53 protein-coding genes, 1 tRNA gene and 2 pseudogenes are annotated in these 57,671 nt (G+C 40.2%); 10 read left to right on the top strand and 46 right to left on the bottom strand.

What is annotated here, in order from left to right; translation table 11 throughout:
• Positions 1-328 precede the first annotated feature (328 nt).
• The 4 genes from ACFO0S_RS06775 to ACFO0S_RS06760 all read right to left on the bottom strand — a co-directional run bounded on the left by ACFO0S_RS06775 (position 329) and on the right by ACFO0S_RS06760 (position 7,773).
• Positions 329-691 (bottom strand): hypothetical protein, encoded by a 363-nt coding sequence (locus ACFO0S_RS06775; RefSeq protein WP_378141040.1) that lies wholly within the window; start codon positions 689-691, stop codon positions 329-331.
• Between the two features lie 100 nt (positions 692-791).
• Positions 792-3,314, bottom strand: coding sequence for a DEAD/DEAH box helicase (locus ACFO0S_RS06770; protein WP_378141039.1), 2,523 nt, complete (start codon positions 3,312-3,314; stop codon positions 792-794).
• Positions 3,315-3,323: 9 nt separating this feature from the next.
• Positions 3,324-5,627, bottom strand: a complete 2,304-nt coding sequence (locus ACFO0S_RS06765) for a site-specific DNA-methyltransferase (protein ID WP_378141038.1) — start codon at positions 5,625-5,627, stop codon at positions 3,324-3,326.
• A gap of 1,021 nt (positions 5,628-6,648) precedes the next feature.
• Positions 6,649-7,773, bottom strand: coding sequence for an IS4 family transposase (locus tag ACFO0S_RS06760; protein WP_378141054.1), 1,125 nt, complete (start codon positions 7,771-7,773; stop codon positions 6,649-6,651).
• A gap of 180 nt (positions 7,774-7,953) precedes the next feature.
• Between ACFO0S_RS06760 and ACFO0S_RS06755 the strand changes: the two genes are divergently transcribed.
• On the top strand, positions 7,954-8,943 hold the full coding sequence (locus ACFO0S_RS06755) for an AlbA family DNA-binding domain-containing protein (protein WP_378141037.1): 990 nt from the start codon (positions 7,954-7,956) through the stop codon (positions 8,941-8,943).
• Positions 8,944-9,089: 146 nt separating this feature from the next.
• Here the strand turns inward: ACFO0S_RS06755 and ACFO0S_RS06750 are convergent.
• The 25 genes and pseudogenes from ACFO0S_RS06750 to ACFO0S_RS06630 all read right to left on the bottom strand — a co-directional run.
• Positions 9,090-9,829: pseudogene (locus ACFO0S_RS06750) on the bottom strand (TCP-1/cpn60 chaperonin family protein); the annotation flags it as partial.
• A 126-nt stretch (positions 9,830-9,955) separates the two neighbouring features.
• Positions 9,956-11,092 (bottom strand): zinc-dependent alcohol dehydrogenase, encoded by a 1,137-nt coding sequence (locus ACFO0S_RS06745; protein WP_378141036.1) that lies wholly within the window; start codon positions 11,090-11,092, stop codon positions 9,956-9,958.
• A 23-nt stretch (positions 11,093-11,115) separates the two neighbouring features.
• Entirely contained in the window at positions 11,116-11,478 is a 363-nt protein-coding gene (locus ACFO0S_RS06740; protein ID WP_378141035.1) for a spore coat protein, read from the bottom strand.
• A 17-nt stretch (positions 11,479-11,495) separates the two neighbouring features.
• Complete coding sequence (locus ACFO0S_RS06735) at positions 11,496-11,699, bottom strand: spore coat protein (RefSeq protein WP_378141034.1); 204 nt, start codon at positions 11,697-11,699, stop codon at positions 11,496-11,498.
• A 477-nt stretch (positions 11,700-12,176) separates the two neighbouring features.
• Positions 12,177-12,329: pseudogene (locus tag ACFO0S_RS06730) on the bottom strand (hypothetical protein); the annotation flags it as partial.
• 76 nt (positions 12,330-12,405) lie between these two features.
• Entirely contained in the window at positions 12,406-13,239 is an 834-nt protein-coding gene (locus tag ACFO0S_RS06725; RefSeq protein WP_378141033.1) for a GNAT family N-acetyltransferase, read from the bottom strand.
• Between the two features lie 76 nt (positions 13,240-13,315).
• Positions 13,316-14,734 (bottom strand): serine hydrolase domain-containing protein, encoded by a 1,419-nt coding sequence (locus tag ACFO0S_RS06720; RefSeq protein ID WP_378141032.1) that lies wholly within the window; start codon positions 14,732-14,734, stop codon positions 13,316-13,318.
• A 57-nt stretch (positions 14,735-14,791) separates the two neighbouring features.
• Positions 14,792-15,646: a MurR/RpiR family transcriptional regulator gene (locus ACFO0S_RS06715; RefSeq protein WP_378141031.1), complete on the bottom strand. Its 855-nt coding sequence runs from the start codon at positions 15,644-15,646 to the stop codon at positions 14,792-14,794.
• A 31-nt stretch (positions 15,647-15,677) separates the two neighbouring features.
• On the bottom strand, positions 15,678-16,661 hold the full coding sequence (locus ACFO0S_RS06710; protein WP_378141030.1) for an ABC transporter ATP-binding protein: 984 nt from the start codon (positions 16,659-16,661) through the stop codon (positions 15,678-15,680).
• Positions 16,658-17,689: an ABC transporter ATP-binding protein gene (locus ACFO0S_RS06705; RefSeq protein WP_378141029.1), complete on the bottom strand. Its 1,032-nt coding sequence runs from the start codon at positions 17,687-17,689 to the stop codon at positions 16,658-16,660. Before ACFO0S_RS06705 ends, ACFO0S_RS06710 begins: the two co-directional genes overlap by 4 nt.
• A gap of 14 nt (positions 17,690-17,703) precedes the next feature.
• Positions 17,704-18,603, bottom strand: coding sequence for an ABC transporter permease (locus ACFO0S_RS06700; RefSeq protein ID WP_378141028.1), 900 nt, complete (start codon positions 18,601-18,603; stop codon positions 17,704-17,706).
• Between the two features lie 16 nt (positions 18,604-18,619).
• Positions 18,620-19,540, bottom strand: a complete 921-nt coding sequence (locus ACFO0S_RS06695; RefSeq protein ID WP_378141027.1) for an ABC transporter permease — start codon at positions 19,538-19,540, stop codon at positions 18,620-18,622.
• 66 nt (positions 19,541-19,606) lie between these two features.
• The gene (locus tag ACFO0S_RS06690) at positions 19,607-21,214 is read right to left on the bottom strand and encodes an ABC transporter substrate-binding protein (RefSeq protein ID WP_378141026.1); all 1,608 of its coding nucleotides are present in this window, start codon (positions 21,212-21,214) and stop codon (positions 19,607-19,609) included.
• Positions 21,215-21,233: 19 nt separating this feature from the next.
• Positions 21,234-22,703: a M81 family metallopeptidase gene (locus ACFO0S_RS06685; RefSeq protein WP_378141025.1), complete on the bottom strand. Its 1,470-nt coding sequence runs from the start codon at positions 22,701-22,703 to the stop codon at positions 21,234-21,236.
• Complete coding sequence (gene menC, locus ACFO0S_RS06680; protein ID WP_378141024.1) at positions 22,700-23,842, bottom strand: o-succinylbenzoate synthase; 1,143 nt, start codon at positions 23,840-23,842, stop codon at positions 22,700-22,702. Before menC ends, ACFO0S_RS06685 begins: the two co-directional genes overlap by 4 nt.
• Positions 23,843-24,337: 495 nt before the next feature.
• On the bottom strand, positions 24,338-25,231 hold the full coding sequence (locus ACFO0S_RS06675) for a serine hydrolase (RefSeq protein WP_378141023.1): 894 nt from the start codon (positions 25,229-25,231) through the stop codon (positions 24,338-24,340).
• 15 nt (positions 25,232-25,246) lie between these two features.
• Positions 25,247-27,325 (bottom strand): S9 family peptidase, encoded by a 2,079-nt coding sequence (locus ACFO0S_RS06670; RefSeq protein ID WP_378141022.1) that lies wholly within the window; start codon positions 27,323-27,325, stop codon positions 25,247-25,249.
• A 60-nt stretch (positions 27,326-27,385) separates the two neighbouring features.
• Entirely contained in the window at positions 27,386-28,558 is a 1,173-nt protein-coding gene (locus tag ACFO0S_RS06665; protein ID WP_378141053.1) for a M20 metallopeptidase family protein, read from the bottom strand.
• A gap of 73 nt (positions 28,559-28,631) precedes the next feature.
• Positions 28,632-29,588, bottom strand: coding sequence for an ABC transporter ATP-binding protein (locus tag ACFO0S_RS06660; RefSeq protein ID WP_378141021.1), 957 nt, complete (start codon positions 29,586-29,588; stop codon positions 28,632-28,634).
• Entirely contained in the window at positions 29,563-30,570 is a 1,008-nt protein-coding gene (locus ACFO0S_RS06655) for an ABC transporter ATP-binding protein (RefSeq protein WP_378141020.1), read from the bottom strand. Before ACFO0S_RS06655 ends, ACFO0S_RS06660 begins: the two co-directional genes overlap by 26 nt.
• A 28-nt stretch (positions 30,571-30,598) precedes the next feature.
• Positions 30,599-31,507 carry an ABC transporter permease gene (locus ACFO0S_RS06650; protein WP_378141019.1) on the bottom strand — a complete coding sequence of 303 codons (909 nt, stop codon included), beginning with the start codon at positions 31,505-31,507 and terminating at the stop codon, positions 30,599-30,601.
• Between the two features lie 2 nt (positions 31,508-31,509).
• Positions 31,510-32,448, bottom strand: coding sequence for a nickel ABC transporter permease (gene nikB / locus ACFO0S_RS06645; RefSeq protein WP_378141018.1), 939 nt, complete (start codon positions 32,446-32,448; stop codon positions 31,510-31,512).
• Positions 32,448-34,076 carry an ABC transporter substrate-binding protein gene (locus ACFO0S_RS06640; protein WP_378141017.1) on the bottom strand — a complete coding sequence of 543 codons (1,629 nt, stop codon included), beginning with the start codon at positions 34,074-34,076 and terminating at the stop codon, positions 32,448-32,450. The genes nikB and ACFO0S_RS06640 overlap by 1 nt, the downstream gene beginning before the upstream one ends.
• A 361-nt stretch (positions 34,077-34,437) precedes the next feature.
• Positions 34,438-35,235, bottom strand: a complete 798-nt coding sequence (locus ACFO0S_RS06635) for a putative hydro-lyase (protein ID WP_378141016.1) — start codon at positions 35,233-35,235, stop codon at positions 34,438-34,440.
• 2 nt (positions 35,236-35,237) lie between these two features.
• Positions 35,238-36,083 (bottom strand): carcinine hydrolase/isopenicillin-N N-acyltransferase family protein, encoded by an 846-nt coding sequence (locus ACFO0S_RS06630; RefSeq protein WP_378141015.1) that lies wholly within the window; start codon positions 36,081-36,083, stop codon positions 35,238-35,240.
• 205 nt (positions 36,084-36,288) lie between these two features.
• On the opposite strand from ACFO0S_RS06630, the gene ACFO0S_RS06625 reads away from it, so the two are divergent.
• A complete protein-coding gene (locus tag ACFO0S_RS06625) occupies positions 36,289-36,456 on the top strand; it encodes a hypothetical protein (RefSeq protein ID WP_378141014.1) in 168 nt (55 codons plus the stop codon).
• A gap of 352 nt (positions 36,457-36,808) precedes the next feature.
• On the opposite strand, the gene groL is transcribed toward ACFO0S_RS06625, so the two are convergent.
• Together groL and groES are read right to left on the bottom strand one after the other, a co-directional pair.
• A complete protein-coding gene (gene groL / locus ACFO0S_RS06620) occupies positions 36,809-38,443 on the bottom strand; it encodes a chaperonin GroEL (RefSeq protein ID WP_378141013.1) in 1,635 nt (544 codons plus the stop codon).
• 24 nt (positions 38,444-38,467) lie between these two features.
• A complete protein-coding gene (gene groES / locus ACFO0S_RS06615) occupies positions 38,468-38,752 on the bottom strand; it encodes a co-chaperone GroES (RefSeq protein ID WP_378141012.1) in 285 nt (94 codons plus the stop codon).
• A gap of 183 nt (positions 38,753-38,935) precedes the next feature.
• Here groES and ACFO0S_RS06610 point away from each other — a divergent pair, with 183 nt between their 5' ends.
• Complete coding sequence (locus tag ACFO0S_RS06610; RefSeq protein WP_378141011.1) at positions 38,936-39,661, top strand: CPBP family intramembrane glutamic endopeptidase; 726 nt, start codon at positions 38,936-38,938, stop codon at positions 39,659-39,661.
• Between the two features lie 40 nt (positions 39,662-39,701).
• Here the strand turns inward: ACFO0S_RS06610 and tatC are convergent, their stop codons facing one another.
• The 3 genes from tatC to ACFO0S_RS06595 all read right to left on the bottom strand — a co-directional run bounded on the left by tatC (position 39,702) and on the right by ACFO0S_RS06595 (position 41,410).
• Positions 39,702-40,469 (bottom strand): twin-arginine translocase subunit TatC, encoded by a 768-nt coding sequence (tatC, locus tag ACFO0S_RS06605; RefSeq protein WP_378141010.1) that lies wholly within the window; start codon positions 40,467-40,469, stop codon positions 39,702-39,704.
• Positions 40,470-40,486: 17 nt separating this feature from the next.
• Positions 40,487-40,681 (bottom strand): twin-arginine translocase TatA/TatE family subunit, encoded by a 195-nt coding sequence (locus ACFO0S_RS06600; protein WP_378141009.1) that lies wholly within the window; start codon positions 40,679-40,681, stop codon positions 40,487-40,489.
• Positions 40,682-40,774: 93 nt separating this feature from the next.
• A complete protein-coding gene (locus ACFO0S_RS06595) occupies positions 40,775-41,410 on the bottom strand; it encodes a redox-sensing transcriptional repressor Rex (RefSeq protein ID WP_378141008.1) in 636 nt (211 codons plus the stop codon).
• A gap of 122 nt (positions 41,411-41,532) precedes the next feature.
• Between ACFO0S_RS06595 and ACFO0S_RS06590 the strand changes: the two genes are divergently transcribed.
• Positions 41,533-43,467: an ABC-F family ATP-binding cassette domain-containing protein gene (locus tag ACFO0S_RS06590; RefSeq protein ID WP_378141007.1), complete on the top strand. Its 1,935-nt coding sequence runs from the start codon at positions 41,533-41,535 to the stop codon at positions 43,465-43,467.
• 366 nt (positions 43,468-43,833) lie between these two features.
• Here the strand turns inward: ACFO0S_RS06590 and tsaD are convergent, their stop codons facing one another.
• The 5 genes from tsaD to ACFO0S_RS06565 form a co-directional block, all read right to left on the bottom strand.
• Entirely contained in the window at positions 43,834-44,844 is a 1,011-nt protein-coding gene (tsaD, locus tag ACFO0S_RS06585; protein ID WP_378141006.1) for a tRNA (adenosine(37)-N6)-threonylcarbamoyltransferase complex transferase subunit TsaD, read from the bottom strand.
• Positions 44,841-45,293, bottom strand: a complete 453-nt coding sequence (gene rimI, locus ACFO0S_RS06580; RefSeq protein WP_378141005.1) for a ribosomal protein S18-alanine N-acetyltransferase — start codon at positions 45,291-45,293, stop codon at positions 44,841-44,843. The genes tsaD and rimI overlap by 4 nt, the downstream gene beginning before the upstream one ends.
• Positions 45,286-45,960, bottom strand: a complete 675-nt coding sequence (gene tsaB, locus ACFO0S_RS06575) for a tRNA (adenosine(37)-N6)-threonylcarbamoyltransferase complex dimerization subunit type 1 TsaB (protein ID WP_378141004.1) — start codon at positions 45,958-45,960, stop codon at positions 45,286-45,288. The genes rimI and tsaB overlap by 8 nt, the downstream gene beginning before the upstream one ends.
• A complete protein-coding gene (gene tsaE, locus ACFO0S_RS06570) occupies positions 45,941-46,405 on the bottom strand; it encodes a tRNA (adenosine(37)-N6)-threonylcarbamoyltransferase complex ATPase subunit type 1 TsaE (RefSeq protein WP_378141003.1) in 465 nt (154 codons plus the stop codon). Before tsaE ends, tsaB begins: the two co-directional genes overlap by 20 nt.
• Positions 46,406-46,467: 62 nt before the next feature.
• Complete coding sequence (locus ACFO0S_RS06565; protein ID WP_378141002.1) at positions 46,468-47,085, bottom strand: GDSL-type esterase/lipase family protein; 618 nt, start codon at positions 47,083-47,085, stop codon at positions 46,468-46,470.
• A gap of 94 nt (positions 47,086-47,179) precedes the next feature.
• Here ACFO0S_RS06565 and ACFO0S_RS06560 point away from each other — a divergent pair, with 94 nt between their 5' ends.
• Both ACFO0S_RS06560 and ACFO0S_RS06555 read left to right on the top strand, forming a co-directional pair.
• Positions 47,180-48,247, top strand: coding sequence for an acyltransferase family protein (locus ACFO0S_RS06560; RefSeq protein ID WP_378141001.1), 1,068 nt, complete (start codon positions 47,180-47,182; stop codon positions 48,245-48,247).
• 15 nt (positions 48,248-48,262) lie between these two features.
• Entirely contained in the window at positions 48,263-48,721 is a 459-nt protein-coding gene (locus tag ACFO0S_RS06555) for a BsuPI-related putative proteinase inhibitor (RefSeq protein WP_378141000.1), read from the top strand.
• Positions 48,722-48,765: 44 nt separating this feature from the next.
• On the opposite strand, the gene ACFO0S_RS06550 is transcribed toward ACFO0S_RS06555, so the two are convergent.
• From ACFO0S_RS06550 to ACFO0S_RS06535, 4 genes are all read right to left on the bottom strand, one after another.
• Positions 48,766-49,608, bottom strand: a complete 843-nt coding sequence (locus ACFO0S_RS06550; RefSeq protein ID WP_378140999.1) for a sugar ABC transporter permease — start codon at positions 49,606-49,608, stop codon at positions 48,766-48,768.
• Positions 49,608-50,891 (bottom strand): carbohydrate ABC transporter permease, encoded by a 1,284-nt coding sequence (locus ACFO0S_RS06545; RefSeq protein WP_378140998.1) that lies wholly within the window; start codon positions 50,889-50,891, stop codon positions 49,608-49,610. Before ACFO0S_RS06545 ends, ACFO0S_RS06550 begins: the two co-directional genes overlap by 1 nt.
• Before the next feature lie 85 nt (positions 50,892-50,976).
• Positions 50,977-52,260, bottom strand: coding sequence for an extracellular solute-binding protein (locus tag ACFO0S_RS06540; RefSeq protein ID WP_378140997.1), 1,284 nt, complete (start codon positions 52,258-52,260; stop codon positions 50,977-50,979).
• A gap of 272 nt (positions 52,261-52,532) precedes the next feature.
• Complete coding sequence (locus ACFO0S_RS06535) at positions 52,533-53,054, bottom strand: GyrI-like domain-containing protein (RefSeq protein ID WP_378140996.1); 522 nt, start codon at positions 53,052-53,054, stop codon at positions 52,533-52,535.
• Between the two features lie 177 nt (positions 53,055-53,231).
• Between ACFO0S_RS06535 and ACFO0S_RS06530 the strand changes: the two genes are divergently transcribed.
• Positions 53,232-53,555 (top strand): four-helix bundle copper-binding protein, encoded by a 324-nt coding sequence (locus tag ACFO0S_RS06530; RefSeq protein WP_378140995.1) that lies wholly within the window; start codon positions 53,232-53,234, stop codon positions 53,553-53,555.
• Positions 53,556-53,589: 34 nt separating this feature from the next.
• Here ACFO0S_RS06530 and ACFO0S_RS06525 read toward each other — a convergent pair whose 3' ends face one another.
• The 3 genes from ACFO0S_RS06525 to ACFO0S_RS06515 form a co-directional block, all read right to left on the bottom strand.
• Positions 53,590-53,685 carry a putative holin-like toxin gene (locus ACFO0S_RS06525; RefSeq protein WP_239584934.1) on the bottom strand — a complete coding sequence of 32 codons (96 nt, stop codon included), beginning with the start codon at positions 53,683-53,685 and terminating at the stop codon, positions 53,590-53,592.
• 136 nt (positions 53,686-53,821) lie between these two features.
• Positions 53,822-53,894 (bottom strand) — tRNA-Ala (locus tag ACFO0S_RS06520).
• 56 nt (positions 53,895-53,950) lie between these two features.
• Positions 53,951-55,945 (bottom strand): ABC1 kinase family protein, encoded by a 1,995-nt coding sequence (locus ACFO0S_RS06515; protein ID WP_378140994.1) that lies wholly within the window; start codon positions 55,943-55,945, stop codon positions 53,951-53,953.
• 139 nt (positions 55,946-56,084) lie between these two features.
• On the opposite strand from ACFO0S_RS06515, the gene ACFO0S_RS06510 reads away from it, so the two are divergent.
• The 3 genes from ACFO0S_RS06510 to ACFO0S_RS06500 all read left to right on the top strand — a co-directional run bounded on the left by ACFO0S_RS06510 (position 56,085) and on the right by ACFO0S_RS06500 (position 57,604).
• Complete coding sequence (locus ACFO0S_RS06510) at positions 56,085-56,531, top strand: small multi-drug export protein (protein WP_378140993.1); 447 nt, start codon at positions 56,085-56,087, stop codon at positions 56,529-56,531.
• A 9-nt stretch (positions 56,532-56,540) separates the two neighbouring features.
• Positions 56,541-56,849, top strand: a complete 309-nt coding sequence (locus tag ACFO0S_RS06505; RefSeq protein ID WP_378140992.1) for a TIGR04104 family putative zinc finger protein — start codon at positions 56,541-56,543, stop codon at positions 56,847-56,849.
• Positions 56,850-57,412: 563 nt separating this feature from the next.
• Positions 57,413-57,604 carry a hypothetical protein gene (locus ACFO0S_RS06500; protein ID WP_378140991.1) on the top strand — a complete coding sequence of 64 codons (192 nt, stop codon included), beginning with the start codon at positions 57,413-57,415 and terminating at the stop codon, positions 57,602-57,604.
• Positions 57,605-57,671: the final 67 nt, after the last annotated feature.

Genomic DNA, 57,671 nt, shown 5'->3' with positions numbered 1-57,671 from the left:
GACTAGTTTACCATAAAAAAAGACCCGCTAGGCGAGTCGTAAATTTAATATATAGTGTAAATTTTTACTCTTGTACGGTAAAAAAATTGTTATAAAATATAGCTAAAAACCCACAAAAATAGGAAAGACTATAAATTTCATTTGACAGTAAGCTACCTTTCTAACAACTAATAATAAATATATTCAACTATCATTTAGAACGATATGTAAATACTTATGATTAATTCAATGAAATAGAGAGACTTACTTCAAAAACTTATGATTACACAAATCTGATGTATAGAAACCTCTGATTAGCACAAAGTATAAAAACCCATTATAAAATCTATCAAAACCGTTCAAAAATTTGCAAACCCTTACTATTAAATTGGTTTATTGTTCCCACTACAAATTCCGTCCTATTTTTTGAAACATATCTATTAAAGTAATCCTCTATTTCAAACAAAATTTGAAGGTCAGTGTTTTGGACAAAGTCTAATAACAATTCTTGAACTGAGAACTGAGCTCCAATTGGTAACTCAGAAACTTTCTTTATAGTATGTTGTAAACAGAGTTCAAATTCGCAATTTCTATATGCATTTTTTAATATTTCCAATAGATATTCTTCAACATCTAAAAAATCAAATTCTTTCGCTTTATGCTTAAGCAATTCATTTGTTTTATTGTCTAGTGACAATACATATGTTTTCATTTATTAATTGTTCATCCCCAATTCGTAAAATTAGAATAACATCAAATATATCTATAGCTGTACAATAAAAAACAAATTAGGTGACGTCCAGTTAAATTAATTATTGTGTTGAGTAAGCATCAAATATGGTATTTAAATGATCATTATTTGTAACTGATTTAATCTGCTGAATCACTGCATCATTTGTAAAATCTAATCTTTTTAGTCCATTTTGATCCTTCCTAATTAATTCAATCCTTCCGAAACTACTCCAATGAAGCTCTGCAAAATTAGCTAAACCTATAGCTTTTTTATAATTATCTTGTAAACTATCGTTGTGAGGTTCTAAAATATCCACAATAAAATCCTCTTCCACTTTTCTTATAACTATAAAGTCAGGAAACATTGGTCTAAGTTTTCCATTATCCATATATGGAATTCTTAAGGACCAGTTTTTTCTATCATAATTTCTTAACCAACATACAAAATCATGGCGTGAATACTCTTCTAAAATTGTATCCTTTTCCCAGTTACTTTGGAAATCACATGCGTAGTTTCCTTCACTATCTATAAATATGTGATGTTCAGTTGGTGTGGCATCTTCACTAATTTTCACATAAATATGTGCCGGTGTTTCGAATTGCTTTATTTGCGGCTCTTTAGCTTGCCCTTTTATTCTGGTATATTTTACTCTTTCTGAACTAATTAACTTATTAATTTTGTTTTGATTGGTAGAAAAAAGTTCACTAACTCTTTTTCCACAAACTTTTTCAAGCTTGTTAAATACTGCTTCTTCTTGAAGTGTCAAGAATAGTTCAACTTTTGCTCGGTCGTAATCATAACTATCACTAAACTTTGACCAGTACTCCTCATGTAAACCGTACCCTAATCTTCTACCCGATCGATTAAATAATTCGCTAATATTTTCTGATGTAAGTTCAACTTTTATAGGCTCACCTTCTAACTGTTTCCAATCCCCCTGTTCTACAGTAACAGGAATAACTGTAATCTCATCAGAATAGTCCATTCTTTCCGCAAATAGTTTATCCTCTTCTAATAGCCTTTCCTTCTGCTCATTTATTGTATTAATAATTAGATTTTTTGAATCTTTCAAGATGTTTTCATCGAAACCATTTTCACTTCCATGTATTGTGGACATTAAGGTCGAAAGCTTCATGAGTCTTCTAACATTCGAAGTTTTCCTAATGCTCTCAATTTCATAGGTAGGTATCTGATTTAATACTTTTATTATCTGATCATACATTGGATTAGGTTGCAAAAGTGTCATACCACTCCCTTCTTCTATTTCTGGTGCAACGCTATCATCATCATTTTTTAAATAGGTAATTATTTCCTTAGTAGCGTCAGAATTATAATGTGGTAGATATAAGGCTACAGTATTAAGCAGCTCTTGGCCTTCAATTTCTCTAGCCAGTGGAGTCCTCACCATTCGACCTATAAGTTGGGAAATAAGTGTATAGTCATGAGCTTTTCTAAATGACATCATAACTTCAGCTCGAGGACAATCCCATCCAGTCGTTAAACTCATTTTAAAAAATACAAATTTTATATGTGTTTCTTCTTGTATTTTAGAAGCTTCAATCTTATCAATCTTTCTATTAGATATTTGAATTGATAAATCTTCTTCAAAGCAGTGAGCCAATTCATCATCGTTTAATTCTCCTACTTCTTCTTCAAGAATTTTCACTACTTTCTCTAAGTCCGTTTTTGTTATATTACTATCGTCTCTATCTTCAACTTGAATAATCATTGCAGGGGAAACATAAGGTATTCCTTGCGTCTCACTGTACCTATCCCATTCCTCTTTCATTAACTTCCATTTTCTGGCAGACTCAGCTAAAAGTGACCAATCCGATGAAAGACCTTCATCAGGATGCCAGATAATTATTTTATCCTTGAGTAAACCAGAATCTTTAACTTTAGTTGGGCTAATATAAACTTCTCTTTGAATTCGTCGATGAATACCAGTTGTATCAGCTATTAGCTTTCGAAAGCGATCAGGCGTTGCAGAAATTCCCAGAACCAAACTTATAGGATCTAAACCCACCAGTGAATCACCCAATAAAAACTTTTGAACAATTGATTCGGAAAGAGTTTGATCCGCTTTTGTTCTGTTTGTCCCTCTATGCGCTTCATCAATAATAAGATAGAATTTATCTTTTAACTTTGCATGAGTATTATTAATAGTCTCCCAAATCGTATTGGTACGGTGATCACCTTTATTACCAAGCAACTTATCTTTACCTAATTTTTGAGTATTAATGAAATATAATTTACCGCTATCAAAATATTCCTGATCGAATGAATTGGTAATCACATTTACATCATTAATCCTAAATCTATCTGATAAATTTAAAACCTTTTTCTTTGATTGTTCGTTTAACTCTGGAGAATCCGACACCCAAAGGAAAACCGCATCTCTTTCACTAGGTATTAAATCAGTACCATTAAGAATGGATTCCATGGTCGCTGTTGTCATTACTGTTTTACCGGAACCAGTAGGTGAAGAGAGAACAACTGCCTGAGAAGTACCATTTGTTTTGATCTCTCTTTTTGCTTGCGAGAGTTGTGTTAATAAATCTTCTGTTGCCTCGTCTTGGAAATTTTTCAATCCAATATTCATAAGTTATATTTACCTCCAATATCTGTTGATTTCAAAATTCTTTAAATAATTATGGTATAGTCTCATAACTTTATTTGTTGAAAATTCCGATTTCATTTCAAAGAATGCTTCTTCAGAATTAGTTACAATAAAAATTGTAATGTTGTTAATCTCATTTACTTTCGAATGAAAATCCCTAAACTTATTTTCCTGTAGTAGTATCGCTAATGAACCATCTTCACTTATCAAATACGGTATTCTTTCATTTTCATTATATAATTTTTGCGGATTACCTTTAGCACCAGCCATCATCCACAAAATCGGTAATATTTTATTGAATTGTTTACCTAGTGCGACTTCATTTGGATCTAGAAAATCTAATTTAAAGTATGCTAGATTCTCTTTAAAGCCTTTTGAAAGGGGCATCTCTTCATCCTGTAATATTACATAGGTTCCAAGGCTTTCTTGGATTGCCTCTTTTATCACTCTGAAAGCTGATGAATTTGTAGTTGCAATATAAAAATTTGTCAGATTGACTTTCCCATCAATTTCCTCTAAAAACAGATCCACCTGAGTATCATCAAACAAGATACACTTATTATTTTTTTCATCAACAAAGAATGGCGTTGTAGCTTTAATTTTCGTCTGAGTTATTCCAACTAAGGAAACCAATTGCTTTTTCAATTTACCATTTAACGTCTTACCATCAACAAAACCGAGCTGAGTAACTTTTCTTGTTTTTTCTAAAGCTAAAGTTTTACCTGTAGAATAGAATCCCTCTAAAATATCTCCATTATCTCTTTTTCCATTTAAGATAAATTTACTACGAGGGAAAGTTATTGCTCTACAAATTCCATTTTTGTCCCACTCAGGATGTCCAGGATATAGACCTTTTTTTTCTAACGACTTTCCTTCTTCCTCAGATACTTCATTGTTAGTAATTAGAATGCTTTTTCGTTTTCCACCATCAGAAGAATTTAAAAGTGCTAATGCATTAAGAGTAGTTCCGCTTCCTGCAAAAAAATCTAAGACAAATGCTTCTTTTTTATCTTGCAGAACAGCTTCTAATGCATCGTATACAGTATATAAAGCTTTTGGATAAGGGAAATCAGCTGATTCTCCAAATATCTTCGCTAATAAATCTGTCCCATGTGTACCCGCATTATATCTAGATCCATACCAATTACTAAACACAGGACGATATTTTGTATTAGATTTTTTTATAACTTTCAAAGAGAAGTTTGGAGTACATTTAATTAGATTTTGATCAATTTTTTTTATCATTGATGAACGTTCATACCGCCACACCCTCTGACTGTTATCTTTTTTACTTATTGGATAAATCCTCTTATAGCCCTCTTCAGTATCATCTGTAGAAAATTCATCATCTTTCCCTAGTTTAGGCCCCACACCTTTGATTTCTAATGTTTCAGGATCCACATGAATAGCATAAAAGCTATTTGGACGACCAAACCTGTAATTTCTGCGATCTCTACCACTTCGAGCTAATGACCACTCTTCTGCTACCCCTTCTTCTCTTTTACCTTTGAGCACTTTCTTTCCCTTTGGTGTCAAAAATAACGCATATTCATGGGTCCTAGAAATATTATCACCACCAGCACCTTGTGGATGGTGATTAACAATTACTACATTACATTCATGACCGGGGAATATCTCTTCTAACAGTACTATAAGATGTGCAACTTCATAATCATCAATAGCTATAATTAATGCTCCATCATCAGTTAATAGATGCTTTGCTAGATTAAGTCTCTTTTTCATAAAACTAAGCCACTTGCTATGTCTGTAAACATCTTTTTCATCAACAAAGTTATTATTATACTTCCAATCCTTTGATCCAGTGTTATATGGTGGATCTATATAGATACAATCAATTTTATTCGGATAAACATATTCTAGGAGTTGAAGAGCATGAAAATTGTCTGCTTCAATTAATGTATGAGTTACATCTGAGTCGTTATCAACATAGTCCATTGGAATTAATGCAGGAAATATCGGATCTCCAAACTTTTTAACCCCAAATACTTCATCTAATCTAACTGAGATTATAGACCGATCTTGTTCACTTCTTAATTCTACATCATCATTATTGATTTTTTTTACTCGATATAAATCTGTAATTTTTCCTTTTTTTAAAGCTACTAGCGATTTCACAATAATTTTTGAATTATAAATAGGAACAACTTCTGGGATATGCTGTTCAAAAACTAGTCCGAACTGCGTTTTTTCTTTAAGTTTTTTTACCTCATCTGAAATCGTTTTCCGTAATTCATTGTCGGTAATTTCTAAAATTTTATTTTCAATAAATGCCATTTTTATTTTCCTTTCTTCAATTTCTTGAAAAAAATTGTATAGATATATTGTAACAGCAATATAGAAATTGTAAATATAATAAGAACGTACGTTCTTAACAATGAATTTTATATGATAATTTTACCATAAAAACAATTTACTGAAATTATTTTTCCAATGTAAGTGTTTTCATGGTTTATGGTATTTCATTTTTTCATTAATATTAAAAAGACCCGCCAGGTGGTATGCGAGTCTTTTTCGTTAGCGGATGATTACACAATATCACCCATACATCTATTTAAGGCAAACAGCTGCCGATTAATAATGAGATGTCTAGTATACTGCTTTTGTTGTTAAAAATAGAGAATCAATTGATGATGTTTTAAAGTACTGAACGAGTTACCTTTGTCGGATCGACAATACTGCCTCCATCATGTAAATCCATTCGAATGTTGTTCCGTTAATACTCATTTCTTCACGTTACAATTAATTTTTGTTACACTTACTAATTTATTTAAAAGTTATTACTAATGCTTGAAACATTAAGTATGAAAAATACTATTTCTATAACTAATCGAGTGACTTTTCTTTAGTGCCATTAAGCATTTAAAGCACCTTTGTCAATCCTTCTACATTTTCACTAATACATGACATCAGACATGGATCCTATCTCTTAAAGTATATCTTTTCAGAACGTTAGTTAAGATTGTTTATAGAATTCGCAATTCTCTCAAGTAAACCGCTTTCTTTCAATGAGTCTTATATTCTTTAGACCGGCTGCCTAGTTATCCGTGTTGGGTACCTACTAGGGAACTCAAGGTCGTTCCTACCAACAATCTTACTCGCTCTCTTTCAAAGATTTTAAATGAATATTCTATTTACTTACATTTTAAATCACTAGTGTCGCATAAATTAGTTGAGAAAATTCAGTTTTCTTTTATTCGTTGAAAAAATTAAAAACGAACAGACATACCGAAAAAGGTAGTCAACATCCATTTTTTTACTATAAACTGTGGCATTTGCAGTTAGAAGCTATTCACCCTTACGGGATTGATCCCCCTTTGATCTTTCGTAGCCAGATGTAGGCGGATTTCCAAGGTGCCGCTCGTAGCCATCGACTGATCTGTAGGTAACTCCTTGGACTGTTCGTCTCAAGCTGTGCGAGAACATGGAGGCAATAGACGATCATGGCGATATACACCTGGTTATGCACAGCCTGTTCGCTCTGTCCGTAGAACTTTTTGATGTTCAGGTGCTGTTTCATCCACTTGAAGAACAGTTCGATGGCCCACCGTGACCTATAGAGTTCCGCTAGCTCGTCTGCGTCTATATCAAAGCGATTGGTGATTAGTTCCAATGGATTCCCCTTGGAATCCAAGACTTTGATGCGTCGAAACACATTCTCTGCTCGATTTTGCGCCGTACCGATCAAGATCATCTCATCAGACAAGACCTCGGAAGCCTCTAGACACTCTAACGGTTGTATTACACGTGTGACAGCGTTCTTCCGTATACGTGATACGAAGAAGAACCCTTCATCTGTCATGCGGTCGAACCGTTCATAGTCCAGATAACCACGATCAAAGACGTACATGCATTCTCTATCATCGACGAGGACTTCTAACTGGCCACGGTCGTGCTCCTTTGCGTTAGTGAGCACTGCCTTGTCGGGATATGAACAACCTTTTTCTAAGAATACCAGCCGCAGATGGAGCTTGACGCCTGACTTGGTCTTTCTGAACTCTGCCCATCGATGACGATTCAGATTCAGTGGCAATGTGGTCGAATCAATGATCTTTAGAGGCGTCGTCGCCTTCTGGCGAATTTCAAAATGACTCATCTTATGGATTTTCGTGACCAAGTCGAGGAAGAGTACCTGAAACACATGCGTGGGAATCTCGCTCAATCGACGTCCTAGTTGCGAGAAGCTGATCGACTCTAGAGCCGTTGCTCGTTGAAGGTCGTCTGAGAACAGCGTGTCGCTTAGAGCCCGGAGGCTCTCTGTCTCATTGAGCTGTGCGAATACAAGCAGTTTGAGAAACGATTCGAAATGTAGCTTCTTTGTATAGTGATTTAACTGATGGGCCTCGACCAGTCCTTCAATTTTTCCAGAAGAAATTGGCGAGAGCCATTGTTCAAATGATGTTTTCCGTGTAAACTTATCCATGCGATTGTCCTTTATTTTGGATTTGGATGGTTTACTACCCGAATCCATTATAGAGGATTTTTTTACGTTTAAAAAATTTACAGACAATTCCGCTTATCGGACAAGACCTACTCATTTTAATGCGACACTAGTGATTTTAAATATCAATTGTACTAAAATCTAAAGTATGGGGTGATTAAAATGAGAAAACAAAAAAGTTTAACTGAAAGAGTAGAGACATTGTTAAATAAAGAAGAAGGTTTGGACGTTGACTTTAAACGTGATAGGAATGGTATCAAACCTGAAGATCTAGTAGCTTTTGCTAACTCACCTTCTGGAGGGACAATCTTAGTAGGTGTAGATGAAGACATAAACAAAGAAGGTAAACAGCGAGGTAAAATTGTGGGTTGCAAAATAAGCGATGGTGAAAAACTTGCACTATTAGGAAAAGCATCGGAATGCCGTCCACCAATAGATATTGAGATAATAATTGAAAATGAGAACACTGATAAACCCTTTTATCGAATTGAGATACCAAGTGGACCCTACAAACCATATTGTACTAATCGAGGAGTATATCAAATCAGAGGTGATGCGAGAAATAATCCAATAACTCCTGAACAACTCCTAAATATTTTTTTAGAGAAAAATAGCTCCGAGTTCTTTGAGAGATTTAAACACGCTACACTTGAACTAGAGTCAAATTTACAAGAATCTCAAAAAGAACTATTCAATTTAAACATTATTTTAGAAAGTATGAACCACAAAGTAAATGAAAATCTATCTTTATTATTAACAGATATTGATTCATTCAAAATTCAAATTGAAAATCAACTTGAACACATATTCTCAAGTGCTGAGGATGCAAGTGATGCTGCAAATGATGCTAACTCAGAAGCAAGTGACATGAATAATAGGCTTAGTGATGTAGAAGCAGAGATGGAAGAAATATATTGGCTGGTTTATGGAGTGCATGAACACTTAAACATCGAGAATCCTAATATTACTAAAGGTAGAATTTTAGTAAAGAGAATAACAAAGCAAATGTATTCTCTTCAAAGTGAAAGTATTGAAATTGTAAAATTAAAAGACCAAGTTTTAACTTATATCCGTGAAAAAAGAAAATTGAAAGTAAATCCTAAATTAATTGAAAAATGGGTTGAAGAACAATATTTTGAGCTTATGAAATGAATGTCATAAAAAGATGAAACTAACTCTGATAAGACGAATGTACACCATCTAAATTACATAAATAAATGTAAATCACCCATTTTCTTATATGCAGCAAAAATGGAATGGATATTTTACTAAGAATTAACTTTATTCAGATGATTACATCATTCCACCATATCCGATATACCTCCCCCAGCTGGTTCTGGGATGTCTGCTACTACTGCTTCAGTTGTTAAGAATAGAGACGCAACGGATGCTGCGTTTTGTATTGCGGAACGCGTTACTTTTGTTGGATCCACGATACCGGCATCCATCATGTTCACCAATTCGCCTGTTGCTACGTTGAAACCGATGCCGATTTCTTCGCGTCTCAAACGGTCTACCACGATCGAACCTTCAAGGCCTGCGTTCGTTGCGATTTGGCGAACTGGTTCTTCCAGAGCACGTAACACGATGCGTACGCCTGTTGCTACATCGCCTTGTACTGTCTCAACAGTTTCTGCTACTTTGTTGTTGACTTGACTAAAGCTGTACCCCCACCCGATAAGATACCTTCTTCAACGGCTGCACGCGTTGCGTTTAGTGCATCTTCAATACGAAGTTTGCGTTCATTTAATTCTGTTTCAGTTGCTGCTCCGACTTTATTCACGGCCACAACGCCAGCAGGTTTCGCTAAGCGCTCTTGTAGTTTCTCTTTGTCGAACGCAGAAGTTGTTTCTTCCAGTTGTGAACGGTTTTGGTTGACGCGACCCGCGATGCGATCAGAGTCTCCAGCTCCTTCAACGATTGTTGTGTTTTGATTCGTTACCACAACTTTCGCTGCGCGACCCGGTTGCGTGATGTTCGGTGACTTCGGCTCAAGGCCTAGGTCTTCTGTGAATATGAATACTTCTGCGCCAGACAATCGTTATATACAACAAATTGATCACTAAATTAGATTGCTCGTATTAAAGATTAAGGAACACAATTATGTCTGAAACCAATAAAAATAAGCACCTCATAAGAGATGCTCAAAATTAACCTGACCTATTTACGGTTTTAGGATAACTTTAATACAGTCTTCCATTTTCGTGTCAAAGATTTCATAGCCATGCTTAGCCTGGTCTAAGGGGAGTACATGAGTGACAATGTCACTTGGATCTACTTTACCTTCAGCAATTAAATTATATAAATGCGGCATGTAGTGAATAACTGGAGCTTGACCAGTCCTAATATTCACATTTCGTTGAAAGATGTCACCTAATGGGAATGCATTATAACGTGCCCCGTAAACTCCTGTAATTTGGATGGTTCCACCTTTACGAACTGCTTGACTTGCAATGACTAGAGCTCCCATTGCTCCTCCTTGTAATTTCAGACCAGATGCAAGAAATTCAAGGGGCGTCATTTTGCCACTCATTCCTACGCAGTCAATGACTACATCTGCCCCCCCTTTTGTTATTTCTTTTAAATATTCACCACAATTTTCGTGATCTTCAAAGTTAACAATCTCTACTTTATTCGTACGTTTTGCATGTTTTAAACGATAGCCCACGTAATCAACTGCAATAACTCTTTTTGCACCTTTTAACCACGCGAATTTTTGTGCTAACAGACCAACTGGACCGCATCCTAAAACTATTACCGTATCCCCTGCTTTTACTCCTGCATTGTCTACACTCCAAAATGCAGTGGATGCAGCATCTGCAAGCAACACTAAACCTTCGTCCTCGACCTCACTGTTTTCTGGAATCTTAAACGGTGTAAAATTAGCATAGGGAACTCGCATAAATTCTGCTTGACCACCGGGGAACCCTCCCGTCGTGTCTGAGTAGCCAAAATATGCACCCATTTCTCCATTGTCATTCGCATTGTCGCACTGACTTTCTAATTCATGATTACAGAACCAACATTGACCACATGCTATATTAAAAGGGATTATAACACGGTCCCCTTTTTTTACTTTCGTAACATCCTTCCCGACTTCTTCTACAATTCCCATAGGTTCATGCCCAATAACATAATCCTCTCCAAGGTTTGGGATCATCCCATGAATTAAGTGTAAGTCTGACCCGCAAATGGCAGTAGTAGTTAGTTTAACGATAATATCATCCGCTTTTTGGATGCTTGGGTCTTTCACGTTTTTCACTTCAACATTTTTAACACCTTGAAAAGTCACAGCTTTCATTAGTTAAATCTCCTCTACATTCATTATTTCACAGGTGGACTTGGAAACATTCCTTTCCGATTTGTGACTCCCGGAAATAGATCCAGATTAGCTATATCTACTGCATTTTGAGCGGATTTAATATCCAATTGTTTTTGAAGTTCCAAATCATATGGGTTTAGCCATTGTTTTTTCATCATGAGATCTGCGATTTCGAAATATAAGGCAATGGTTACATCAAGTTGTTCCTGTAATAACTTTCTAATTGTAGGTGTTGCTGTTTCTGTCAAAGCAATTGAAAGATTTCTAACCCCCGTTTTTGCAGATAGCAAAAATTCAAGGGCTATTCCTGAATCAGTAAGTTCAGGCATCCCAACAGCATTTATAGGATCTAAATAATCATTCATACGAACCCGACCTCCGATTATTCTAATTCAGAATTTGAATAGAGTTTTATCATTGCAGTTAAAGCTGGTATCGATTGTTTTACATCCTTCTCCAACAGCGCTTTTAGATCTTGATCAAAAACGATACCTTGCATCATTTTAGATTTAAGTAAGCATACGGTCTTAAAATTTATTACTTCATGAAATTCCAAAGTTTCATGAAGTGCTAATTTTTTTTTCAAACATTCCTCCACCTCCGCATCTTTTCATCCCTTTAAGGTTGTTCCGAAAACGATGTTTATATTCAGAGGAATTGAGGTCCTTAAATTCATGAATGATGTTTCCAAATGACATACGTGGCAGAATTACTCGGGAAAAAGTATTGATCTATGAGCATGTAAAAGTATAAATGAAGTCTACATACCGTTTAAATTTTAAAATTCATCACTATAAGACTTAGTTCGGATTTAGCCATCAACGAAATAGAGAGTTTGATGATACGAACAGTTTGACCATTATCTCTTCAATTCGGAAACTATGGTAGTTAAAAAGAAATCCTCAACTAGTGGTCTTTATAAAACCAATAAATAAAATAATTTCTTGTTTTCGTATTATTTTTTTTCACAAAAAAAGACCCGCATCTCTGCGAGTCTTTCCTCGAGGAAGAATGATTACATCATTCCCCACATACCACCCATACCGACCATATCTGGCATACCGCCGCCAGCAAGTTTTGCTAAGCGCTCTTGTTGTTTCTCTTGGTCGAACTCAGGCGTTGTTTCTTCCAGTTGAGCACAGATTTGATCGACGCGACCAAGTTGCGTGATAATCGCTGACTTCAGCTCTAGGCCTAACTCTTCTGTGATCACTTTTGTGATATCATGCAAGTGATCATAGGTATTAAAATATCCTGCTGTTTTTTTATAACCCACTCTTCTATTTGTTGTATCATGTATGTGCCCCACTACTCGTTTTCTCTCTCTGTAAAATGTAATAGTTCATCGCAGCATCGTCTTTGTGGCGGATGACATCAACCACCCGATACCCTGATGAAAATGCCTTTTCAAAAGCTTCACGCAGTTCATGTCTCCAGAGTTGCGCTATCTTAATGCTTTGCTTTTTGATGAAATGAATGTCTTTGGGAACTGCTACTGCATAATAATCATCCACCAACTCCTGCAAAGTTCCGATCGGTGATATGAGGCCGCCAGCCACTGCTTCACCATCTACCAAGAGGTCAATCACGTCAAGGTCCACTTCCGTTCTTTTCATCAACTCTTTTTCAGCTCCATGGACATCCCATTCAACCAAAAAACGGTCAGCGGGCATACCCTTGTTGATTTCGTCCGTCATTTCACCGTAATACTCCTTGTAATAAGTACGAACATATCCCCCTAGCTTGTGTATATTCAAATACCCATTTCTTGACTCCAAAGGATCGTATGTCCAAACAATTTTAGTGTAACCATAATCAGCAGCCCAGGATTTTTGCGATATCTTTAGGCTTTCACCAATTCCCATGTTTCGATATTCCGGATGAATGCCCATCATATGTGAAATGAGGAGGTTTTGGCTCTCTTTGAAACCGGCAAATCCATAACAAAATCCTACTAATTTTTCTTCATCGAATGCACCAATGACAACCCCGCCATTATGTATGGCTGCAATTAAGTGGGGCAACATCGTTACACTTTCAATGCTCCAAATCCATTCCTGAAATTTTACGATTTCTTTTAAACGTTGAATATCGGTTACTTGTCGATAAACAATAGATGGAGACATGATTGTATCTCCCTTCCATAAAAGTCTTTTCTTAAATAAAATCCTTAGCTATACGGGATAGCTAAGGATGAAGAAATTAATGAGTTTTTGGGAATTGACGATAATGATAAGCGACTCTATCTATTTTCCCTTCGGAATTTCGCACAAAACGAATAATTTCTTTTTGGTCATTAACATCAGCTAAAAATAAATCTTTCCCTATACTTTTTACCGGGAAATTAAAGCCTGGCACTGAAAATTCAAGGCTATCTTGCTTTAAATCCACTGTGAGTTTCATACCCTCGTTGGATACGTATTCCCCCACGAATTCAGCCAATTCTTCTGCTGTATGTGTATAATCATCGAATTCTACAGGAGATGCATCGAACTCTCTTCCCTCATATACATTCAATGCACGAGCCATGATTGCTGAAGCAGGTACTGCTGCCAGGTTTGTAAGGATCATGGCGCTGACCCCTCTTTCCGGAATGACACATAGCTGTGAAGCAATCGCTTTTAAATTGCCTCCATGTTCCACTAATGTGCCGCCATAGTAATCCGGTGTAATCATCAATCCATACCCGTAATATCGACCCGGGGAGCACTCTATGTGAGGTTTAATCATTTCTTGGACACTTTCTTCAGAAAGGATTTGGTTATCCCCGACTTTTCCATTGTTTCTGAAAATCTCGGCATACTTCAACATGTCTTCTACCGTCGATTTCAAATAGCCAGCAGCTCTCATTGAGGGTGAATCCCACCATACGGGAGCTTCATACACTTCCTCGCCATTTTCGTCTTTTTGAATGGCGTAGAGTGATGTGATATTATCGTAGTCTCCGAATTCTTCTATTAAAAACCCTGAATGATTCATGCCTGCCGGTTCCAAAATATGTTCTTTCACAAAATCTTCATAGGATTGCTCGCTAACACGAGCTATGATGGCACCTAATAAAGCATAGCTGTCATTCGAATAACTAAATTCGTTACCGGGATCGCCTAACAATTCAAATTGCTGCTTCCCAATAAACTCCATCAGCTCTTCAAATGTATCGATTGGTCCTTGTTCTTCTTCTTCTTTCAACTTGAGTCCTGGATAATCGTTTACAGAAGGATCGCTATCAAAGCTTCTTTTATTTGCGTACACCAGAGATGGGAGCGGCGGTAAACCAGCTGAATGAGTCATGAAATGATGGATCGTCATTTGATCTGTTTTATCTGTAGGAGTCTTGAATTCAGGCAAATACTTCACAATTGGATCATGTACATTTAGCTTGCCTTGTTCCTGCAGCTGCATGATGGCAACACAGGTAAAAGATTTTGTGACGGATGCAATGCCATAGATAGTTTCCATGGTTACCGGCTTTTCCTTCTCAATATTACGATAACCAAATCCTTTGCCATAAACCAATTCACCATCCTGAGCAATACCAATAGCTACTCCTGGAATGAGGTACTTGTCAATCAACTGCTGTCCGGCATTTTCAAATGGCTTCATTTCCAATGTTTTAATCATCTCAACATCCCCTTATTTTTTAAATTTATATAAAAAAAGCTGTAAAAATCGTGAATATCATTCTCTTTTGTTATAAAACGTAGGATATACATCACTTGTCCGTTGGTATTCTTCAAGTCTTTTTTCAACCTCTTGACTATTTTTAATCATTACACCTGACACCATAGCGTTCAGAATAGAAAAAATAGTTGGCATGCCTTTCAAGCTTGAAGGATTAGGTGTAATCACATTAAGTGTAATGTCAGACACGAGGCCTAAAGGTGATAATTCATCATCAGTAATCGTAACGATTTGTGCACCATGTTCTTTTGTGGCACTGACAAAAGAGATGGTTTGCTGGGAGTAGCGTCTGAAAGAGAGTGCGATAACCAACCAGTCTTCATCAATCAATGTAAGCAAATGATGTGCGTCGTCGATGTCGCCCTTAAATAAGTACGTATCACCTTTAACAATATTCAAGCTGTAGGACAGCCAATTGGCAGCCGCATACGAAGTACGAAGACCAACGATCAGCACCTTTTTGGAAGCAATGATTTTATCAATCGCCTCATTAAAATGGTCCTTATCCATAGAATCAAATGTTTTTCTCATGAATTCAATGTCTTGTTCCACTGACGCCTGAATATCAGGCGAGTCATGCTTCATTCCATCGGTCAATGCTTTGAATGGATCATTATCAGGCTGGAGCAGCGAATTTCTGATTTCTTCCTGTAATGCTGTATAACCTGAATACCCCAAAGCATGGCAACATCTGATCACAGTAGTTTCACTTGTATTGGTTAGATTCCCGATTTCCTTTGCTGGATATAGAGCAACAGAGTTTGGATTTGCCACGATGAAATTTGCTACACTTTTCAAGCCTTGTGTGAGTTCACTATAATTATCTTTAATTTGTTGCTTGAGTTTTTTCATTGAAATCTCCTTCTAAGTACCCTTAAGTGGATTAATTGTAAGCACTATCATATAAGTGACAGGATACAACATGACCAGGTGAGATTACAATGTCTTTTGGTTTTATTGTTTTGCAAACTTCCATGCATGCATTGCAGCGCGTATGGAATGTACAGCCAGAGGGAGGAGCTGCAGGGTTTGGAACGTCACCTTTCAATGAAATTCTTTCTTTTTTCATTAAAGGATTCGGAACTGGAACTGCGGACATGAGTGCCTGTGTGTATGGATGTGATGGGTTGGAAAATAAATCATCTTTTGAAGCATATTCCACCATTCTTCCTAGATACATGACGCCAATTTTGTCACTAATATGTTTCACTACACTCAAATCGTGGGCAATGAAAATGTAAGTTAAGCCCATTTGTTCCTGTAAATCTTGAAACAAGTTCAAGATTTGAGCTTGTATGGAAACATCAAGAGCTGAAACAGGCTCGTCTGCAATAATTAGAGTTGGATTTACTGCAATTGCACGTGCAATTCCTATACGCTGTCTTTGTCCTCCACTGAATTCATGAGGATATCGGTTGGCTAACTGTCGATTTAAACCTACCTTTTCCAATAATTGAAGGACAATTTCTCTTCGTTCTTTTTTATCCTTCCCAATGCTGTGCGTGGATAATGCTTCCTCTAATATAGAGGCAATCGTTATTCTTGGGTTTAATGAAGCATAAGGATCCTGGAAAACAATCTGCATTTCTTTTCTGAGCTTAAGAAGTTCACCTTTGGAAAGTGACGTTACCTCTTTTCCTTTATATTTGACGGAACCGCTAGTGGGATTGATTAAACGAAGAATACTTCTTCCCGTTGTGGACTTACCGCAGCCGCTTTCCCCGACAATTCCCAACGTTTCTCCTTTTGCTAATTTAAATGAGACTCCGTCTACAGCCTTAACGAATCCTGTATTTCTTTTTAAAATGCCCTTTTGGATAGGGAAATGTGTTTTGAGATCACTGACTTCCAGTAATTCTTCTTTCATGATACTTCCCCTTCCTCTTCAAATAACCAGCATCTGACTTTTTGCTTTTCAATATTGAATAATGGTGGGTTTTCCGTTGAACATTTTTCTAAAGCAAATTGGCATCTAAAACGAAAAGGGCAGCCTTCAGTAATTTCCCCTAAATTCGGTACATTCCCTACAATTGGATCTAATCTATCCTTATTTTCCTCCAAATTAGGAATAGAGTTTAGTAGTCCTAATGTATAAGGATGTTTTGGTTGTGTAAATAATGTAGTGACTTCTGCCTCTTCTACTATCTGCCCGTAATACATAACCATAACCCTGTCTGCAACTTCAGCAACTACTCCTAAGTCATGAGTGATCAACAATATCGTTGTATCAAATTGATCTTTTAGATCATTCATTAAATCCAATATTTGTGCTTGAATGGTTACGTCCAATGCAGTTGTGGGTTCATCTGCAATAAGCAAGCTTGGATTGCATGCCATGGCCATGGCAATCATGACACGTTGCCTCATCCCACCTGATAACTGATGAGGATAATCATTTATAATCTTATCGGGTCTTGGTATTTCCACCTTTTTCAACATTTCAATCGTTTTTACTTTAATCTCTTCTTTAGAAGCTTTTGTATGTAACCTGATTACTTCACCAATCTGCTTTCCGATTTTGTGGACAGGATTTAGCGAAGTCATTGGCTCCTGAAAGATCATGGAAATTTCTTTTCCCCGAATTTGACGCATCTTCTTTGGTGATAGCCCATTAAGTTCTTTATTGTTCAGTCGTATGCTTCCTAAGACATCGCCTGCATGCTTTGGAATAAGTCCCATGATGGAAAGTGATGTTATGCTCTTCCCGCAACCTGATTCCCCAACAAGTGCTACAGTTTCTCTCTTTTTTAGATTGAAGTTTACATGATTTACTGCTCGAACATGACTTTTCTTTTCCGCTGCAAATTGAATCACCAGGTTTTCAACAACTAGTAAATCATCCTCGTCAACAGCTTCTGGTTTTTTTTCTAATAGCTCAAGTAAATTGGTTGTCATAGTCATTACCTCCTTTACTTTAGTCTTGGATCAAGTGCATCACGAAGACCGTCTCCCAATAGATTAAATCCTAAAACGACCAACATGATTGCAAGGCCAGGGAATAAAGACATCCACCATGCTTGCAACAAGAACGATTTTCCTACGTAAGCCATTGCCCCCCATTCAGGCGTGGGTGGTTGAGCACCTAAACCTAAAAAGCTGAGTGCAGCAGCTGCCAGTATACTTGTGCCAAATTGCAAAGTAGACAATACTATTACTGGAGATAACACATTAGGAAATATATGTTTGACAATAATTTTAAAATCACTGACACCCAATGCTTGAACAGCCTCGATGTACTCTTTTTCACGAATCGATAATACTGCACCACGTACAACACGAACATAGGATGGTATAACCGAAATAGCAACAGCGATCATGGCATTTGTCAGCCCGACACCAAGAACTGCAATAATTGCGATTGCCAATAACAAAGAAGGAAATGCAAGTAAAATATCCATCATTTGCATAATGTAAATATCAATTCTTCGATAATAGCCGGAAATCACGCCGAGGACCACCCCGGTAATACCTGCAATAGAGACAGCGACAAGTCCCATCATCAATGATATCCGGCCGCCATGCATCATCCGTGATAAGATATCTCTTCCAAATTCATCTGTTCCAAGCAAATGATCAAGGGATGGAGGCAAAAAACGATTTTCCATCTTCATTTCATCGATAGGAAATGGAGCCAAAACAGGTGCCAATAGAGCAGCCCCTATAAAGAAAATCAATATAAATGATCCAGCCATTGCACCTTTGTTTTTCATCAGTCTTCCCCATACGATTTGCCAATATGATTTCGTGTTGTTTTTTTGGAGGTTAATAAGTGAAGGATCTATATTTTTTGAAGTAATTATTCCGCTCATTTACACTTCCTCCTTTCTATTCATATTTAATACGTGGATCTATTACACTATAAAAAATGTCTACGATTAGATTTACTACAATAAACATAAAGGCCATAAATAACACCAACCCCTGGACTGTCGGCATATCCCTTGTTGCAATTGCATCGATTGCCAAACTTCCTATTCCAGGCAATGCAAAGACCGTTTCAGTTACAACCGCTCCTGCCAACAAGTTTCCAAATTGAATTCCAATGAGTGTGATAACAGGTATCAAAGCATTTTGTAATGCATGTCCAAAAATCAACTGAAACACATTGACTCCTTTTGCTTCTGCAGTCCGCATATAATCCTGTTTAATAACTTCCAGCATACTTGATCTGGTCATACGAGCTATATTTCCTGATGTGCCAAGACCAAGAGTGATTGAAGGAAGAATTAATGAATATATACCGTCATATCCCGATATAGGAAAAATAGGTATTAAATATGAAAACAAATAGATTAAAAATAGTGCTATCCAAAACCCTGGCGCAGATATTCCCACAAGGGAGATTAGCATGGCCAATTGATCAAAAATGGTATTTTGTTTAACAGCAGCTATAATCCCTAACAATATTCCGACTATGGAACCGATGATCAAGCTAAACACGGCTAACTGAAAGGTTACTGGAATTCGATTTATTATTTCTTCTACTACACTTAGGCCTGTAATATAAGAAGTACCTAAATCACCCTGTATGACACCTAATATGAATACAAAGTATTGGATGAGAAGATTTTTGTCCAAGCCCAATTCGCTTTTCAGCTTATTCACCGCTTCTTCAGTCGCAAACTCACCAAGAATATAGGTAACAGGATCGCCAGGAATAAGATGTACCATTAAAAATACAATGATGGAAACACCCAATAAAGTTAAGAGCGTTGTAAATAATCGTTTCAGAATATATCCTGACACACCAACTAACCTCCTTAAAATCAATAATTAGGGGAGGAAGTTATCCCACTCCCCTAATATTGAAGCCTATTTCTTAAGCTTTACGTCCGACCATATAATCGTCCCCGTTATTGGATGTATTTTCAGTCCTTCCAAGTCACGGTGTGCGAGTACATTTTCCCTAACAAACAATGGTACCCAAGGAGCCTCTTCAACAATGATTCTCTGAGCTTCCTCATAAAGTGCCATACGTTCATCTGTATCAACTACAACACGAGCTTTCTCCAATATACTGATTAATTCATCATTTTGATAATGTACGCGAGTTGACAAACCACGACCAAACATGGAATTTAAGATGTCTGCATCATACCAGCCGTAAGTCCAGAGAAGCATTTCATGAACACCTTCAGGGGATTGTGCACGTATTGTTGCATCTTCCTGGACTGAAATCCTGATTTCAATACCCACTTCCTTCAATTGATTTTGAAGTACTTGTGCAATTCGCTGCATAGTTGGTTCTTGTGTTACCCAAAGCTCGATTGATAAAGGTTTCCCATCTTTTACGACAAATCCATCTCCATTTGTTTCTGTATATCCCGATTCTGCCAGCAAGCTTTTTGCTTCCTCTAAGTCACGTGCATATTTTGCTGCAGCCTCATCCTCAACAGTTTGGCTATATCCCGGAATTGTTGGAGGCAGGGGTCCATATATAGGTTGTGCAGATCCTTCAAGCGCGAAATCTACGATTGTTGAACGGTCGACAGCTAATGCAATAGCTTGTCTAATATTTTTGTCCTGGAAAATTGGTTTTTGATTGTTGAAACCAAGGTATACGTGTCCATTTGCCAATGTCCGCTCTAACGTGACGTTTGGATCTGCTTCCAATTCCTTAATATAATTGGGAGGAACGGACATCATGATTTGTGAATTTCCACGCTTGAATTCAAGAAGTCTTGTATCATCATCTGAAATAAAACGGAAAACGACCTCATCAAAAGTAGCTGCCCCCTTGTTTTCTGAATAGGCAGGGCCTAAATTGAAATTTTCGTAAGGTACATAAGTAATGGAGGATCCGCGTTTGATTTCTGAAACTTTTAATATACCAGCTGAACTTGCAACATCTGTTAAGTCTTCGCTATATTCCCCAATTACAGATGGATCAAGAGGTGCTAAATAAGAGACAGTAGCATTGCTAAGAAAAGGCGCAAATGGTTCTGAAAAGTGGAATTCAAATGTCCTATCGTCTATGACTTTAATTTCTTTCAATGGACCGATCATGTAGCTTGTTGGAGATGATTCAATAAAACGCTCAAAGGATATTTTTACAGCGTCTGATGTTACTGGAGTGCCTGTATGGAAAGTGGCGCCTTCCCTAAGCGTGAAAGAAACAACAAGACCATCAGTTGAAACTTCATAAGATTCCGCTAATGCAGGAACAATATTGCCATCAAAATCGAATCGAAGAAGAGGCTCATACAAGTGATTATTCGCATCATCTACCCATGTAGTCCTTTGGACGTCGACCGTATCAGGCTCACGGACAGAGGTAACCACGATTGTGCCCCCTTCAGAAGCTTCTGCCTGGCCATCGCTTGTTTCAGTTTCTGAAGACTCACTCGGCGAGCAGGCTGATATTACCAGTAATAGAACAAGCAGCATAGACCAAATTTTAAATGGTTTCATTTTTCCCATAATTCTTCCCCCTAATCTATTATTTAATTAATACTTCACTTAACGGATATACTTCTGTTTTTAAATTTGTATACTTGAATGATGTAAAGTCTAATGTTGTTAAGCCTGGAGAATCTACAGTGATGATCTTGGAGCTGATAGGTTCGAAACCTGCGCGGAAGTGCTGACTTGACTTTAACGCAACGATTTTATAATCTTGTACGTCAATGCCATGGAGTAAGAAGATTTGTTCATCTAATGTTTGTGCTTTTACTGAGCAGACAATGATATCTACGCCATTGCTCTGCAATCTGACAGAAGGTCCTAAATTAATGACAGAACCTTTTCCCATAGGAGAGGATTGAATAAATACACCATCTGTAATGCTTTTTACATAAGCTTTTAATTGTATCGGTTCGCCATGCAAACTATCGGTCTTGCCACCTAATTGGGTCTCAATGGTGGTGCCGATGCCGGACTCGACTGCTTGTTTCACCACTTCTGGATCAAATATAAAACCGAAGCAGCTTTTTTCAATGCCTTTATTAATCATTGCCTTTAATAAATACGTCCCATCAGCAGGAGTTCCACCCCCAGGGTTATCCGATGTTTCATTGATGACTACTGGCTTCCCCACATGTGCAAGGGCAAGTTCTATGCCTTCTTCCGGAGATGGCTGTTTTTGTAGAAACTTTTCTTTGTTATCCCAAATATATTCACTAATTTTATTCGCAATATCTTCTGCATACTCACTGCTATTGTTGGTTGTGACTAAAACGGATACTCCTACTTGAGAAATGTTCGTGTAGGGGAATCCATGGTAAAAGGTACAATCCACAACTTGGTCGCTCTTTTCCCATTCAAAGCATAGATTATTCACTTCTTTTGCCGGAGGGAGATTCGTTGTGGAAGTGGGAATCATCAATGGAAGATGTCGCAAAAACATGGTCGGTTTTAGATTTCCTTCAATGATTTGCACGGCACAGTCAACTGCTTCCATTCCTATTTCATAGCTATCTGTGTGGGGATACAAATGATTCCCCAAAATGAGCGTTGCATGCTTGACCATCTCGAATGTAACATTTGCATGTAAATCCAATGTAACGACAATCGGAATATGATTTCCGATAACTTCTCTTACTTTACTAAGTATGGAACCTTCCAGGTCTTCTGTAACTTCAGAAACTCCTGCTCCATGAAGCGCAAGAAGAATAGCATCGTATCCATCAGCACTTTTGATGCCTTCGATCAATTCATTTAATAGCGCTTCATAGGCCTCAGAAGTGATGATTCCTGCTGGATAGGCAAAGGTAGCAAAGGTAGGAATCAAGCCGATTCCCAATGCTTCTGCCTGATCTATCATGCCACCTAAATAATTTCTTACATTTCGGTTTTTTGAGAGAAGGTCTTCACCTTTGTTCCAGCCCCATAACTTGAAAGCTTCGACATCTGTTTTTACATTGGAAAACGTGTTTGTCTCATGTAAGATTTCGCCGATTAATAATTTCAAACTGCCTCTTCCTCCCCTAATTTTGATTTTGCCCCGAATGAAACTTCTCTTGTTAAATACTTTCGGATCACTTGTTCATTCAGCTCAAAGCCAATGCCGTCGCCCTTAGGGACTTCAATAACCCCTGGTCTGATCGTGGTTACTTCCGGCACGACAATATCTTCATTCCAGTAACGGTTTGAGGCCGATGTATCACCCGGAATACTGAAATTATGCAAGGATGCAATGGCAATATTATGTGCTCTTCCTACTCCTGCTTCTAACATGCCTCCACACCACACGGGAATATTTTTTGATGCACAGTAGTCATGAATTTGTTTTGCTGCTGTTAATCCTCCTACTCTTCCCACCTTTATATTAATAATTTTGCAGCTTCCCAATTCTATGGCTTTTCTGGCATCTTCCAGTGAGTGGATACTTTCGTCCAAACAGATAGAGGTTGAAAGTTGAGCCTGTAATTTCGCATGGTCGATAATATCGTCATGAGCTAGCGGCTGTTCGATCATAATCAGTTTGTATTGATCCAACTCTTTTAGTAGATCAATATCCTGTAATGTATATGCTGAGTTTGCATCTGCCATAAGGGGGACATCGTAGCCGTATTTTTCCCGGATGGCTTTGATCGGCTCTACATCCCAGCCCGGTTTGATTTTGACTTTGATTTTTTTATAGCCTTCATTTATAAAATGACCTACAACTGTCAGAAGTTGTTCGATGCTTCTTTCAATCCCAATGCTGACGCCGACATCAATTTCTTTATAAGATCCTCCGAGTGCGCGGGACAAGGATTGATTGTTTATTCTGCTGTATAAGTCCCAAACAGCACTTTCCAGCACAGCCTTTGCCATATTATTTCTGCGTATATGTGAAAATAATGATGAAACATCATCTGGGTGTGAAATTTCGTTTTCTAATAATATTGGAATCAAAAACTCTTCCATAATATTCCAAAGTGTACCATTCGTTTCTTCGTTATAGAATGGAAATGCCAATGCCACACTTTCTGCAATGCCAACCTTCCCTTCACTATGTAGCCGGACAATCGTTATTACTTTCTTTTCCTGCCGGCCAAAACTTGTTACAAATGGTGATTTTAAAGGCATTAATATTTCTTGTAATTCAACTCTTTCTATCTTCAAAACTCATCCTCCTCAAACAATAAAAACAATTACGAAGCTTAAACTTCAAATAAAAATGTTTATAAAGTTTATACTTTCATCCATTATATGCCTATTATCTTTGGATTACAACTTAATTTTTTATATTTTTTTGAATATTTTAAAATATAAATAATTATAAAAAGAATGAACGTTTTCTTTTCTATAATCAGAATCGAAAAAGGCTGTTAACTTCCAAATGTTCAGAGAGTTACAGCCAAAAAAATTTAAATATTATTAAGGGGTTCTTTTTGAAATCGTTATAGCCGTTACCATCCGATCTATTACCAGAATGGTACTTGATTTGTAGTCTTGTTCACCATTGCAGGACGTTCATAGTCAGTATTGTATGGACTGTCAGTATCAATATTTTTTCAACAGATTGAGCCATAATCTCCCCTCCCATGTAATGGGCCCTAACAAAAGAAAAAACCGTTCACCACATACTATGATGAACGATTGTTAAATTAAATGGATTTACACTGCTGTAAAGTGATCATAAGCAATTTTAGCTATTTGAGCGATGGTTTTTTCTCCTTCTTCCATGGTCACGTTATTCTTGGAAAAAACAGAGATAGTGTAAGCACCTTTACCGTCCGGCAGATAAACAATACCGACATCATTAACTACATCACGAATAGTTCCCGTTTTGCTTGCAACTTTAGTCCCGTAAGGCAAATGATGTGGAATTCTATTTCTATGCTGCTGCTTGAATAGAATTTCTAATATTCCATTACTGGATGCTTCTGATAGTAATTCTTTCTTTGCAATCATCTCTAACAGCCGGTTCATTTCAACTGGACTTGATTCATTACTTCTTTTGTTTGGATGAAAGACAAAACTGTCCGTATCAAACGATTCTGGTGTGAAGTCAGTTGTCCGAAGTGTGTGTGCTGCTTCGGCTGAATATGTTTTTGCATCCATGCCTAAGCTCGTTGTAATTAGATCCCAACAGCTTTGATTGATATAAAGTTCATTTAGCCCGAGTTCTTTCATATAGGTAGAAACCCTTTCAATACTGACAAGCTTTAGGATGGCATCAGTAGCAACATTATCACTCAGAATAATCATCAGCGTTGCCAAATCTTTGATTGTCACCTTCAGTCCGTGATCAATCTCTTGGAGAATTCCAGATCCCGGCACATAGCTTTCTTCGCAAATTTCAATCCTGTCACTAAGTGAAAGCTTACCTTCTTCCACATCTCGGAACAGTGTCACTAATATCGGGATTTTAAATGTACTGGCCAATTGAAATTGACTATCCCCGTTAATAAAGGCACTTTCACCAGTTTCCAGATTCTTTATGGCAACACCGAATGTTCCTGGAATATTTTCTAAAGTAGCTTCCAATTTTCGCTGTAGATTCAACACGTCATTTCCCCCTTTTTACTCCGGCAGATGGGTATTGATCCAATCGACCATCGCTTCGACCCTTGCTATCCGATTTTCCGGTTCTGCATTTTGAAGCATGACATGACTGGCGTTCGGGATACGCAAAAACTCCACTTCTTTTCCTTGCCGCTTTATATAAGAGTAAAATTGTTCCGCTTGTTCAATCGGACAACGCAGATCATCTTCTGCATGGACAATGAGAAGTGGGGTTTGAACATTTTCAACGTAGGCAAGCGGTGAAAATTTCCAAAGTGATTCCGGATCTGTTTTTCCAAGAAACTCCTGGGATATAAAACCAGGGGCAATGTCGCTTGTTCCGAAAAATGATACCCAATTCGAAATGCAGCCTTCCGTAATAGCAGCAAAAAAACGGTCTGTATGAGTTACCAGCCAATTTGTCATGAAACCGCCATAGCTAAGTCCATTGACCGCGACTCGTTCACCGTCTAGAAAATCATATCTTGTAACGGCTTCTTTCACACCATTGAGAATATCCTGCATATCCTTACCACCGTAATCGCCTTGTACCGCCTCCGTAAATTCTCTTCCAAATCCGGAACTGCCCCGAGGATTTGTAAATACAACACCGTAGCCTTGGGCACTGATTAACTGCATTTGGTGGAAATAAGTATAGCCATACATGGAATGTGGGCCGCCGTGAATCTCGAGGAGGACAGGATATTTCTTACCTGTTTCCACATTAGCTGGCTTCAACATAAATCCTTGAATTTGCCAGCCATCTACCGATTCATATGAAAATGTTTCCGGTTCAACCACATTCAGCTCTGACAAAAGTTCATCGTTACAATCGTCTATGCGTACTTCATTTTTAGGAAATATTGGATTATACACTTCAATGATATCCGTTACATTACGAATGGTGCGAACAATAGATTCTTCTTCCGATATTCGATTAGCAGTTATTTTTCCAGGATGCGAAGGGGAAGAATATGCGGCAACAACCGTCTCATCACCATCATAGGCAAAGTGGAATATCGCACGTTGTCCACCTACAACTGTTGTTTGACTACCATTTTCTGAAACTGAAAAACGCACAACTTCATTTGTTCCCTGGTGTGTAGTAAGAGCATATATAAAACGGTTATCTTTCGACCATTGCGGTTTTACGTAAGATTTGATATATCGCATGTCGGTATAGTTCAAGTCAGCTAAAGTATCCGGATAATCATCACTCAAACTTATCGATTCTCCACCATCGGCAGGAATGATGAGCAATTGTTGATGTACCATATCTCCACCTATGAAACTGATCCACTTTCCATCCGGTGAATACGAAGGACTGGCAACTTTTGATGCATCATACAGTTTTTCTGCTTCTCCTCCCTGTACAGAAATCCTATTTAGTTCGCCTTTATACAATATATTGTCGTTGTCGCTGCTGATAGATGAAAAAAGTAAATATTTACCATCAGGAGAAATGGCAGGTTCTGTAACATCGTAAGCTGAATTTGTCACTTGGCTGAATGTTCCAGAATGCACATCAATGGAGACCAGTTGTAGCTTTAAGTTTTTTTTCAGACCGGCACCATCCAGTTTGTAGTACAATCCACTGTAACGTTTAGGAGCGTTTTTCCAAGCGATATGGTCATTTGGACCCCATTGTTTTGCTTCGTCATCGGAATCTCGTTCTTGAAACACTTCTATTTCTTCGTTCAGCTTAACCGGAACCAACCCATAAATGGTTTCCCCATCTGGAGAATATAGGATGGAACTGATACCCCGTTTAAACTGCGAAATCCGTTTTTTCTCACCGGATTCCAAAGATAGTACCCAAACCTGTGTCCCAAATTCTTCATTAGAAAGATAGGCTATCTTTTTCCCGTCAGGCGACCAGATAACAGAAGTGTTTAGGTTTCCTTCTGAAGTCAAAACCTTGCGAGACTGTCCACTTATGTCCGAAAGCCAAAGATGTGTTTCATAGCCGTTTGTGGATTTTTTCGCGATTGTTTTTTCATATACTACTTGCTTGCCATCCGGCGAAATGACCGGAGTGCTTGGCCATTGAAATTTATAAAGATCTTCAGATGTTACCGTTCTTAATGTAGACGTCAATGTACTCATCATAAAAGCTCCTTCACCTATGGTTTTTTAACCTTATATTATAAATTTCACTTACCTTAAAATTTCTACTTTTTCCTGCCCACTAACCTCAGACTCAGTATTCAAGTAGTCTTGGATTGCCGCAATAAAAACTTTACCGGTATTAATCATGGAACGTTCGTCCGCATCAAATTTCGGATGATGATGGGGATAAGTGGCATTGATTTGTTCATTTCCTGCACCAACGAAAAAGAAAGCACCAGGTACTTCTTTCAAGTAATAGGCAAAATCTTCCCCGCCCATAATCGGCTTTACTTGAGACACCATATCTTCTCCAAAGATGTTTTCAGAAAGGCTTGTGATCCGGTTAGCCTCTTTTTTATCATTCGTTAAATCAGGGTACCCTCGCGTATAGGTTAGTTTTGCTGTTGCATCTGCACCTGCACACGTGGACGATACAATTTTATCAATCTCGTTTTCTATCAGGCTTCTAACTTCTTCATCCAATGTACGGACAGTTCCCGTAATCTGAGCTGTATCAGAAATCACATTGAAATTTTGGCCTGCATTGATCGTTCCGACTGTTACTACAGCTGGGGAAAGCGGGTCAACCTTTCTGCTGACGATTTGCTGCAAATTCATGACCAACTGGCATCCAACAACTACTGAATCAACAGTCATATGTGGCGATGCACCGTGTCCGCCCCTGCCTTGAATTTGAATCTCAAAAGAATCAGCAGCAGCCAATAGACTGCCATCGTTTAAAGATATCATGCCTATCGGTGCGTTTGAGGAAACATGCGCCCCATATATTACATCAACTCCATCCAAACAGCCATCCTCTATCATGGGCTTAGCACCACCGGGAAGCTTTTCTTCGGCAAACTGATGGATAAAAACGATGTTGCCGGCAATCTCATCCTTTACTTCGCTCAAAACTTTGGCTACACCCAATAGCGCTGCTGTATGCAGGTCATGTCCGCATGCATGCATGACACCAGGAATTCTTGATTTATACGAGACATCTTTTTCATCTTGTATAGGTAGTGCATCAAAATCTGCACGCAATGCAACCGTTTTGCCGGGCTTGCCCCCCTTAAGGTATCCAACTACACCTCTTCCGCCTACTTCAGTTTTCACTTCCAAACCCAATTTACTAAGAAACTCCGCTATTTTTTTGGGGGTTTCATCCTCTTCGAATGACAGCTCGGGATACATGTGAAGATCTCTTCTAAAATCGACCATAACCGGATAATACTCTTCAAGTTTTTCAAATAATTTCTCCAGCTTCACGTTATTCCTCCTTTATATTTGTAAACTAGTATAGATGGCAAGCCACTAGCGAACCCTCTACCATTTTTTCTTCCGGCGACACCGTTTTACAGACTTCCATGCAGGATGGACAACGAGTATGGAAAGCACATCCGCTTGGTGGATTTGAGGGTGAAGGCAAATCCCCTGTCAAGATGATTGTTTCCCTCTCATCGTCCGGATCCAGCTTCGGTATTGCCGATAATAGGGTTTTTGTATAGGGATGAAGAGGATTATGAAATAATTGCTCTTTATCGCTAAGTTCTACTATTCTTCCCAAATACATGACTGCAACTCTATCAGATATATGCTCAACGACACCGAGATCATGTGAAATAAAAATATAAGTCAATTTAAATTGTTTTTGTAAATCCGAGAGCAGATTTAATATTTGGGACTGGATGGATACGTCAAGTGCTGAAACTGGTTCATCGGCAATGATCAACTGTGGCTTTAACATTAAAGCCCGGGCAATCCCTATACGCTGACGCTGTCCTCCCGAAAATTCATGAGGGTATCGATTCAAATGCCCGACAGTAAGTCCGACAATTTGGATCATTTCTTCGATTAATGCCTTTCTCTCTTTTGGATTTATACGATGAGCAATCAACGGTTCAGTCAATATTTCACGGATTGTACTTTTCGGATTCAACGTTGCAGTCGGATCCTGAAAGACCATTTGCAGATGCCGCCTCATGTCCCGCATTTCTTTTTTGTTGAGTTCGGAAATATTCTTTCCTTGGAAAATGATTTTTCCTTCCGTAGGTTCAAGTAGCCTAAGGATGGTTCTACCGACAGTTGATTTGCCGCAGCCGGACTCACCGACAATTCCTAATGTCTCACCTTCGGCAACTGTCAAATTAATACCATCAACTGCTTTTATATAAATAGAGGGTTTTAATATACTCTTTTTTTTGACGAAATGTTTCTTCAATCCTTTAATTTCCAATAGGGGCGTAGTCATGGCTTACCTCCTTGCTATGTTCGTCGCTGTATAACCAGCATTTGCTGTAATGATTATCAGCTATATGAACGAACTCGGGACTATTCTCAGAACAAATGGCCATTGCATGCTCACAGCGTGGCGCAAAACGGCAGCCCACAGGGTGTTCTCCTGGTGCAGGAACATTCCCCGGTATCGCATACAGCCGATCAATTCCTTTCGACTTATGCGGATTGGATTTAATCAATCCGGTCGTGTAAGGATGTTTCGGATTGCGAAGTAAAGTGCGTACATCTGCAGTTTCTATTACTTCACCTGCATACATGACCAATACTCTGTCACACACTTCTGCAATGACACCTAAATCATGGGTAATCAATACAAGGGACATGCCCAGATCCGATTGCAATTTTTTTAAAAGCTTTAAAATCTGAGCTTGAATCGTCACATCAAGTGCTGTAGTCGGTTCATCTGCTATTAGAAGTTCGGGATTGCAGGCAATAGCCATGGAAATCATAATACGTTGTCTCATCCCACCCGATAACTGATGAGGATATTCGTAAAATATCTCTTCACCACGAGGAATTCCAACTTGTTTTAGCAAATCAAGCACTTTGGCTTTGGCTTCTCTTTTGTTTACGCCGCCATGTAGCACAAGAACTTCTGATATTTGCTTCCCAATGGTAAGAACTGGATTCAAGGATGTCATCGGCTCCTGGAAAATCATTGCCACCTGATTTCCACGAATTTTTCTCATATTTTTCTCATCGATCTGCAGCAGGTCCTGCCCGTTCAACACAATTTTTCCTTCGGCCAGCCCATTTTTATTCAAAAGCCTCATAATCGCGAGAGATGTGACGCTTTTACCGCAGCCCGATTCTCCAACAATACCAAGAGCTTCACCTTTCTCGATATGAAAGTTAATATTGTCCACTACAGTCACCTGGTTTTTCGTGTTGCTAAATGTAACCTTTAAATCTTCTACTTTAAGTATATTGTCCATGTTTATCACCCTCCTCTCACCTTATCAGTTAATTTGAAGACTTCGGATCAAATATATCACGCAGAGCATCCCCTAATTTATTCAATGCATAAACAACCATGATGATTGCTATTCCCGGAAATGTTATCAGCCACCATGCATTGTAAATGTATTGTTTACCTTCATTCAGCATCGTGCCCCACTCAGGAGTAGGCGGCTGGGCTCCCAATCCCACAAAACCGAGGGCCGCCATCTCAAGAATGGCAATCCCCGCCAACAATGTAGTGAATACGACAAGAGTACTCATAATGTTGGGTAGAATTTGATTGCGCAAGATCCAACCATTTGAACTTCCCAATGCACGGCTTGCTTCGACATAGCCTGAAGATTTCACCGAAAGCGCAGCACCCCTTACAATTCTTGAAAAACTCGGGATGGAGGAGATACCAATGGCAATAATCGCATTTGTCAAACTTGGTCCGAGTATCGCAACGATGGCCAAAGCCATGATGATACTTGGCAGGGCTAGTAAAACGTCCATAATCCGCATTAATATGGCATCAACCAATCCTCCGAAATAAGCACTTACCAATCCAATGAACGTACCGATAACAGTAGTGATTAATACAGAAACTAAGCCAACGATTAAAGTCACTCTTGAGCCATAGATCAAACGAGACAGTAAATCCCGCCCAAGACTATCTGTTCCGAGCCAATGCGCAGCGGAAGGCCCTTGGAGTAGTGCATCGTACTTTGGTTCAGTCGGATTGTAGGGAGCAAATAGCGGTCCTAATACGCCGACTAAAATGACTAACGATAAAAAAAACAGAGAATTTCTTGCTGTTTTATTTTGCATTAGTTTCTGAAAAATATGGCTGCGCTTATTGGCATTAACTGCCACTTCTCCAACTGCTGAATTAGTTGGTATCGTATAGATTGAAGCATCAACTTTGGTCATAATCAGTTCCCCTCCTGTGCGTTGCCCATTTTGATGCGCGGGTCTATGAAGCCGTAAAGGAGATCCACCATAATATTGACAGTCACAAATACGATCCCGATGAACAGAATCGTTCCTTGAAGCAATGGAAAATCCCGTGTAGTGATGGCGCCGATCGATAACGTGCCGAGTCCTGGCCAGTTGAACAGTTGCTCGATAATTACCGTCCCCCCAAGCAAGGAGGCAATCTGCAGACCCACAACCGTGACTACAGGAATCATCGCATTTCGGAAAGCATGTCCGAATAGTACAGCACTTTCCCCCAATCCTTTCGCTTTCGCTGTTCTAATGAAGTCCAGAGAAAGGACGTCGATCATTCCAGAACGGGTCAATCTGACGATAACAGTTGAAGCCAATACTCCCAAGGTAACCGAAGGCAAAATGAGGTCGGCAAATCCGGTGCCGCCTGCCACAGGAAGCCATCCTAACGTTACGCTGAAAATCATGATCAGCATCAATCCAAGCCAAAAGCTCGGAATGGCCAACCCTAATGATGCAAATCCGGTTATAGCCTGATCAATGTAGGAATCTTTGAAGTGTGCAGCAAGAATACCTAAAGTTACTCCAACTAAGATTGCGATTGTCATTCCGGCCAATGCAAGCTTCGCCGTTTCAGGGAAACGAATCAAGATTTCTTCAAGTACCGGTCTCCCAGTTCTGAATGATGTACCGAAATCCCCTCTAATGACATCAGATAAATAATTCATATATTGAACAACCAAGGGCTGGTTAAGCCCAAGTTGTTCCCTCAGCTGTGCTATTTGTTCGGCTGAAGCACTGTCACCCAACATCATCCGAGCAGGATCACCCGGTATTAAATGAATCAATAGGAATGAAAATACCGATATTCCGAATAGTACAACAATTCCATGGCCCGCTCTTTTCATGATGAATGAACCCATTATTCATTCACCCAAGCATCATTAAATAAAATACCTCGGATCGGGTGAACGGTGATTCCTTGCACCCGTTTGCTGATCACATTGTATTCTTTCGCTGTATAAAGTGGCACCCACCAAGCTTCTTCAACTGCAAGCTTCTGAATTTCGATATAAGCGTTCTTTCTTTCTTCCGGAACAACTGCTGAACGTCCTAGTTCCAATAATTCATCCAATTGTTTATTGTCAATATGACCAAGATTCAAGGCTTCTTTTTGGCCTGAATGCATGAGCATGTACAAGATGTCCGGATCGTGGGATGCATAACCCAACATTGTCAAATCATAATCGCCTTTGGCAGCAGTTTCGATTAATACGGCTACCTCTAACGTAGTGATCTTAATATCGATCCCTAATTCCTTATACATGGCTTGAAGAATTTCAGCAGCTGTTCCCCAGCTTGGTGAACTTAACATTTCAAGCGTTAATGTCTCGCCATCTTTCTCACGTATTCCTTTGCCATTCAGCTTCCAGCCTGCTTCCTCCAATTCGGCCTTTGCTTTTTCCAAATCGTATTTATAGCCGTAGCTTTCAATATTTTCGTCATAGCCGAATAATGAAGTTGGTAATGGACCGTAGTCCACAACACCTGCCCCTTGAATAGCTGCCTGTAGTAGATTCTCTTTATCAACACCTAAGTTTAATGCTCGTCTTACATGAATATCTTGAAGAATCGGTCTGCGCAGGTTTGTCATGATAAATGCACTCGGACCAGTACGTACCGTTTCTACTATTTCAAAATTCGGGTTGTTCTCATACTTTTCAACGTCCTTTGCTTGTAAAGCTAATGCAGCATCAACAGTACCGCTATCCAATGCTGCCAATTTTGTTTGAGTATCCGTGATGAATTTCAATACAAGCTTGTCCGGTTTTGGGGGACCGTCATTGGTAAAAAATGGCTCCTTCCAGTTGTAATCTTCATTTTTAACAAATGTTACTTCTTGACCACTAACCCAGCTCTCAAACTTCCATGGACCGACACTGACAGGATTGCGTCCATATTGGTCACCATGTTTTTCAATCGCATCCATTGACATCGGCAGCAAGTAAGCTGGCGTGCTTAAATATTGCAACAATGGTGCAAATGGTTGTTTCGTTTTGATGACCAAAGTAGATTCATCCGGTGCTGAAACAGATTCAACTTCAGCCAATTGCGTTTTAGCTGTTAAAGCATTTGTAGCAGGATCAAGCGCCCGTTTTAATGTTGCTTCGTATGTTTTGGCATTAAAAGGAGTTCCATCATGATGTGTCACTCCGCTGCGTATTTTGAATGTCCAAGTTGTGCCGTCCTCGGAAACGTCCCAACTCTCTGCAAGGTTTGGCTCAAACTCCATCGTCTCCGGATTTTGGGATAGAAGCGCCCCACCGAAGTTTGCTGAAACATTTGTCGCCGCCAGCATTCCGGTTTTATGAAGATCCAACGTATCTGGCTCTTCCGACATGGCAATTGTAATCGTTCCTCCAGTTTTCGGCTCTCCCACCTCAACTGCATCGGATGTACCAGTATTGTTTTCTGAATCCGAACAACCTGCTAAAAGCAAAATAATAAATAGTCCCATTGCTAATATGTTTAACACTTGATTTTTTCTCATTCGGTTTTCCTCCAATTCATTGTTTGTATCTCTATCTCGGAGATTCGTTCGATACTCAATCTTAGGCTCTCCCTCCTCTAAATAGGTCTAATCATTTTTTGAAGGATATACTTCATCAAAAAAACAATAAGAAGTCTAAACTTTATTTCTCTCATTATATGGTGTCATCCAAATAAAAACAACATAATTTTTTGTTTTTTTAGAATTGATTGAATTTAATTATTATTGCAAAAAAATGTATGCATTTTCATTTAATCTTTATATTGGATTAGAGATTTTAATCTGATCAGATTCTTTTCAAAAATTATTCCAATAAAAAAAGCCGCTAAAGTTTTAACTTTAACGACTTTGTGAAAAAAAATTATATAACACTGAAATCTTCATTTTTTAAATCCGTGATGAACATATGTCCCGGTGCATGAGTGATCATGATTTCAGGCTTCACATGCATGGCAATTGCCTGCGGAGTTACACCACATGCCCAAAACACAGGTACTTCTCCCTCTTTGATTGTTACGGAATCACCGAAATCCGGGTTGTTTATATTTTGTATCCCAATGCTTTTTGGATCTCCGATATGTACTGGCGCACCGTGAACAGAAGGAAATCTGCTTGTGACCTGTACAGCGCGTATCACATCTTTTTCAGGCATGGGACGCATGCTGACAACCATTGGTCCTTCGAATCGCCCCGCGTTAACACAAGGTATATTGGTTTTGTACATCGGAACATTGCAATTTTCTTCTATATGCCGAATCGGAATGCCATTTTGCAAGAGGGCATCTTCGAAAGTGAAGCTGCATCCAATCAAAAAGCCCACCATGTTCTCATCCCAAAGATCGGATACATCTGTCTTTTCTTCAACAAGCTGTCCATGGCGATAAACCCGGTATTTTGGAATGTCTGTGCTTAAGTCTGCCAGTGGAGCAGACAATGATGGGATTCTTGAACCAGGCTCTGTTACGTCAATTATAGGACATGGTTTTGGATTTCGTTGGCAAAAAAGAAGAAACTCAAATGCCATTTCTTTTGGTAAAACCGCCAAATTTGCTTGTATATAGCCATTGGCCATACCTGATGTCGGCTTTACCCAGTTATTATTTCGTATCATGTCCCGCGCTTCAATAGGATTCCATGTAGTCAGTTTTGACAAAGTCATAATCATTCCCCTTCCAACGCTGCAAGAATTTTTCCTTCATAAGTCGTTACATCCCCTGCGTCAAGCTCGTCAAGTTTGAATGGGACATAATTTCCCCAGCTATCCAATTGAGCTTTGCTGCCGCATGGCGATCCATAATTATACCAAAGGGTCCGGCTTTGAGGATCTATTATTTCAGAGCTGATCGTGCCACCTTTTTCACCATGGCTGCAGTTTGAATTTCCAAACTGTTGGTTCTCTGTATCATTTTCGTGATTCTTTAACAAATTGACCAAATACAATTTACGATCGTCTAATAAAGGATATTTGTCTAAAGCCTTCTGCAATGATTCAAATCTCAGAGCTGAGTTTGGATGCAGCTCCTGGGTGGTTGTAGGGAGCTCCAAAAAGTGGTTGGTTCTGAACATGGTGTCACTTTTCTTCCATATAAATCTGGATTCATAAGGCAAAAATTCTGCTAAAAGCAAAGTACCTCTATCATCAGCAAAAAGGAAATTGCCACTAATTTTCATGTTAGTCGATTTTAAATAGCTTTCAATGTCCACAAGGGTTGAGAACTCTCCTAAAATGGTCCGTCCAAATTCTTCAAAGTCGATGCCTTCTGGAATTGGTATTTCAGGATCTCGTTGGACGAAGGAAAAGGTAAAAGCAATTCCGGCTTCATTGACACCTCTTGTCATCATGCTAGACCAGGGCAAATCATCCTTTGGACTTTTCAATTTTGTTCCTATGAATTTGTAAGTATACTCATCATTTACATATATCTTGGTTCTGGTATCCCATGGATTATCGCTATTCGATCCTAACCAGAATGTGTTATCTCCCATTGTTCCAATAATTGTACACATGAATAACCACACCTTTCTTCCATTTCTAATTTCTAAATATATACAATACATCGTATTTTTATTATATCTTTCGTATAACTAAATATAAATAGATTTATAAACAATATTTAATTGTTGCTATACGTAGATTATCCATTAGCTCCCCACTATCGTATGCGAATAGCGATATATAAATGGAACAAGCTACTTTTAGGAGGTGAGCAGCTTGAAGAATGAAGAAAAAAACAAGAATAAGAATAAACATCAGGATCGGGAAGAATTCGGCTACGGATATGATGTAAGTGGTAACGATTTAAGCAAAATGACGCAAACAAAAGCCCCTAAATACAATAATTCAGAAAAAAACGATCATAAAAATACGGATAGTAAGTGAATTATTTTCATAATTGCTTATTTTAATGAACTGAGTTAAACAGAATAGTTGTTACTCAAAATTTTTCTTAGTTTATAACCGTTGAATCTGGCAGTTAATTCCACTACAAAATTATTCCCGAGCTCGAATTGAAGAAAGCCTTACAACTGAACAGATGTCTATGGTAGTTAAGAAGTACGAAGAGCTCTAAGACGAGAAGACAAAGAAGATCGAAACCACTGAAGGTGAAGCCGAGCGATAGAATGAATATATTATGATTAAACAATTTACGTTTTTCTCCCTACACAAAGCATTATAAAAAAGAGGGTTCACACAATTTTGTGTGAACCCTCTTTTTCAGTTGAGCGGATGATTACATCATGCCGCCCATACCACCCATGCCGCCCATATCTGGCATACCGCCGCCAGCTGGTTCTGGGATGTCTGCTACTACTGCTTCTGTTGTTAAGAATAGAGACGCAACAGATGCTGCGTTTTGTAATGCGGAACGTGTTACTTTTGTTGGATCCACGATACCAGCATCCATCATGTTCACCCATTCACCTGTTGCTGCGTTGAAACCAATGCCGATTTCTTCGCGTTTCAAACGGTCCACAACGATGGAACCTTCTAGTCCTGCATTCGTTGCGATTTGACGTACTGGCTCTTCAAGTGCACGTAGAACGATGCGTACACCTGTTGCCACGTCGCCTTCTACAGTTTCTAATGTTTCCGATACTTTGTTGTAAACGTTGACTAGAGCCGTACCACCACCGGATACAATACCCTCTTCAACTGCAGCGCGTGTTGCATTCAATGCATCTTCGATACGAAGTTTGCGTTCTTTTAATTCTGTTTCAGTTGCTGCTCCGACTTTGATCACGGCCACACCGCCAGCAAGTTTCGCTAAGCGCTCTTGTAGCTTCTCTTTATCGAACTCAGAAGTTGTTTCTTCCAGTTGTGAACGGATCTGGTTGACACGACCCGCGATGCGGTCTGAGTCTCCAGCTCCTTCAACGATCGTTGTGTTTTCTTTCGTTACCACAACTTTCGCTGCGCGACCTAGTTGCGTGATGTTCGCTGACTTCAGCTCAAGGCCTAGGTCTTCTGTGATCACTTCTGCGCCAGTCAGTGTCGCGATATCTTCAAGCATCGCTTTACGACGGTCACCGAAACCTGGTGCTTTAACAGCTACTGCGTTGAATGTTCCGCGTAGTTTGTTCACAACTAGTGTTGCTAACGCTTCACCTTCAACGTCTTCAGAGATGAGTAGGAGTGGTTTAGACTGTTGAACCACTTGCTCAAGCACTGGTAAGATTTCTTGGATGCTTGTGATCTTTTTGTCCGTTACTAAGATGTACGGGTTTTCAAGAATCGCTTCCATTTTATCTGAATCTGTCACCATGTAAGGAGATGCGTAGCCGCGGTCAAATTGCATACCTTCTACAACATCAAGCTCCGTTGTGAAACCTTTTGATTCTTCGATGGTGATAACGCCGTCGTTTCCAACGCGTTCCATTGCTTCTGCGATCAATTCACCGACTTCGTCGTCGCCAGAAGAAATCGCAGCTACTTGTGCAATCGACTCTTTGTCTTCGATTTCTTTAGAAATCGTTTTTAATTCTGTAATCGCTGTAGCTACTGCTGTGTCGATCCCTTTACGGATGCCGACAGGGTTTGCACCAGCTGTTACATTTTTCAATCCTTCGCGAATCATTGCTTGCGCAAGGACGGTCGCTGTTGTTGTCCCGTCCCCAGCGATGTCGTTCGTTTTAGAAGCTACTTCTGCTACAAGCTTTGCACCCATGTTTTCAAATGCATCTTCAAGCTCGATGTCTTTTGCGATCGTTACCCCATCATTTGTGATAAGAGGTGAACCGAATTTCTTTTCAAGAACGACGTTACGTCCTTTTGGTCCAAGTGTTACTTTCACTGCGTCTGCTAATTTATCTACACCACGAAGCATTGCGCTACGTGCGTCTTCGCTAAATTTAATTTCTTTTGCCATAATGGATGTTCCTCCCTAATCGTATTATTGAAGTACTGCTAAAATATCGGACTCACGAAGGATTAATAACTCTTTTCCATCGTACTTAACTTCCGTTCCAGCATATTTCGAATACAGAACACGGTCGCCTTCGCGAACATCTAATTCAGCACGTGTGCCGTTATCAAGGACTCGACCATTACCGACGGCGAGTACTTTTCCTTCTTGTGGCTTTTCCTTCGCTGAATCCGGAAGAACGATGCCTGAAGCTGTCTTTTCCTCTGCTTCGACTAATTCGATTACGATACGATCACCTAATGGTTTTAACAAGTGAAACTACCTCCCTGATAAATGGTTGTGATTTTATTAGCACTCTCACATCTTGAGTGCTAATACACTAATTATAATAATAAATGCCGCTTCTGAATGCAAGTGAGAAGATGAAATTTTGGATTAATTTTTTTGATGCGGTACAATATAGAAAGATTCTGTTTCGAAGAAAGGAAACACATGATGTCTCACCAAAAAATTGCCTTCTCTTTACTGATTACGTACGTTATTATGCAACTTAGTGGCGCTGTAGGACCGATACCATTCCTCTTCCTATTTGAACGGATGGGCACTGAAGACCCTCAGATGCAAGCAGTCGGTTGGTGGATTTTCTCTAGCATGCTTGCAGCCGTCGTCGTATTTTTTTATTTTATCCGGAAAGATAAAACATTTTTAAAGCCCCTTGGCCCGAAACCGTCCTCAACGGGTGCCGTCATCGGCTGGGGGTTCATCGGGTTTTTCATGGTGCTCTTCGGCCAAGCCTTTGCGGCAGGAATCGAGCAGTTACTCGGGGTCGAACCTGGTTCAGAAAACACAGCTATATTTATAGAGATTGCCCGTTCTGTTCCGGTCGTCATTTTCGCTATTGCGATTTTTGCACCTATTCTCGAAGAGATTTTATTCCGCCGCATTTTGTTCGGGATGTTGCTTCCACGTTCCAACTTTTTTATTGCCGCGCTGATCAGTTCCATCATGTTCGGTATCATTCACTTTGAATTCACCCACATCATACTGTATTCCGTGTCGGGCTTTATATTCGCCTTTATTTACTACAAGACGAAACGCATTGCCGCTTCGATACTTGCCCACATGCTACTCAACAGCTTTGTGGTACTCGTACAGTTCTTCCAAGAAGATCTTCAACGCTTCGCAGAACGCTACGGGCAACTGTTTATCTTCTTTAACTAACAAAAAGACCTTTCTCCCAAGTCTGGAAGAAAGGCCTTTTTTAGTTTTGCATCATGCGTTGCTGCTCTTCGAGTTCTCGCTTCGCTTCCGCCGCCAAGTATTTACGATACCCTACCCGTGAAATCGCAATACTGATTTCATACAAGATAAAGAGTGGTACGGACGTGAATAAATGAGAGACTAAATCTGGCGGTGTGATAAATGCTGCAATGACAAAGAGTACAAAGTACGCGACTTTCCGCGCTTTGACAAGCATTTGCGGATTCACAAGACCCAGTCTTGTTAAGAACAATAAAACAATCGGCAATTGAAAGATGATTCCAAATGGAATCGTAATTTGAAAGATAAAGTTAAAATAATCGTTGATACTGATGATTTGTGTAATTCCGAGTTCTCCTGCCAATCCGGTCATAAAGGACATGAGATACGGGAACAACAGGAAATACGAAAAGGATATCCCACCGATAAATAGAAGAAACGCAAATGGGATGTAACTAAGAGTTGCCCGACGTTCTTGATCTTGTAGCCCTGGGCTCACAAAGGCCCATAGCTGATACGAGATGATCGGGGATGTAAACGTGAATGCGAGGAACAAGACCACTTTCAAGTAAATGAGAAAAGGATCCATAACCTGAAGCGCATTCAATGTGATATTTTGAGCGGTTTCCGCATTTTGAAGATAATTAATGAGTGGTTTCGCTAAAAAAAAGCTACCAATCACAGCGATTGTCAGAAAAAAAACCATAACAAACAACCGTTTTCGGAGCTCATTTAAATGTTCCACCACTGTAAATTCATTGTTATTCATGAATTGAACATCCTAACTTACTTAACGTCGTCAGATTTCGGTGGATCTACTTTTTTCACATCATCGTCATCATCTGCTAAGCCTTTTGTAGCCGTCTTAAATTCACGCAAAGTTGAACCCATAGCGCGTCCAAGTTCCGGTAATTTTTTCGGCCCGAACAAAAGAAGTGCAACTATACCAATAACAATTAAGCTGATTGGACCTGCAGTCATTGCGGGCACCTCCTTAAGTAGTATGCCTTCATCTTACATCATTTGTTAACAATTTGCTATTTCTAGACAGTGCCTATATGTGACAGTTTGACGTCAACTGTGGTTACGAATCATATAGATGAGAGTTTGTAACTCTACCGACAGGTCAATGGTTTGGACGCGAATGCGATCATTCACATTGAGTCGCACAGGAGAGAAATTAAGGATTCCTCGGATTGAAGTCAATTCAAGCCGTTCGGCAGTTGCTTGAGCGGTTCGACTAGGTACCGTCAAGATACAAAGCTCCACACCAAACTCTTCAATCTTCTCCTCGAGTAGATCCGGATGGAACACAGGGATGCCTGACTTCTCTTCCCCGTCCATTGGTGCATGGGAATCAAATGCTACGACGATACGGGTATTATGATTTTTATGGAAATTATAATTTAAAAAAGCGGTTCCTAAATTTCCGACACCAATCAACGCAACATTGGTTGCCTCATCTTGATCGAGTGTTTGTCGGAAGAAATTTAGTAAATGTTCCACATCATAGCCATATCCTTTTTTACCGAGTGCGCCGAAGTGAGAAAAGTCTCTACGGATCGTTGCCGAATCAATATTCATGGCATCACTGAGCTCTTGGGAAGAGACACGTGTTTGCCCTGCTTTATGGAAATTCTGAAGGAATCGGTAATAAAGAGGTAAACGTTTCGTTGTGGCTTGTGGAATTTTATGTTTGTCGACTGTCACCATTTTCGCCTCCTGTAAATCACGTTTATCTTACACCTGAGAGCGCTTCCTGTAAAGCGCACGCATTGAATCCACCGCACGCTTCAAGTAAACTTGAGAAAGAGAATAGAGGTGCAACATACGTGATTATTTTACAAGTTCAAAATGTCACCAAATCATTTGCAGGAGAAGACATCTTAATCAACTGCAAACTTGAAGTCAAAGAGCGGGAACGCGTAGCTCTTGTCGGACGAAATGGTGCAGGAAAATCAACTCTCCTGAAAATCATTGCAGGAGAAATGAGCTACGATTCAGGCGAGATTGTCATGCCTAAAAATAAAACATTCGGTTATTTAGAACAACATTCCGGAATTGACAGTCCTCTCTCCATTTGGAACGAGATGATGACGGTATTCGAACCACTGAAACAACAAGAGCAAGAACTTCGAGCCCTTGAGAAGCAAATGGCTGATCCGGATGTCTACAATGACCCTTCAGCGTTTCAGAAAGTGACAACGATGTATGATCAAGCGCAACAAGATTTTAAAGACGCAGGTGGCTTCCGCTATGAAAGTGATACGCGCTCCATCTTGCATGGTCTCCAGTTTTACCCTGAGGACTATGACAAGCCCGTAACCGCTCTTTCCGGAGGACAACGAACGCGTCTTGCTTTAGCAAAACAACTGTTGATTCAACCTGACCTGCTGCTACTCGATGAGCCGACCAACCACTTAGACATCGAGACGCTCGCCTTTCTAGAAAACTATTTAAAGAACTATCCAGGATCTCTCGTCATCGTCTCCCATGACCGGTATTTCCTCGATCAAGTGACGAATCTGGTCTATGAAGTATCTCGGAAGAAAGTGACGCGGTATGTTGGCAATTACTCTGCGTATCTCACTCAAAAAGCATTGCAGTATGAAAAAGATCAAAAGACGTTTGAACGACAACAAGAAGAAAAAGCAAAGCTTGAAGAGTTCGTGCAAAAGAACCTGGCCCGTGCTTCAACGACGAAGATGGCTCAGTCCCGTAGGAAGGTCTTGGAGAAAACGGACTGGATGGATTCTCCGGATGGCGATGAAAAATCCGCGTCCTTCGGCTTTACTCTTGACCGTGAGAGCGGCAATGATGTGCTAAGGATTGAAGATCTAGCGATTGGGTATGGAGAAAAAATCGTCGCTCGTGGCATTCAATTCCCTGTCTATAAAAGGGACCGGATCGCACTAATTGGTCCGAACGGGATTGGAAAGTCTACGTTACTCAAAACCATCATGAAGAAAATCGACGCAGAAAAAGGCTCCGTCTTCTATGGCACGAATGTCCAGTTTGGCTATTATGATCAGGAACAAGCGGAACTGCATACATCGAAAAGTGTTCTCCAAGAGCTGTGGGATGAATGGCCGATGATGAATGAACGCGATGTGCGCACGGTCCTTGGTCGCTTCCTATTTTCCGGAGACGATGTATCCAAACCGGTCTCTTCTTTATCGGGGGGAGAAAAAGCTCGTCTTGCTTTAGCCAAACTCATGTTACTTAAGGCGAATACGCTCATCCTTGATGAGCCGACGAACCACTTGGATTTAGACAGTAAAGAGATTTTAGAGAATGCGCTCATCGATTACAGAGGCACCCTGGTCTTCGTTTCTCATGACCGCTACTTCATCAATCGCATCGCGACAAAAGTGGTTGAGCTTTCTCCTGAAGGAAGTGAGGTATTCTTAGGGGACTATGACTACTATTTGGAGAAGAAAGAAGAACAACGGGAACTGGCGTTAGAATTAGAAACCGCAGCTTCCCCATCTGTTCAAACGCAATCGACAGATACGACCTCTCAAATTGATAGGACAGCGAAAAAACGCGAACGTCAGCTATCGCGAAAAGTGGCTGAGATTGAAGAAGCTTTACACGCCTTGGAAAATCAGATGAAGACACTCGAAAACGAACTGTCAAAACCGGAAGTTTTCGGAGACCATACACAAGTCGTTACGCTCACTTCTGAGCTAGATGAAAAGAAGACTGCCCATGAAGAGTTATCCATGGAATGGCTAGAGATCCATGAGGAATTAGAGAGTTTATAGAACCGGCCCAATGTCGGTTCTTTTTTTCGTGTTATTTCGACATTTTTCTACTATATATGGGTCAAGTCTTTTTTCCCGTAACATTTATTCCACAAAGTAATTCACAGAAAAAAGCTTGATTTATCAACTATCAACAGTCTTATACACATTATCCACAGATCAAAATAGAAGTTACGCACATTTTTTTTAGTTATGTACACACAACATATTGAATTCCATCTAGTTATGCACAAGTTACTAACAAATTGTGCATAAGTACAAATGTTCCGTCTTGACGAATGAAGTCGAATTTGTTAACAAATTTAACAATGTTGTAATATTCGAAATATTTAATGAGCATAAAGAAAAAACCATAGTTTCCTATGGTTAGTTCCAACTCTTAAGGGGCATGCCCGGTCGTCCGTTCATATCGAATCCAGCAAAGTCCCCTGCTTTATATTTTGAGTAACCAGCTGCCGCGATCATCGCAGCATTGTCCGTACATAATGGGAGTGATGGTACGTAAAACGGAATGTTTGCTTCTTTAAACGTCATTTCAAGTTTCGCACGTAAGCCTTTGTTGGCGGCTACTCCACCTGCAGCAATAACTTGTTTTACACCATACGCCTCGGCTGCTCGACGTGTTTTTTCCGTCACTACTTCCACCACACTCTGTTGAAAGCCCGCTGCCACATGGGAAGGGTTGATTTCTTCGCCTTTTTGTTGAAGATTGTGCTGGTAGTTGATGACCGCTGACTTCAACCCACTAAAGCTGAAATCATAGGAGTCTTCCTCTAACCAGACGCGAGGAAACTCGACAGCTCCATCACTAGTAGAAGCGAGACGATCGATGTGAGGTCCTCCCGGGTAAGGAAGTTTCAATACGCGCGCCACCTTGTCATACGCTTCCCCTGCTGCATCGTCGCGTGTCTCTCCAATTTTTTCAAAGCGCCCATCCTCTTCCATGACCACTAGCTCCGTATGTCCACCGGAGATGACAAGAGCAAGCATAGGAAACTCCATCGGATGCTCTAAAGCATTCGCATAAACATGTCCTGCGATATGATGGACACCAATGAGTGGCAACTGGTTAGCAAATGCAAAGGCTTTTGCTGCTTGAATACCGATGAGTAAGGCTCCTACAAGACCAGGGCCTTCCGTGACCGCTACAGCTGATAAGTCTTTGGGTTGCAGATCCGCCTGTTTCATCGCTTCTTCAATCACCAGTGTAATCTGTTCGACATGGTGACGCGAAGCAATTTCCGGTACGACTCCGCCAAACCGTTTGTGACTTTCAATCTGAGAGGCGACGACATTGGAAACAATGACCGTCCCGTCCTTCACAACGGAAGCTGCCGTCTCATCACAACTTGTTTCTATTCCTAATATATATGTCATTCGAATTCCACCCACATCACGAGCGCGTCTTCTTGCGTATCCGTGTAATAGTTTTTGCGGATTCCACCGTCCTGGAATCCTAATTTATAATAAAGATTTTTAGCCGTATCATTTGAAACGCGCACTTCAAGCGTCATCACTCGTCCGCCATGCGCTTTCGTAATGGACATCGCTTCACGCATCAGTGCTTCTCCAATCTTTTGGCCACGCAATCGTTTCGTGACCGCTACGTTCGTGATGTGACATTCGTCTTCTACGAGCCACATGCCACAAAATGCGACAACTTCCCCTTCCTCGTCTTCACCCACAACATAATAGGCAAAGCGATTACCGATCATCTCATGCACAAATGCATCACGTGACCATGGTGTTGGAAACGCCTCTTTTTCCAGTGTCCAAACAGCATCTACATCATCTAGTGTCATTTTACGCAACGTGATGTCATTCATTGGCTTTCAACCAGTTCGCTTCCGCTTCTGTGATTCGTAAATAAGACGGCGTCAGGTCATGAACCGCTTCTACTGGTTCTTTAGTCATCGCGAGTCGAATAAGAGAAGCCGCACTTGGAAGCTGTTGTTCAAGTTCAGCGAAATAAGATTCGAGATCCGTTGCTTTGATTTGCTCTTGATAAATAGCCGTATCGAGACCCACCCAGAGGACAGGTTCTCCAGCTTGTTGCAAGAAGCGAAGCAATTCATCAAATGCTAAATGCTTCTCAAGTTTCTCTTCACCTTGCTTATAGACACCAACAAACACGTGATTTCGTCTCGCGTCCATAATACTTACTGTCAGTCCAGGAAACCATCTACCACCGGCTGCCAGCACTTCTAGGCTAGAGACTGGATAGACTGGAATTTGGAGTGACCACGCAAGAGTTTTTGCCAGTGTCATCCCAATTCGGATGCCCGTATACGAACCTGGCCCTTTCGCTACTGCGATGGCCCCTAGGTCTTGCGGTGTCAGTTTGACTTCCTCAAGGAGACGCACAACAGCAGGCATAGCGCCAGCTGAATGAGTTAGGCCTCGACTATCTCGGTGCTCGTCAATCACTACCCCATCCTTTACTATCGCGACACTAAGTGGTTTTGTCGATGTATCAATTCCTAGCCAAATCATCTGCAAGCTCCTTTACCAACTGTTCAAATCGAGCACCTTTTCCGTGCATCGTACACATGCGTTCGCCATGTTCCGTCAGCGTGATGGTCATCTCCAGTCGCTCATCCGGAAGGGCATACTCAATGTACCGTGCCCATTCAACGACAGAGATGGCTTCCCCGTCAAAGATTTCATCCCATCCGAGATCTTCCTCACTATCTGCCAGTCGGTAGACATCGAGATGATGAAAAGGGACACGTCCTTCATACATCTTATAGATGGTAAACGTCGGACTGTTGACGTTCCCTTCCACGCCAAGAGCTTCCGCGAAAAACTTGGTCCACGTCGTCTTTCCTGCACCTAAGTCGCCTTCTAATGTCAAAACTTCTCCACCACTAAGTTTATCTGCTAGCGCCTTGGCATGTTGTTTTGTATCTTTAAGTGTTGTCCATCTAAATTGAGTCATCGTTTCTTCTCCGTTCTTATGCACTGCCCTTCATTATAATATGAAGCTTCTGAAGATGCCACCTATGTAAACAGCTGCTTCAGGCGACCAAGAAAAGATACCTTCCGGGCTGGCACATGTTGTTTATAAGCTTCAATCACAGGTGCGAACGTTTCAGCAACAAGAGTATACCCTGCATCTCCGTAGTGAAGGCCGTCGTCTTCCATACCTCGAAGGAGTTCATTGAGATCTGGACGTTTCATAAATGCCGAATACAGGTCAATGAAGCCAGTACCATATTTGTCAGCAACCATTTTTACCGCTTCCCCGTAGGATTCAAGTACTTGATTAGACCGGTTCGGTTGTAGTGTCTCATCCACAGGTGGTGGCGTCACTAAAATACAATGTTTTGGTCCGATAGCTTCTACAATCTGTTCCAAGTTCACTTGATACATTTCACGAGGCACATGCTTATGCACGGCAGAATCATTGGAACCGAATTGGATTACTGCGATGTCTGGTTGAATACTGAGTACATCTTGCTTCAACCTCTTCATTGCGTCGGTTGTTGTATTTCCACCTATTCCTTTATTGATCAGCTGATCTTCCGGAAAATATGGGTTTAGTTTGGCATTCAGCATAGGCTCCTCTAGTCCCTCATGACGTGCAATTAAACTATCTCCAAAAAGCAATATTTCCATTGGTAATATCCTCCAGGTTTAGATTCTATCAAAATGATGGTATTATACCGTTTGACAACAATTCAGCACGACTATGCCTCTAGGAGGAATCATCATGACAAAAAATAGGATTACATGGCTTGACGCTGCCAAAGGATCTTTAATGATTCTTGTGGTTCTTGGACACTATCCAGGAGAAATGCCATTCCCACTCATTCAATATATTTATTGGTTTCACATGCCAGCCTTCTTTTTATTAAGCGGCATTTTCTTTAAGGAAGTTGCATCTCTGAAAGAGGCAAATGGCGCATTAACCAAACGATTTATGCAATTATTATTCCCTTATTTCTTCTTTTTAGTCTCTATTACATTGGTTCGATACTCGATGGAGCTTACCACTCTTAATTTTGATTGGCGTTGGTATGCGGAAGATTTCTTTAAAATCCTTGTCGGTGGCCGTTTCGCGCGTGGTGCATACGGTGTTATCTGGTTTATTACGACGCTTTATTTCTCGTATGTCATTTTTACATTTTTAACACTCTACGCATCTCGTAACGTACAATATGTCATTCTCGCTGTACTCTATAGTGTAGCGCATATTCAAAGTTTTTGGGCGATGGACGTGGTAGGCGGTGCTCCAGACGAAGCCTCTCAAAACATTCCAATGCTCTGGAACCTTGATGTCGCTTTTATTGCCGTCGTCTACTTTGCGCTAGGGAGCTATCTAAAAGACTTCTGGCTTAAGATTTCGAACCGGACGGGTTGGATTGCGCTCGGCGTCACAGTGACGGCTATCATCGTCGATAAAATTGGCTGGATCGATTATCATTTAAGCCTCAAATTTTTACGATACAATCACTTTTTCTTAGATCTCGTCATCCCACTTGCGATGATCATTGTCTTCATCTGGGTGTTCCAATTTGTAGCTAGGCATTTCCAAATGCGCATGCTTCCATATATCGAGAAGCATTCGATTGCGATCATGTACCTTCATATCTTTACGTATATGATTCTTAATGATTATTTTACTTTCGGGCCGATTCTGTTCACAGTTACGGGTATTCTCTTCCCGATTCTCGTGTCCATACTCATGCTCCGTTTTCTTCCATACGGAGAAGTCGCTCTTGGAAATATTTCGCGGATACGTGTAACGAAAAAACCATTTCTGAAGTCTACTTCATAAAGGAGGAATTGTCCAATGAAGAAGTGGATACTTATCATACTAGCTGCACTAGTTATGCTGCTTGCGGCTTGCGGGTCCATGAGTAATCAAACAACAGGAGCAGGTGAGGAGATGCCAGGTGAACTTTCACAACAAATCAAAGAACAAGATGGCGAATATTTTTTGGTCATAACAAACGATACGAACGAAGATGTCACATTAACATTTACAAGCGGTCAGTTATTTGAATATCAACTGATTGATGATACCAAAGAACCTCTTTTCACGTATTCTATGAATAAAATGTTTACACAAGCTTTGACAGAACAAGTCGTTGCAGCAGGTAAGACATGGGAATTACCTTTAGATATCACGACAGAGCTTTCCACGATGCAAGTTCCTGCCGGGACGTATCAATTAGACGTCTGGTCACTTGCGGAACAATTTGAAGGTGAAAAAGTTACCATGAACGACTTTATGTGGTCTGGAGAATAAGTAAAAGACACGTTGCCAAATGTTGCGCAACGTGTCTTTTTTTATTACCCTTTTGTTCCTCCTGCTGTCAGGCCAGAAACGAAATACTTTTGGAACATCAAGAACAGAATCGCAATCGGAACAGCAACGAGTACAGCTCCGGCAGCAAATGTTGTAAACGAGTTCCCAAATTGCTTAGCGACCAGGTCATACAGTCCCACAGCTAACGTGAACTGTTCATTGGATCGAAGCAAGATTCGTGCAATGATGAAGTCACCAAGTGGCGCAATAAACGCGAACAAGGCCACGACCGAGATAATCGGTTTAGCAAGCGGCATAATGATTTGAATGAAAATACGAAAGTGTCCCGCACCATCCATGCGCGCCGATTCATCCAAGTCCTTCGGAATCGTATCTAAGTACCCTTTCATGAGCCACGTGCTCATAGGAATCTGCCCGCCTACATAGAACAAAATCAATCCGAAATGCGTATCGATTAAATTTAAGCGGTTGGCTAGTACAAAGATCGCAATCAATGCTGCAAAGTTAGGAATCATTTGTAGGATCAAGAACGTCATCAGTCCATTCTTTCTCCCAATGAATCGGTAACGAGAAAAGGAGTACGCTGTGAATGATACTAAAATAACGGAGAAGATCATGGTTAAAATACTGATTTTCATTGAATTCCAATACCATAATAAATAATTGGAACGCTCTAAATCAAATAGAAATTCGTAATGCTTCGTCGTTGGATTTGAAGGAAACATCGATGATCCCGATAAACTATCTCCTGGGTTGAACGAAGAACCTAGCACCCAAAGTAGTGGATAAAGAACGACAATACTCATCAAGGCAATAATGAGATAAGAAACGGTCAAACGAAGGACTTTTGCTTGTTTTCTATTCATTACATCATGTCCTCCTCTTGGAACGATTTCGTACGTCTAAACTGCCACAAGGCAACAGAAATAACAATTAAGGAGAGGATCATCGTGATGGCAGCGGCTTTTCCGTACTGCGCACTTGTCATCGTCAAACGATAGATCCAGGATATCAATATGTCTGTTCCGCCGGCATTTTGACTCGGTAGTGCCGGTCCTCCTCCGTTGAATAGGAAGATGACGTTAAAGTTATTGAAGTTGAACGTGTACTGTGTGATCAAGATCGGTGCGGTTGCATACAGCACGAGTGGCAAAGTGATCGAGAAAAACTTCTGGAACACAGAAGCTCCGTCCACATCCGCTGCTTCATACAACTCTTCTGGGATTGACTGAAGAATTCCTGTTGTCATAGCGAAGATGAACGGGAATCCAAGCCATGATTGAATCATTATGAGCGCTAATCGCGTAAACGTTTCGTTCGTCATCCATGGAATTGCGTCCATTCCAATCATCGGTAGAATGGTCTTATTGATCACTCCAAACGTATCATTGAACATCCCTGAGAAAATCAGAATTGTGATAAACGATGGGACAGCCCATGGAAGTATCATGATTGTCCGGTAGATAACTTTCCCTTTTAAGTCTTTTTGGTTGATTAAGATCGCTAAGAAAATACCAAGCGCTACTTGTAATGTGGTCGCTCCAAACGTCCAGACAATCGTCCACGTCAATACAGAGAAGAAAGTAGCACGCCACACATCTAATGTAAAGATGTCTTTAAAGTTCTGAAGACCAACCCAGTCCACGAGATTCGCTGGTGGAGAATGATATAGATCATAGTTCGTGAATGCAAGGAGCAAAACAAAAATAATCGGGAAAATGACCACAAAGATCAATAAGAAAAATCCTGGTGAGATCATTAGGTACGGGAATCCATTATCAATCAGGTTGTGATACTGCTGACGTACGGAATTCACACCTTCTCCAAGATCTCGCTTTTTCCCATTTTGATAGGCATCATACAAGTTAAATGCATATATACCTAATCCCATCACAGTCAAAAGTACAGCGATTATTCCATCAATCAGTAAGAAGACGGAGTGATCGAGTTTCGGAATTTCTCCAAGTGTGAAGAGTCCCCAATAACCAAAACCAATGTATTCAAAAAATACTGAGCCAAATGAAACAGCCAAAATCAGAAAGATAAGTCCTTTAAGTATCTGCTTATTATAAAATTGTCCAAACCCTGGCAGTATAGATAACAACAGGGCAGTTCTTCGGTGTTTAACGGAAGATATTGAATCTTTCATTCGGCCTAGCCTCCTATATGTAAAAAAAGTAACGAAAAGCGGTGTCGCATGACGCGTCTACCCGCTTTCCAGCTACTACAAGTTCTTAGTGGTTTGTTTCAATGTTTGTTTCGATTTGATCAACTGCTTCGTCAAGTGCTGCTTTTGGTTCTGATTTACTTGTTGCGATTGTTTGAAGTGCAGAAGCCATTGGTCCCCAAACTTCACCCATCTCTGGGATGTTTGGCATTGGTACTGCATATTGAGATTGAAGTGCTACTGCTTTCGCACCTTCGTTGTCCGCAATTGCAGGTTCTTCTACAAGTGCAACGTTCGGTGGGATTTCAGAAACTGCTTCAAAACGAGCAAGTGCTACTTCATCGCTTGTTAAGTGTTCAATTAATTTGGTAGACCAGTATGGATACTCAGTGAATGACGTTACGTGCCATCCTTTCACACCCATAAATGTTTTCATTGGCTCGCCATTTGGTAGTGTTGGCATTGCTGCTACACCGATGTCGATTCCAGCGTCACGCATACCTTGGAAAGCCCATGGTCCATTCATCACAGCGCCGACTTTTCCATCATTGAAAAGACCGTCCATTGCTGCACCGCCTGTTTCTCCAACGATACCTGCAGGGAATAGACCTTCAGAGTACCATTGTTGAATGTAGGCTGCACCTTCTACAGCGCCATCGTTATTTAAACCGATATCTTCACGGTCAAGACCCTCTGAACCTTCACCGAATACATAACCACCCATTCCGCCTAGTACAGCGTGAGAGAAGTAGAAATTATCCCATAGTGCTAGGAAACCGTAGTTATCGCCAGAAGTGAAGTCTTTTGAGAACGTATATAGTTCGTCCATTGTTGCAGGTGCTTCTTCCATTAACGCTTTGTTATAGATGAAAACTGGTGTTTCAGTTGCTTTTGGTAGTCCGTAAAGTGTTCCATTGAACATCTGTGCATTAACAGAGGATTCACTATAGCGAGAAAGTACGTCTTCTCCCACTGTAATTTCTTGAAGTAAACCTTCTGTTACCACTTGACCAATTTGATCATGTGGAAGTGTAACGATATCTGGTGCGTTTCCAGCAGGACCATCTAAACGAAGTTGGTCACGGATTGCATCCGCCATATTTAACTCTTTAAATTCAACTTGAATGCCGTGCTCTTCTTCAAATGAAACGATTGCTTCTTCTAACCAACCGGCTGATTTGTCGATATCTTCCCAAATCACAAGTTTTTCAGGCTTTTCTTCTGTAGCTCCTTGCTCTGTATCAGTACCTTCATCTGTTGGTGCAGCTGGTTCTTCGCGATCTGGTGCACAAGCTGAGACAACCATAGCGACGAAAAGAACAAGCAACATCATTAACCAATTTTTCTTCATTTTTGCCCCTCCTCCAAATGTTTCAAACTGATGCAAGCGTTTGCACAATCACCATAATAAAATTTCACTAAGCCATAAATGAATTTTATTATCATCATTTACCTCGTGAAATCAGTGAAAACGTTTGCATGAATTTATTTTTATTATATCGTTTCTCTGAATTATTACAATGCTTTTTTGAACAAATAGGAAAAATTAGCACATTGGTTGCATGGATAGACGAAATGCGCACAATTTTATCAAAGAAAAAACTCCCTCTTTTTGTGAGGAAGTTATCTTACTGCTAAATAGATATCCACTTCATTTGTACCTGAGAAGGGATTAAATGTATGATCCCACTCTTCTAGATCAAATCCAAGTGGTGTATATTCTTCATGTTGCTGACAAAATGCATAGAGAAAATCATGGGTCTCATGAATCTCTTCTGGGCTACCTTTATGAGTTGCTTTCATATAATGACAGGCAGGAACGGTGTAACTGCTCATATTTTCTGGAAGATGAATAGCTCGTTTCACTTTATATCCCATGAAATGCTTAAATCGGTCCTTCTTTGGATTAAAATCGGGAATTAAAGGATAGGACTGGATAAAAATGATTTCTTCAGCTGTGCGATGTTGAATCAGGTTTTTATGTAGAAGCAATTCATTGTACTTCATAAGGTTTAATCTCTTTTGTTCAACTTCTTTTAAACTCGCTTCAAATTGAAAACCTACAATAGTAAAGGCATCGCGCTTAACCAACTTCGGTTTCATCTCTGTTCCCTCCAGATATTGCTTCATTTCAATCTGTACCATAATAACCCTCCCCACAGTATGTTACTAAGTATTTCGATGAACAAATTTTTTTATGGGGGTTAAAACAAGTATATCAATAATAATTTTAAAAAAAGCGGGTGTCGAATTGGGAAATGTTTAAGTTCTAATATCCAGGGTACACGTGTAAGGACTATCTTTAATGGAAAGGATGATTCGATGAATTCACAGTACCAGGATCTTCTAAACGTCTTACACGACTGCGCATTAAGTTGCAATCACTGCTTTGATGCGTGTCTAGGTGAGGAAAATGTGGAGATGATGTCGGGATGTATTCGATTAGACCGAGAATGCGCAGATATGTGTTCCTACCTTGAACAAGCCATCATGCGAAATTCACCATTTATATCACAACTTGCAATAGTATGTGCAGAAATTTGTGAAGCTTGTGCAGAAGAATGTGGAAAGCACAATCATGACCATTGCCAACGATGTGCTGAGGCTTGCAAAAAATGTTCAGAGGCATGTCGTGCCGCTGCATAATTCTGCGAAAAGATAACTGTTCCCTCAGGAGCAGTTATTTTTTTTGAGTAAACGAATACGAGAGAGCCAGAATACTGACAATGAGTGTTCCGAAACCTATCATGAGAGTAATCCCTTCAAAAAAAGTCATGCGCCTCACTCCTTTCAAGCTGAGCAGGTCTCCTAAGTTGTTCCTTGGTGTTCTCATTATACCGCACATACGTTCGTATTTACAACAAAACAAAAACGGCTTTACGCCGTTTTGTAATTTTCCCAATATGGAAGTATGGAGACTATCGGGATCGAACCGACGACCTCTTGCATGCCATGCAAGCGCTCTCCCAGCTGAGCTAAGCCCCCGTGCTTCCTCATTTTACCCGTTTCCTCCTCTGTTGAAAAGAGGAAAATTCATTCTCTTACAACTTTTTTATATCCCTGATCGCTTGTACGGATAATCGGACCAATAAAATGGCGCATAAGAACAGCCCTACATAAGAGACTGTATTTAAATAAACGGCATATACCGTCTCAATAATCTGTGCAATAGCAAGGAGTGCTACGGAAATAATTCCAAAAGTGATTCCAACCATCAATAACACAAACTTCGAAAACAACAGCGTAATAAACTGGTTGTTCGCTTTATCTGAGAAGATGTCATGATGAAGGATAACCTTACCAGATTCTACCCGTTTGATCAGCTGATCAATCCGGCGTGGCAATTTACGTAAAGCTGGAATGGCAAGTGACAATTCTTCTTCAATTGTCTGTAGCACATGTTTCGGATCCTCAAAAGGTTTTTTCCACATGGCATGCATATAGTCTTCAGAGAATTCCTTCGCTTCACGGAACGTGTCGAAACTTGGGTGAATCGATCGCAGCGTTCCATCTAATGTAACCACGGAACGCAAAGCCTGCGCGACAGATGGATAGAACTGCATGCCGTGACTACGAACGATAGCGAACAACGACAATACCAGTTCCTGTGTCGGAATACGGTCGACAAACGAAACTTTTAGCAATAATTGTCCAAGCTCCTGTTCCATCTGGACACGGTCAATATGCGATGAATCTTTGATCATTTTTGTCATGGCATCATAAATGATGCCTTCATCCTGTTGGTGGAGACCGATCAGGAACAGTTGAAAAGCCTCTTGTTGTTCATTAGGAAGCCGTCCGACTGCCCCAAAGTCGAGTAAAGTTGCTTCTCCTGTTTTCGCATCAATAAAAATGTTTCCAGGGTGCGGGTCCGCATGGAAAATTCCTGGTCCTACCATCTGTTCGAAAAACGAGTAAAGAATCGACTGTGCCAGCTCATAGCGATCGAGCTCATGTTGAATAACCAGATGGTCGGCGTCTGTCACCGTGCACCCTTCGATATATTCCTGAACAATTAATCGATCATTAGAATAGCGTGTATAGACCATTGGCACTTTGACTGGATAGACACTTTCATTTACCGTCTGTGCAATCTGAAGTGTATTTCGAACTTCAATAGAGAAATCAATCTCTTCCCGGAATCCTTCAGCAAATCCTGTAGCCAAATCTTTGAATCCAATAGTCTCAGCCCAATCGGATCGTTCAGAAATCCAATCGGCAAAATCGAGTAGAATACTCAAATCATTATCCATGAGGTCACTCACATCCGGTCTGAGTAGTTTCACGATAACTTCTTGTTGCCCTTCTTTCAGCATAGCTCTATGTACCTGTCCAATCGACGCAGCAGCAAGCGGTGTATAGTCAAAATAGGCAAACGTATCCTCTACTTCACCGGGTAGTGCTTCGTTCAATATAAGATGGACTTGTTCTTCGGTAAGAGGCGTTACATGTTGTTGAAGTTCACTCAGCTCGCGAATGAACGCGCGTGGAAATAGTTCGGACCGAGTAGAGAGGACTTGACCAAACTTAACGAAAATTCCACCCGCCTGCTCTAAAGTTTGACGAAACGCCCTAGCAAGTTCTTCTTCATTCTCTCGATGCCGTGCATACTGTAGGGCCCGTGTAAAACCGTTTGTCATCGCAAGTTGTAGTACCTGTCGGAATCGCTTCTGACGTCTACGGTAGATAAACATCCGAGTCCAAAATGAATTATGTGCAGAAGGTTTTCCCCGCTCTGTTAATGCACGTGGATCAAACAGTTCGAAGAATAAGTAGAGTAACATGGCAATTAGGAGCATGCTTCCTGCCCAAATGATGGCACTTGGATCTGTCACTATATCATAGAAATCATAGTGTAAAAAGTTCGTCCCTCTTAAATAGGAATACCAATACACGACCGTCGTGAGTACAACACTAATGAGAACAGCCAAACTACGCTTTACAAAGTTAATACGTGTGCCCATCAGGCGGCCGGTAATAAGATAAATAATGGTTCCTAGTAGAAAGGTGACAATAAGTAACCCAACTAGTTTCATGTCGACGCCTCCTTGTACTCCCTATTTTCACGTATCCAGTATGGAAGTACAAGAACAATTTGTACATGAACCTTCACAAGCGAACTTATCCCAGTCTTGCTATACTAGAGAAGAAGACTTACTTTGGAGGCTATACAACATGTTTGAGTACTTTCTTGTGTTTTTGGGTGCTGCTATCCCGTGGCTAGAAATGGGCCTTGTCATACCTCTCGGAATTATCGGTGGTTTAAATCCTATCACGGTTACCATCGTTGCGATTATCGGCAATCTTCTGACCGTCCTGTTATTAATCATTGGCTTTGAAAAGTTTCAACAGTGGTTAGCAAAGCGCCGTGAAGGTAAAGAACAAATGCCTTCCAAGCGCTCCATTCGTGCTAAAGAACTTTGGAGAAAGTATGGATTGCCTGGTATGCTAATGCTCGGCCCCATTTTAATTGGTACACATGTAGCTGCATTTATTGCTCTCGTGCTCGGAGGATCAAAGCAGCGAACGACTGTATGGTCGGTCGTCAGCATTGTTGCCTGGGCCATCTTCTTTGCAGTCGTCACAGCACTCGGTTTTGATTTCTTTGTACGTTCAACTTAGGAGGCTTTTATGAAAAATCGAACATGTGCCACATGCAATCGTCAGTGGCCTTATAAATTGGCTTTAAAGAAAGCGTGGCAAGGAAAAGGGGCTGTGGAATGTCCTTATTGCCATACGTCACAGTATTTGACGCCACGCACACGACTCCATGCGGGGAGTTATGCCATTATGGCGATGGCGATCATTTTCATTGCTCGCGTTTTTGTGGAGATGACGACGATTCAATCTATCGTTGTAGCACTTGGCATCTTCTTTATCGTGTTTCTCGTGTATCCATTGACGATTGAGCTCACGGATGAGGAGAAGCAGCTGTTTTAGTGAATGAATAAAGTACCAACCAATCTTGGTACGTACTCTTGGGAATCAGTAAAGATACTAACTTCTGATACGAATTCTTTTGAATGCGAAGATAGAAATAGCGCTGGGGCATGCGAGTAGATCATGCATATCCCAGCGCTATTCTTATGTCTTCTTTCGCAGTACCATGTCTATCTTTACTTATCTTCCCTCATTTAATTCCTTTCTAGGAAGAACTTCAACACTTAAGGGGTTTTATGAAGCTGAGCGTGCGTTCATTGGCCATGAATGAGGAGTTATTAGCCATGAAACGCATTTTATTGACCATGAGTGAAGTGTTATTCGCCAAGATTTGCGATTCATTGGCCACAAACAGATTATTGGAAACTATTTCTGTTAAAAAAACTCCAATCCTGAACATTCACCTCCCCTTAATAGCGGATTTCCCAAGCCCTTGCTAGGAAGGGCTTCAACATTTTAAGGGTTTTCATATGCTGAGCGTAAGCCCGAATTCAAATAACGCATATTTTTCGAATGCACTTCCCGGTATGATCGTGGTATCACGAATGGGAGGTGCATTTTAATTGCCAACTGACTCACTAACAATCGTCCCCGTCCAATTGGAAACAAAAGAAGATTCGTCTAGGAACCAGCGACCACCGGTCAAGCCGATATGTACAATCCAAATCCAAGAGACGAAGGTCCACTTCTATCCTGATGTGAAGCCGTTCATCATCCAGACCGTGCTGAGAGAGCTGACGAGACATGATCATTGATTTTTCAAAAGCCAAGAATGTCTATATCATCTGTGGCAATACCGATATGCGGAAAGGAATCGACGGT

This window comes from Chryseomicrobium palamuruense, from assembly GCF_042649045.1.
Lineage (GTDB): Bacteria > Bacillota > Bacilli > Bacillales_A > Planococcaceae > Chryseomicrobium > Chryseomicrobium palamuruense.
Note: the sequence above shows the minus strand (reverse complement) of the source record. Positions and strands in the feature narration are given on the sequence as shown.

Bases quoted from the DNA above. Each gene is read 5' to 3' on its own strand.
- ACFO0S_RS06775 (WP_378141040.1), bottom strand. From the start codon at position 691: ATGAAAACATATGTATTGTCACTAGACAATAAAACAAATGAATTGCTT.
- ACFO0S_RS06770 (WP_378141039.1), bottom strand. From the start codon at position 3,314: ATGAATATTGGATTGAAAAATTTCCAAGACGAGGCAACAGAAGATTTA.
- ACFO0S_RS06765 (WP_378141038.1), bottom strand. From the start codon at position 5,627: ATGGCATTTATTGAAAATAAAATTTTAGAAATTACCGACAATGAATTA.
- ACFO0S_RS06760 (WP_378141054.1), bottom strand. From the start codon at position 7,773: ATGGATAAGTTTACACGGAAAACATCATTTGAACAATGGCTCTCGCCA.
- ACFO0S_RS06755 (WP_378141037.1), top strand. From the start codon at position 7,954: ATGAGAAAACAAAAAAGTTTAACTGAAAGAGTAGAGACATTGTTAAAT.
- ACFO0S_RS06745 (WP_378141036.1), bottom strand. From the start codon at position 11,092: ATGAAAGCTGTGACTTTTCAAGGTGTTAAAAATGTTGAAGTGAAAAAC.
- ACFO0S_RS06740 (WP_378141035.1), bottom strand. From the start codon at position 11,478: ATGAATGATTATTTAGATCCTATAAATGCTGTTGGGATGCCTGAACTT.
- ACFO0S_RS06725 (WP_378141033.1), bottom strand. From the start codon at position 13,239: ATGTCTCCATCTATTGTTTATCGACAAGTAACCGATATTCAACGTTTA.
- ACFO0S_RS06720 (WP_378141032.1), bottom strand. From the start codon at position 14,734: ATGATTAAAACATTGGAAATGAAGCCATTTGAAAATGCCGGACAGCAG.
- ACFO0S_RS06715 (WP_378141031.1), bottom strand. From the start codon at position 15,646: ATGAAAAAACTCAAGCAACAAATTAAAGATAATTATAGTGAACTCACA.
- ACFO0S_RS06710 (WP_378141030.1), bottom strand. From the start codon at position 16,661: ATGAAAGAAGAATTACTGGAAGTCAGTGATCTCAAAACACATTTCCCT.
- ACFO0S_RS06705 (WP_378141029.1), bottom strand. From the start codon at position 17,689: ATGACAACCAATTTACTTGAGCTATTAGAAAAAAAACCAGAAGCTGTT.
- ACFO0S_RS06700 (WP_378141028.1), bottom strand. From the start codon at position 18,603: ATGAGCGGAATAATTACTTCAAAAAATATAGATCCTTCACTTATTAAC.
- ACFO0S_RS06690 (WP_378141026.1), bottom strand. From the start codon at position 21,214: ATGGGAAAAATGAAACCATTTAAAATTTGGTCTATGCTGCTTGTTCTA.
- ACFO0S_RS06665 (WP_378141053.1), bottom strand. From the start codon at position 28,558: ATGGTCGATTTTAGAAGAGATCTTCACATGTATCCCGAGCTGTCATTC.
- ACFO0S_RS06660 (WP_378141021.1), bottom strand. From the start codon at position 29,588: ATGACTACGCCCCTATTGGAAATTAAAGGATTGAAGAAACATTTCGTC.
- ACFO0S_RS06655 (WP_378141020.1), bottom strand. From the start codon at position 30,570: ATGGACAATATACTTAAAGTAGAAGATTTAAAGGTTACATTTAGCAAC.
- ACFO0S_RS06650 (WP_378141019.1), bottom strand. From the start codon at position 31,507: ATGACCAAAGTTGATGCTTCAATCTATACGATACCAACTAATTCAGCA.
- nikB (WP_378141018.1), bottom strand. From the start codon at position 32,448: ATGGGTTCATTCATCATGAAAAGAGCGGGCCATGGAATTGTTGTACTA.
- ACFO0S_RS06640 (WP_378141017.1), bottom strand. From the start codon at position 34,076: ATGAGAAAAAATCAAGTGTTAAACATATTAGCAATGGGACTATTTATT.
- ACFO0S_RS06635 (WP_378141016.1), bottom strand. From the start codon at position 35,235: ATGACTTTGTCAAAACTGACTACATGGAATCCTATTGAAGCGCGGGAC.
- ACFO0S_RS06630 (WP_378141015.1), bottom strand. From the start codon at position 36,083: ATGTGTACAATTATTGGAACAATGGGAGATAACACATTCTGGTTAGGA.
- groL (WP_378141013.1), bottom strand. From the start codon at position 38,443: ATGGCAAAAGAAATTAAATTTAGCGAAGACGCACGTAGCGCAATGCTT.
- ACFO0S_RS06610 (WP_378141011.1), top strand. From the start codon at position 38,936: ATGTCTCACCAAAAAATTGCCTTCTCTTTACTGATTACGTACGTTATT.
- tatC (WP_378141010.1), bottom strand. From the start codon at position 40,469: ATGAATAACAATGAATTTACAGTGGTGGAACATTTAAATGAGCTCCGA.
- ACFO0S_RS06600 (WP_378141009.1), bottom strand. From the start codon at position 40,681: ATGACTGCAGGTCCAATCAGCTTAATTGTTATTGGTATAGTTGCACTT.
- tsaD (WP_378141006.1), bottom strand. From the start codon at position 44,844: ATGACATATATATTAGGAATAGAAACAAGTTGTGATGAGACGGCAGCT.
- rimI (WP_378141005.1), bottom strand. From the start codon at position 45,293: ATGAATGACATCACGTTGCGTAAAATGACACTAGATGATGTAGATGCT.
- tsaB (WP_378141004.1), bottom strand. From the start codon at position 45,960: ATGATTTGGCTAGGAATTGATACATCGACAAAACCACTTAGTGTCGCG.
- tsaE (WP_378141003.1), bottom strand. From the start codon at position 46,405: ATGACTCAATTTAGATGGACAACACTTAAAGATACAAAACAACATGCC.
- ACFO0S_RS06565 (WP_378141002.1), bottom strand. From the start codon at position 47,085: ATGGAAATATTGCTTTTTGGAGATAGTTTAATTGCACGTCATGAGGGA.
- ACFO0S_RS06560 (WP_378141001.1), top strand. From the start codon at position 47,180: ATGACAAAAAATAGGATTACATGGCTTGACGCTGCCAAAGGATCTTTA.
- ACFO0S_RS06555 (WP_378141000.1), top strand. From the start codon at position 48,263: ATGAAGAAGTGGATACTTATCATACTAGCTGCACTAGTTATGCTGCTT.
- ACFO0S_RS06550 (WP_378140999.1), bottom strand. From the start codon at position 49,608: ATGAATAGAAAACAAGCAAAAGTCCTTCGTTTGACCGTTTCTTATCTC.
- ACFO0S_RS06545 (WP_378140998.1), bottom strand. From the start codon at position 50,891: ATGAAAGATTCAATATCTTCCGTTAAACACCGAAGAACTGCCCTGTTG.
- ACFO0S_RS06540 (WP_378140997.1), bottom strand. From the start codon at position 52,260: ATGAAGAAAAATTGGTTAATGATGTTGCTTGTTCTTTTCGTCGCTATG.
- ACFO0S_RS06535 (WP_378140996.1), bottom strand. From the start codon at position 53,054: ATGGTACAGATTGAAATGAAGCAATATCTGGAGGGAACAGAGATGAAA.
- ACFO0S_RS06530 (WP_378140995.1), top strand. From the start codon at position 53,232: ATGAATTCACAGTACCAGGATCTTCTAAACGTCTTACACGACTGCGCA.
- ACFO0S_RS06525 (WP_239584934.1), bottom strand. From the start codon at position 53,685: ATGACTTTTTTTGAAGGGATTACTCTCATGATAGGTTTCGGAACACTC.
- ACFO0S_RS06515 (WP_378140994.1), bottom strand. From the start codon at position 55,945: ATGAAACTAGTTGGGTTACTTATTGTCACCTTTCTACTAGGAACCATT.
- ACFO0S_RS06510 (WP_378140993.1), top strand. From the start codon at position 56,085: ATGTTTGAGTACTTTCTTGTGTTTTTGGGTGCTGCTATCCCGTGGCTA.
- ACFO0S_RS06505 (WP_378140992.1), top strand. From the start codon at position 56,541: ATGAAAAATCGAACATGTGCCACATGCAATCGTCAGTGGCCTTATAAA.